Genomic DNA, 57,215 nt, shown 5'->3' on the forward strand with positions numbered 1-57,215 from the left:
TTCGGGTGCGCCCAGTTGGGCCAGACGCAGAACGTGCCCTGCGCGCAGTTCCCAGGCGGCCACGCTTCGGACGCCTGGGAAGGTGTCGCCGACGCGGCGGGCGCGGTGGCCAGCAGGCCGGCGGCGGATATGGCAAGGGCAAGGGATCTCAACAGCACGGCATTCCTCCCGAAATTCATTGACTTACGTCAAATTAACGTCGAAAAGTTGAGCGGTCAAGAACGTGGCCATGATCCCTGGTCGATCAGGATTTCGACCGTTCCGCAAACAGCGGCCACACCGGCTCGTCCACAAGGGATAAACTTGTTGTCGCACCGGAGCCCGGCGGCCCGGGCCCCATCGGAGGACGGGATGTCTGGACCGACCTGTTCGTAGGCCTGCTCAGGCTGCCGTGCCCCCAATGGTTCGTCGTGATCTCCATCGCGGTCGGGGAGGAGCGTCGATGAACCTGTCGGAAGGTCCACGCCGGACGGCGGCACGACGGTGGCCCTGGGTGCTCGCCGGCGTCGGCATGCTGGCGTTGGCGTGGTACCTGGCGGGGCCGATCGTCGGGGAGTACCTCGACGCGGACCTGCCCACCCGTGACCAGATGAGCAGTGTGGCCTCTCTCTGGGTCGCCATGGTGAGCCTGATGGTGTCCACGATCGCGGTCTGGTCGCAGCACCGGCAGGCGTCCCGCTCGGCGTCCGTGAGCGTGCCTTCGGTGGCCGATGTGGCCGAACAACTCGGCCAGGCGGTGCAGCATCAGTGGGAAGGGGAGGAAGAGCGCCGCCGCATCCATGATCCGGTCGCCCTGTCCCTGCGCTGGAAGGCCGTCGACGCGTTCTTCGACCACAAGAAGAACATCGGCCGGTCTCCGGCACGCGCACAAGGCCGCCCGATCGAGTTGAACGGGCGGCTCAGCGAGATCGCGCAGGTGTACCTGAGCATTCCGTCCAGGCGGCTGGTCGTCCTGGGTTCCGACGGGTCGGGGAAGACGGTCCTGGCGGCCCGGTTGGCGCTGGATCTGCTGCAGGTGCGCCAGCCCGGGGAGCGGGTGCCGGTCATCGTCAGCGTCGCCGCCTGGGACCCGACCACCACGGACCTGGCCGGTTGGTTGACCGCGAAGCTGGCACGCGACTATCCAGGGTTGGCCCCAGCGCGGTCCGGGCTCCCGAACCTGGCCGCCGAACTGCTCAAGGCCCACCTGATCCTGCCGATCCTCGACGGATTCGACGAGATCCCCAGGGGTCTGCGCAACCGGGCGCTGAAGCGGCTCAACGACGTCCCGAGAATGCCTCTGGTCCTCACCAGCAGGCCGACCGAATACACCGCTGCCATCGGTAGGGGACGTGTTCTCAGTGGGGCGGCCGGCATCGAACTGGCCGCACTCGATCTGCCAGACATCGAGGATTACCTATCCCGCTCCACTCGTCGGGAGGTCCTCCGCGGCGGTGGCCACTGCGGAGTGTGGGACCCGGTCCTGGACAGGCTCCGTTTGCAGCCGGCGCACCCGGCCAACAGCGCGGTACGGCAGGCGTTGTCCACGCCGCTCATGCTCTCCCTGGCCCGCACCGTCTATGGGGACACGCCCGAGCACGATCCGCTTGAGCTGCTGGACACGGCCCGGTTTCCCGACTGCGAGGCCATCGAACGACACCTCGTCGCCGCCTACCTGCCCGCCGTGTACGACCACGCTGACAAGAACGGGCGCCACTGGCCGCCCGAGCGCGCCCACCGTTGGTTGGCCCACCTCGCCTCGCACCTCGACCAGTCCGACAGCCGCGACATCGCCTGGTGGCGCCTACGGAACGGCATACCCAAGGTGCACCGCTTCTGGGCGTTCCTCGTCGCGTTCTATCCTGCAGCGACGTTCGGCGGATTCGGGTTGTCGCGGGCGCTTCATCTCGAGCCGGTTTCCTTCGTGGGGCCACTGATGGGGGGCTTCGTGGCGCAGGTGCTGGCCAACGTCACCTGCGTGCCCGCGGAGGGGCCCGATCCCGCCCGCACGCGTTTCGACTTCCGCCATCGCCTCCCGCACCTGGTGAGCATGCTCGGGCTCGGGCTCATGGCTGGGCTGACGGCCGGCAGCATTCTCGCCTGGCTGATCGGGCCCCCGATCGGGTCCTCCTTCGTGATCGCATTCGGATTGGCCCTCGGGTTGTCGATGGCGGTCACGGCCGCATCGCACAGCTGGATCGACATCGACACGGAGGTCAGCCCCGCGAGTGCCCTGTCCGGTGATCGGAGGCACACGATCCTGACCCTCCTCCAACTGGGCTGCGCGGTGTCCGTGTTCGCGTCGTTCATCTCCGGCCCGGTGTATGGCGTCGTGGTCGGGCTCGCGACCGGGCTCATGTGGGCACTCACGAGCGCGTGGGGGCAATGGTTGGTCCTGATACGGCTCTGGCTGCCCCTGCGGGGCCGCCTGCCGTGGCGCACGCTCGCCTTCCTGTCGGACGCGCGAGATCGGGGTGTGCTGCGTCAGGTCGGAGCTGTCTACCAGTTCCGCCACGCACGGCTCCAGCATTACCTGTCGGGGGCTGACCGAGCCTGATCCGGGCTCCTGGCTCCTCGCCCCGCGCCCCTTACCCGGCCCCCACCTTCGGCCTGACCGAGGACGTCTTGCGTCACTGTGCAACTGACGCCGACAAGGGCTGCGCATAGGGCAACATTCGAGAACCGGGGCGGTGGCCGGCGGTGTGAAACTCATGGATCTCTTACTCCCGGAAGGCGGAGTCATCATGAGTAACGACACCGTGCTCATACTTTTTCCCATCGCTGTCGGCATCGTCATGCTCGGGCTCGGCCTCACGCTGACCCTCGACGACTTCCGTCGCGTGGTGCGATACCCCAAGGCGATGGTCGTCTGCCTGGTCTCCCAGATGCTGATCCTGCCGGCGATCTGCCTGGGCCTGGTCGTCGCGTTCGACCTGCGACCCGAGCTGGCGGTCGGCATGATGCTGCTCGCCGCCTCGCCGGGCGGCAGCACGGCCAGCCTCTACAGCCACCTGTTCAAGGGCGACCTGGCGCTCAACATCTCGCTGACCGCCGTCAACTCGGTGCTCGCGCTGTTCACCCTGCCGATCATCGTGAACCTGTCGGTCGCGGGCTTCGTCGGCTCGGACAGCTCGATCGGCCTCCAGTTCGACAAGGTGATCCAGGTGTTCGCCCTGGTGCTGATCCCGATCGCGATCGGCATGGCGATCCGCGCGAGGTTCACCGACGCCGCCCTGCGGTTGGAGCGCGCCGTCAAGGTCCTGTCGGTGGTGGTGCTGATCCTGATGATCTCCAGTGTGATCGCCGGCCTCGGCTCGGAGGTGTTCGACATCCTCGGCGAGATCATCCTCGCCGTGGTGGCGTTCAACCTGATCAGCATGGGTCTCGGCTACTTCGGCCCCCGGCTGCTGCGCGTCGGCGAGCGGGAGTCGATCGCCTCGGCCTTCGAGATCGGCCTGCACAATGCCAGCCTGGCCATCACCATCGGGATGAGCCCGACGCTGCTCGACAACTCGACGATGGCGATGCCGTCGGTGACGTACGGCTTCGTCATGTTCTTCACCGCCGCCGTCTTCGGTGTCGTCGTCTCCCGGCGCGTGCGCGCGGGCACCGCCACCGGCGACTTCTCGGCGGCCCCGAGCCGGGTGTGACGCCGCTGCCGCGCCGGACCCGCGCCCGGGGGGGTCCGGCGCGGCCGTTCTCGCGCTCGTTGCCCTGGCCGGGGTGGTGATGCGGGCGTGCGCCGGCGCGGGGTCGGGGTGCGCCAGGAGGCGGGTCGGCGGCGTTGACGGGTGGCTGACGGCTGCCGTAACGTCGTATCGACGTACGCCAATGGATGGTGGGGTCGTCCGGGCCGGACGCCGCATCCACCTGGCGATTCCGGGCAATTCACCATCCGGGTCGCCGCGTCCGTCAGCAGCCAGGTCCACGGGAAACCACCGGCCCGTCAGCGACTGTGAACGCTAACATCACCCACCCCGCTTGCCCCTCCCCACCCCACCCCGCCCGCCGCCACCCCGCTCCACCCATCTCCACGCTCGCCGATCTTGCAGTTTGGGCCCCTCGCATGGGCGTTCGGCGCCATTTGTCGGGGCCGCAAGTGCAAGATCGGCGGGCGGGCGGGCGGGCGTGGCGTGGCGGAGGTGAGGCGGAAGCGGTGAGGGGCACCGGGTGGCCGGATCGAAGGAGAGAAGTCATGGGGAATCGAAAGCGGCTGGCCCTGCTGGCCGTCAGCACGGCCGCGACCGTCACCGTCGCGGCCGCCGGGGTGGCCGTGGCGCAGGCGGCGGCGGCCGGGTGCGCCGTACGCTACGCGGTGTCGTCGCAGTGGTCGGGCGGCTTCAACGCCGACGTCACCGTCACCAACCTCGGTGACCCGCTGACCTCCTGGCGGCTCACCTGGACCTACGCCGCGGGCCAGCAGGCGACCCAGGCGTGGAACGCTACCGTGACCCAGAGCGGCGCACAGGTGACCGCGACGAACGTCGCGTACAACGGCGCCGTCGCCACCAACGGCACCGTCGGGTTCGGCTTCACCGGCTCGTGGAGCGGCGCGAATCCGGTGCCCACCAACTTCGCGGTCAACGGGGTGACCTGCAACGGCCCGACGACCCCGCCGCCCACCACCACTGCGCCGCCCACCACGCCGCCGCCGATCGGCGACTACCCGCCGTCGGGCCGGCTGTGCAACAGCACCGACGTGATCGACATCGGCAAGTACTGGATCCCCAACAACCAGTGGGGCGCCGGCACCGGCTCGGGCAGTCAGTGCATCTGGACCAGCGGCGGCTCCGGTGACCGCATCTCGTGGGGCACCAGCTACAACTGGAGCGGCCAGGCCGGCACCGTCAAGTCGTTCGCGGCGGCGATCCTCGGCTGGCACTGGGGCTGGCGGCGGCAGAACACCGGGCTGCCCGTGCAGCTGTCCGCCAACCGCAACGTCAACACCAGCTGGCAGTTCACCGTCACGCAGAACGGCACCGTCAACCAGAACGTCGCCTACGACTGCTGGCTGCATCCGATGGCCAACCCGGGCTCCGCCGACCAGCCCTCGGACGAGCTGATGATCTGGCTCTACCGCTCCAACGCGTCCCCCGCCGGCAGCCGCCAGGGCACGGTCACCATCGCCGGCACGACCTGGGAGATCTGGCGCGGCTACGTCGGCACCTGGAACGTCTACTCGTACGTGCGGACCAGCAACACCACCAACGCGAACCTCAACATCCGCGACTTCACCAACGACCTGGTCGCCCGGGGCTGGATGAGCAGCTCCAAGTACCTGACCAGCGTCCAGGCGGGGCCGGAGATCTTCACCGGCAACGGCCAGGTCACCACCAGCACCTACTCGGTGACCATCAACTGACTCCGGACCGTCGGCCCCGTCCGCGCCCCACGGTGTGGCGGGGCCGGCGCGTGTGGCCGACCGGGCGGGGCGGCCGCGCCGCGAGGGGCAACGGGCGCGACCGCCGGGCCAGCCGCCCGGTCAGGGCGACGACGGCGCGTCCGGGGGCGCAGTGCAGGCCGGCGGAAGGTGGAACCAGCGCAGCGCCTCGACGCCCGACGGCAGGCCGGTCGGGCTCTCGTCGAGGCGGTCGTCGCGGCCGGCGATGATCCGCCGCGCCTCGCGCAGGTGTCCGGCCAGGGCCTCCTCGCCGACCCGTTCCCGCCGGCCGACGGCCATCGGGCCGCCGGTCAGCAGGGGGCCCAGGTCGGCCAGGCGCAGCGGCCGCTCCGGGCCGCGGCGGTGCCGCCACAGGCCGCTGCCGACGTCGAACCGGTAGTCGGTCAGCAGCCGGTGCCCGTGCCGGGCGATCAGGTCGACCGCGTCGACGAGATAGTCGGCGACCACGTCGGAGATGAAGTAGTTGAAGGTGATCCGCGCCCAGCCGGGCTTGATCCCCTCGCAGCCGAGGGCGATCTCCTCCCGGAACGCGCGGGAGCGCTCCTCGTCGATCGCCAGCAGGCGGTGCCCGTAGGGCCCCGCGCAGGAGCAGCCCCCGCGCGCCTGGATGCCGAACAGGTCGTTGAGCAGCGCGACGACGAAGTTGTGGTGCAGGTGACGGTCGCCGTGGCGGATCTGCACCGACACGATGGGCAGCCGCCGGGCCCGGGTGCCGCCCAGGACCTCGATCCCCGGGTTCGCCGACCAGCGGCGCAGCGCCCGCGCCCACAGCCGCTCCTCGCGGGCCCGGATGACCTCGGTGCCGACGGCCTGCTTGAGGGCGAACACCAGCCCCGCCCGGATCGACTCGACGATCGCCGGCGTGCCGCCCTCCTCCCGGGCGACCGGGTCGTCGAGGTACCGGTGCCCGACCGGGTCGACGAACGCCACCGTTCCGCCGCCCGGGGTCGTCGGCACCCGGTTGCGGGCCAGGTCCCGGCGCACCACCAGGACGCCGGGCGTCTGTGGGCCGCCGACGAACTTGTGCGGCGACAGGAAGACCGCGTCCTTGCCGTCGGCGGCCCCCGGCGCCGACTCGCCCATCCGGATCGGCACGTACGGGCCGGCGGCGGCGTAGTCCCAGCACGACAGGGCGCCGTGGGCGTGCAGCAGCGCGGCGATCGCGTCGGTGTCGGAGAGGATGCCGGTGACGTTGGAGGCGGCGGAGAAGCTGCCGATGCGCAGCGGCCGGTCCGCGTACCGGGCCAGTTGCGCGGCGAGCTCCGCCCGGTCGATGTGCCCGTCGGCGTCCGCGCCGATGACGACCACCTCGGCGTACGTCTCGCGCCACGGCAGCTCGTTGGAGTGGTGCTCGTAGGGGCCCACGAACACCACCGGACGATGCCCCGGCGGGACGCGGTCGAGCAGGCCGTGGCGGTGGGTCGGCCCGTGCGGCAGCCGCAGTTCGAGCATCCCGATCAGCTTGTCGACCGCCGCCGTGGCCCCCGAACCGCAGAAGACGACGACGTGCTCGTCGGTGCCGCCGACGGCGTCGTGGACGATCCGCCGGGCGTCCTCGCGCAACTGTCCCGTCGCCAGGCCGGTGGCGGAGCTCTCGGTGTGGGTGTTGGCGTAGCGGGGCAGCACCCAGTCCCGGACGGCGTCCTCCACGAAGTCCAGGGCCCGACCCGAGGCGGTGTAGTCGGCGTACGTGATCCGGCGCGGCCCGTAGGGGCCGTCCAGCACCTCGCCCTCACCGACGATCCCGTCCCGGATCCGGGCCAACAGCCGGTCTGCCGTGCTTGACGCGCCCAACGTGCCCATGGCGAACTGCCTCCCCGTGGCGGTGTCGGGGCAGGTCGGCGGGCGTCGATGTCCCGAGCGCCGACCCCAGTGTGCCCCACGCGGCCAAGGGACGGCGCGGCGGTCGGCCATCCGCGTGAGCTGGTGCCGGGACCGCTTCCGGTGCGACGATCGCGACCGTCCCTGCGGCCGACACGAGGAGAACACGATGGTCAGCGGTGCCGAGCTGGACGACTGCCGGCGGGTCGCCGAGGAGGCGGCGCGGCTCGGCGGCCGGGAGCTGCTGCGGCGCTTCGGCGACCACGGGCAGGTCGACCACAAGACGGCCTCCACCGACCTGGTGAGCGAGGCGGACCGGGCCAGCGAGGCGCACATCGTCCAGCTGCTGCGCGCCCGCCGGCCCGACGACGGCATCCTCGCCGAGGAAGGCAGCGGCCACACCGGCAGCTCCGGGCTGCGCTGGGTGCTGGACCCCCTCGACGGCACCGTCAACTACATCTCCGGCATGCCGTTCTGGTGCGTGAGCGTGGCCTGTGAGGAGGAGACGCCGGACGGCTGGCGGCCGGTCGTCGGGGTGGTCCTCGACCCGGTGCACGACGAGCTGTTCCACGCCGTCCGGGGCCGGGGCGCGTTCCGCGACGACGTCCCGCTGGCCCGGCCCGCCAGCACCGCGCTCGACGAGGTCATTCTCGCCGCCGGGTACGCCTACGACGTGGCCCACCGCAGGGTGCAGGCGGCCGTGGTCGCCGACCTGGCCGGCGACGTGCGCGGGGTGCGGATGCTCGGCTCCACCGCGCTGGCCCTGGCCTGGATCGCGGCGGGCCGCTGCGACGCGTACGTCGAGGACCGCACCTTCCGGTGGGACTGGGCGGCCGGTCTGGTGATCGCCGTCGAGGCCGGCGCGGCCGTCGAGGTGAGCGGCAGCCGGGTCCTCGCCGCCCCGCCGGAGCTGATCGACGGGCTGCGCCCCCGGGTCGCCGCGCTGGGCTGACGCCGCCGCGGGCCCGCGTCACGGTGGTGCGCTGATGGTGCGACGGGCCGCCCGGCGAGGGGGTGCGCCGGGCGGCCCGCCACGTGTGGGGAAGGCTCAGGACAGAGCGCGGCGAGGCTGGGGGAGCCGCGCGGGACGGCTCAGACGAACAGGGTGTTCGGGCCCAGGCCGCAGACGACCCGCCCGTACAGCTCGGTGTTGGTGTCGGGGTTGATCAGCCCGTGCAGGCTCATCGCGTTGACGTCCCGGACGATCCGCTGGATCGGCACGTCGCGGTAGATGGAGGTGCCGCCGCTGGCGGAGGCGAAGATGTCCACCGCCTCCTTGGCCAGCCGGGTCGCCCAGCCGTGGTCGGCGCGCACCCGGGCCCGCTCCTCGAGGGTCCACTCGGCGCCGGTGGCCGCCTTGGTGTCGACCAGGTCGGCGGCGTGGTACGCGTGGAACTCGGCCTGCTCGATCTTCATGAGCGCGGTGCCGACCTTCAGGTGGGTGACCGGGGCCTCGCTCTGGTTCTCGTACTCCGTGTAGGTGATCTTCCGACCGGGCAGCCGGTCGAAGAACTCGTCGCGGGCGGACTTGGCCACGCCGACGGCCGCGCCCACGCCCGACGCCGCCGCGTTCAGCGCCGCCGGGGTGCGCCAGACGGGGGAGTCGGCGTTGCCCTGCGACAGGCCCTGCGGGATCATCGCCGCGCTCATCGGGATGATGTGGCTGCTCGGGACGAACAGGTCCCGGGCCACGGTGGTGACGCTGCCGGTGGCGGTCAGGCCGGTGGTGTACCAGTCGTCCACGATCTCCAGGCTGCCGATCGGCACCAGCGCCATGATCGGCTCCGGCTCCGCGTCCGGGCGCACCACGACCACCGCGATCTCCTGCCACTGCGCGTGGTGGGCCCCGCTGATGAAGTGCCAGCTGCCGTTGACGACGAATCCCCCGTCGGTGGGCACGGCCGTGCCGCCGACGCTGTTGGTGCCGCACACCCGGGCGTGGGGGACGGCGAACACCTCGTCCTGGGCCTCGTCGGGGAACAGGCCGGCGAGCCAGGTGGGGATCCACAGCACCGAGGTGACCCATGCGGTGCTGGCGTCGCCCCGGCCCAGCTCGGTGGCGACCGCCACGAGCGTGCGGGTGTCCACCTCGTACCCGCCGTAGCGGCGGGGCGTGCGGAGCTTGAACAGCCCCGCCTCCTCGATCGCGGCTACCGTCTCGTCGTGCAGCCGACGATTCTCCTCCTGCCACGCCGCGTGCTTGCGGATCAGCGGGACGAGACCCGCCGCCCGCCGGACCAGCTCCTCGCGGGTGGGTGCTTCGGTGGTCGTGGACACGTGTCCTCCTCAACGGGGCGACCGGATCGACCGGGGTCGTGTCGGCCAGGCGCCCTCGACGCTGTCACACTCCGCGTGCCGCAACCTCTTCCGGATTGCCCGGCGTCCATACAGGACGACCGGACGGGGAAGGGCACGAGGGGAGAAGTCGGCATGCGGGGCCCGTGCCAGGCTCGCAGGTGTCGCCCGGCCTTCCCCCGGCCCGGCGGCGACCGTTGAGGGAGGAACGATGGCTTTTCCGCAGATCGTCTCGCGTGAGGAATGGACCACCGCCAGGGAGCAGCTCCTGGAGGAGGAGAAGGCGCTGACCCGCGCCCGCGACCAGCTCAGCGCCGCCCGTCGGGCCATGCCCGTGGTGCCGGTGGAGAAGGAGTACGTGTTCGACTCGCCGTCGGGCCGGGTGACGCTGCTCGACCTGTTCCAGGGCCGCCGCCAGCTCATCGTGCGGCACTTCATGTTCGCCCCGGAGGCGAAGGAGGGCTGCGTCGGCTGCTCGATGCAGGCCGACAACGTCGGCAACCTGTCGCACATGCACGCGCGGGACACCTCGTTCGTGATGATCGCCCGCGCGCCGATCGAGAAGATCGAGCAGTTCAAGGCCCGGATGGGCTGGAGCCACATCCCGTGGGTCTCGTCGTTCGGCAGCGACTTCAACTACGACTTCAACGTCTCGATGGAGAAGGGCGAGCTGCCGGCGGTCAGCTCGTTCATCCGCGACGGCGAGAAGATCTACCACGCCAGCTCGGTGTTCGACCGGGGCGGCGAGGTCTTCATCAACACCTACAACTACCTCGACGTCACCCCGTTGGGGCGGCAGGAGGAGGGGCTGGCCCACCCGTGGGACTGGTGGCGCCACCACGACCGCTACGACTCCGACGAGGCCGTCAACCCGGGTGAGAACTGGTGGACCGGGGTCAACAAGTTCCGGGTGCGCCAGGACGGCGCGCCCGCGCAGCCTGCGGAGGCCGGGACGCAGTGACGCCGGTGTGGTGGGGCGCGGCGGCGCTCCACCCGTCGGGGCGGCCGGTTCCCGGCCGGGCGGCGCAGGCCGTCCCCGGGGAGCCGGCCGCCGCCGTGTGCGCGGGCGGCACCGCGGGGGTGGATTCCCGCGGGTGCGGGCGGCACCGGGTGCGCGGACGACTCAGGGGACGGTGACGCTGTGCCGGGGCGGGGGTGCCGGGGCGGGGGCGCGGCGGGGGATGCCGCCGAGCATCCGCAGCGCCGCCGCCGACGGCGAGCCGGCCTCGACCGTGAAGGTGACCAGCATCAGGTCGGGGGTGTCCTCCAGCCGCAGCGTGTGCTGGTTGACCGTCAGCGCCCCGACGACCGGGTGGGCCATGTCGTAGGTCATCGTCTCGCAGGTGCTCACCGGGTGCTCGGCCCACATGCCGGCGAACTCGGGGCTGCGCGACAGCAGCTCCTCGACCAGCCCGACGACCCGGCGGTCGCCCCGGTAGCGCCCCACGGCCATCCGCAGGTAGGCCACCACCGAGCGGGCCTTGCCCGGCCAGTCGGCGTACAGCTCGCGCATGCGCGGGTCGAGGAAAACCGACCTGCTCATGTTGGGCGCCTCGTCGAGGTGCCAGGCGAGCAGCGCGTGGCCCAGCGGGTTCCAGGCGTGCACGTCGGTCGCGGCACCGAGCACCATCGCCGGCACGTCGGGCATCATCGCGAGCATCTGGTGCAGGGCCGGCGGCGTGGTGTGGGACCGGGCGGCCCGGCCGGTCGTCGCCCGGCCGGGGCGGGCCAGCACGAACAGGTGGGCCCGCTCGTCGCCGTCGAGCTGCAGCGCCCGGGCGACCGCGTCGAGCACCTCGTCGGACACGTTGTGCGCCTGGCCCTGCTCCAGCCGGGTGTAGTAGGAGACGCTGACCCCGGCGAGCTGGGCCAGCTCCTCGCGGCGCAGCCCGGAGACCCGTCGGCGCTCGCCGTAGCGGGTCAGGCCGGCGTCCTGCGGGCGGATGACGCCGCGTCGAGATCGGAGGAACTCGCCCAGCGGATTCATGCGACTCAGTATGACCGACGAGCATGACACTGTCAGTGGTACCCACCGTAGGAGTACCAACGGTTTCCGGCCGGGCGGGCGGACTCCGCCGGACCCGGCCGGAGCCGGACTAGTGTCCTGATCGGACGGTCAGGCCGTCTCGGTCAGGAAGCGCAGGATGTGGGCGTTGGTGATCTCCGGCTGCTCGGTCAGCGGGACGTGCCGCGAGTCGGGGACCAGCGCGCCGGCCGACCCCTTCGGCAGGGCCTCGACGATCCGGGCCAGCTTCTCCTCGTTCATCGCGAAGGCGACGTCCTGCACGCCGAAGATGTTCAGCGTCGGCTGCGTCGGCAGGGCGCCCCACAGCGCCCCCTGCTCGGCCCCCCACTCGGGGGTGCCGAACGTCGCCGGCGGGAAGTTGGTCCGGTACATGCCCAGGGCGGCGTGCAGGTTCTCCGGCTTGCCCAGGGCGGCCCGGATGTCGGCCAGGTCCTGCGTGACGTCGTAGCCGTCGCGGGAGTACTTGTGCAGCATGAACTCCAGGAAGGCCAGGTCGTTGGCGGCGACCAGCTCGTCGGCGGCGGCCATCTGGAAGAACCAGAAGTGGGCCTGGACGTTGATGCCCCGGGGGTCGAGCAGGTACTCGCCGAAGAACTGGAACGGCGGCACGTCACAGGCGACCAGCCGCGACCAGCGCTCCGGCGCCTGCACCACGGCGGCCCACGCGACGGCGGCCCCGAAGTCGTGCCCGATCAGCACCGCCCGCTCGTCGCCGCCGAGCACCTCGTGCAGCGCGTTGACGTCGGCCACCATGTCGCGGATGTGCTCGCGGCCCGGCGGCGGGACGGAGCTGGGGGCGAAGCCGCGGGTCCACGGCGTCACCACCCGGTAGCCGGCGTCGACCAGCACCGGCACCAGGTGCCGGAACGAGTTGGGGGTGAACGGGAAACCGTGCACCAGCAGGGCCAGGGGGCCCTCGCCGAACTCACGGTATGCGATGTCGACACCGTTGACGGTGACCTGTGATTGACGCATGGGATGCCTCCTCGGCGGGCATGGATTGCACCAAGACTGGCCGAGCCGAACACCCCCCGCTTCTTCCTGCGTGCTGCCTCGTTGTAATGCGCGGACCTGGGAGGGCGAGGGTGGAGTACGCACTGGTGATCTATCACGACGAGGCCGGCGAGCTGAGCCCCGCGGAGATCGACGACCACCCCCGGCACCGGGCCTGGCTCGACGAGGTGCGCCGGCGCGGGGCGTTCGCGGGCGGGCAGCGCCTGCGCCCCGGCCGCGCCGGCCGCACGGTGCGCTCCCGGGCCGGTGCCACGCTGGTCTCCGACGGGCCGTTCGTCGAGGCCCGGGAGCAGGTGGGCGGGTTCGTCCTGCTGCGCTGCGCCGACCTCGACGAGGCGACGGAGCTGGCCGCCCTGCACCCGTTCGCCGAGCTGGGCGTCATCGAGGTGAGGCCGGTCTGGAGCCAGTGACCTTCACGGTCGACGCCGCCGTGGCCGCGGCGTTCCGCCGGGAATACCGCCAGCTCGTCGGCACACTGGTCGCCCTCACCGGGGACCGGGCCCTGGCCGAGGACTGCGTGCAGGACGCGTTCGCCGCTGCGGTGCAGCGCTGGCGCGGCGAGGGCGTGCCACGCCGGCCCGGGGCCTGGCTGACGACCGTGGCGCGCAACCGGGCCGTCGACCGGCTGCGGCACGAGAGCATGGCCGCCGCCCGGCTGCGCGAGGCCGCGGTCACCCTGTCGGCGTACGACGACGCCCCGCCGGTGCCGCCGGTGATCCGCGACGCCCAGCTCCGGCTGATCTTCACCTGCTGCCATCCCGCGCTGTCGCTGACGTCGCAGGTCGCGCTGACCCTGCGTACCGTCGTGGGGTTCGGCCCGGCCGAGATCGCCCGCGCCCTCCTGGTCACGCCGGGCACCCTCGCGCAGCGGCTGGTGCGGGCCCGGCGTGGCGTCCGCGAGGCCGGCCTGCGCGGCGAGTTGCCGCCGGCCGCCGAGCTGCCCGGCCGGGCAGCGGCGGTGCGCGCGGTGCTGTACCTGCTGTTCACCGAGGGGTACGCCGCCACGGCCGGCGCGGACCTGCTGCGGCGCGGGCTGTGCGCGGAGGCCGTGCGGCTGGCCCGCCTGCTGGCCCGGCTGCTGCCCGACGACCCGGAGACCCTCGGGCTGCTCGCGCTGATGCTGTTGCACGACGCCCGGCGCGACGCCCGCACGGACGCGCACGGCGACCTGGTGCCGCTGGAGCGGCAGGACCGCCGACGGTGGGACCGGGGCCGCATCGCCGAGGGGGTGGACCTGCTGGAGCGGGCGCTGCGCCACGGGCGGCCGGGCCCCTACCAGGTGCAGGCGGCGATCGCGGCCTGCCACGCGAGCGCCCCCGACGCCGCGCGCACCGACTGGGCCCAGATCGCCGGGCTCTACGCCGAGCTGGCCGAGCTGACGCCCTCGGCCGTGGTGCTGCTCAACCGGGCGGTGGCGGTCGCGATGGCGCACGGCCCGCTGCGCGGGCTGGAGCTGCTGGAGCAGGTGGAGCGCTCCGGCGAGCTGGCCGGTCACCACCTCGTCCCGGCCGTCCGCGCCGACCTGCTGCGCCGGCTGGACCGGCGGGACGACGCGGCCGGGGCGTACCGGCGGGCGCTCGGGCTCGCCGGCAACGACGTCGAGCGCCGCTACCTGCGGGACCGCCTGGCGGAGGTGACCGGCACCTCTGCGGATCAAGCCAAATAAATCGGCAGCAAATGTATATTTCCCCGAGGGTCGCCCGTCGGTCTGACGAACCCGGTCCGGCGCCGCCGGACCCGCCCACGACGAGGGGATCAGACATGCTGCTGGAGAACAGGACGGCGATCGTCTACGGCGCCGCGGGCGCGCTGGGCAGCGCGGTGTCGCGCGCCTACGCCCGGGAGGGCGCCACCGTGTACCTGGCCGGCCACCACCTGGACCGGGTCGAGATGCTCGCCAAGGAGATCGCCGCCGACGGCGGCCGGGCGTACGCCCACCAGGTCGACGCACTCGACCCGGAGGCGGTCGACGCCCACGCGGAGCTGGTCGCCGAGCGGGCCGGGAGCATCGACGTGTCGTTCAACGCCGTCGGCCTGGACCACGTGCAGGGCGTCCCGCTGCGCGAGCTGTCCCTGGACGACTTCCTGCTGCCGATGAACACCTTCGTGCGCACCCAGTTCCTCACCACTGCGGCGGCGGCGCGGCGGATGGTGGGGCAGCGCAGCGGGGCCATCGTGGTGCTGTCGACGTCCGCCGCGCGGGCCCCCATGCCCTCGGGCGGCTTCGGCGTGGCCTGCGCCGGCATCGAGTCGCTGGCCCGGGAACTGGCCGGCGAGGTGGGCCCGTTCGGGGTGCGGGTGGTCTGCCTGCGGCCCGACGCGATCCCGGAGAGCGTGCAGCACGGCTCGTACGTCCGCGAGACGTGGCGGCGCGCGGCCGAGGCCAACGGGGCGACGCTGGAGGACATGCTCGCCGCCAAGCCGGGCATGCCGAACCCGCTGCTGGGCCGGGCGGTGACCCTGGCCGACGTGGCCGGCACCGCCGTGTACCTCGCCTCGGACCTGTCCAGCGGCCTCACCGGCTCGATCACCACCGTCGGATGCGGAGTGCTCGTCGACTGATCGCCCGCCGGCTGCCCGGGGTCGCGGTCCCCGGGCAGCCGGTGCCTCTCGACGGCGGGCGGGAAATAGAGCAAGCTCGAAGAGAGCGCCGTGCGGGTAGCGTGGAACGGGACCGGCACGGCGGGTGCCGAGGGTGCCACTGCCAGTGGTACGCATGGCAGGGAGATGGGTAGCAGGGCCGCGGCTACCTAGGGTTCGTGGTCATGGCGGAGAACCAGAGCACGTCGGAGCAGCTCAGCTCCGCGCAGAAACTTGCCCTATTCGTCCTGCTCGGCGCGCAGTTCATGCTGTCGGTCGACTTCTCGATCCTCAACGTGGCGCTGCCCCGCATGGGGGAGGGCGTCGGCCTCTCGCTGGCCGACCTGCCGTGGGTGGCCAGCGCGTACGCGCTGCCCGCCGCCGGCTTCACGCTCCTGTTCGGCCGGGTCGCCGACCTGTTCGGCCGGCGGCGGCTGTTCCTGACCGGCATCGCGCTGCTCACCGTGGCCTCGCTGCTCGGCGGCTTCGCGACCAACGCGACGATGCTGCTCAGCGCCCGCGTGCTGCAGGGCTTCGCCAACGCGATCGCCATCCCGGCCGCGATGGCGCTGCTGATCACCACCGTCTCCGACGAGCGGGCCCGCGCCCGGGTGCTCGGCCTCAACGGCGCGCTGCTCTCCGGTGGCTTCACCGTCGGCGCCCTGGTCGGCGGCAGCCTGGTCAGCGCCCTGGACTGGCGCTGGGCGTTCTGGATCAACGTGCCGGTGGCGGTCGCCATCATGGTGCTGACCCCGCTGGTGATCAAGGAGAGCGTCCGTCCCGCCGGCATCAAGCTCGACGTGCCGGGCGCCGTCACGGTCACCGCCGGCCTGCTCGCCCTGGTCTACGGCGTGAGCATGCAGAGCTGGATCGGCCTTGTCATCGGCGCGGTGCTCATCGCGGCCTTCTGGTTCGTCGAGCTGAAGGCCAAGGCGCCCCTGGTGTCGCTGACCCTGCTCAACCGGCCGAACATCAAGTGGGGCAACTACGGCGGCATCGTCGCCTTCGTGATGGCCAGCGGCGTCAACTTCGGCCTCACCCTCTACATGCAGGACGTGCTCAAGATGGCCCCGTTCACCACCGGTCTGGTGTTCGGCGGGCCGGGCCTGGTGGCCGTCGTCGCCGGCGTCATCGCCGGTCGCATGATCGGCAGGTACGGCTACCGCAACGTCCTCGCCGTCGGCCTGCTGGCGCAGGGCCTGACCACCGTCCCGCTGCTGTTGACCGGCACGTCGACCACGCCGAGCCTGGCCCTGATCGTGCCGTCGCTGTTCCTGATGTACTTCGGGCACGTCACGGCCGTCGTCGCCTACACGGTGACCGCCACCTCCGGCCTGGACGACTCGCAGCAGGGCCTGGCGACCGGCCTGGCCACCCTGGCCCAGCAGATCGCGGTCACCATCGGCATCCCGATCTTCGGGGCGCTCGTGGCCGCCCGCACGGACGTGCTGGACGGCGTCCACTTCGCCATGCAGGTGCAGATCGTGGTGATCCTGGTGTCCGTGGCGCTGATCTGGATCGGCCTGCGGGACCGGGGCGTCCCGGCCGGGCCGTCGTCGTCCGCCGCCGAGCGACAGGAGCCGGTGCCCACGGCCGAGGCGCAGCAGCCCGCGCCGGTGCCGGTGCCGCGAAAGGTCAGCGAGAACACGGTCTAGGCGCCCCCAGCGCGCCTGTCGACCGCGGTGTACGGAGCGTCGGTCCCACACCCCCCTGGGCGCTCCGTACACCGCGTGGTCGCGCCTCGGGCCGTCCGCCATCCGGCGGGCGGCCTGCGTCGCGTCGGGCGGCGGCTGTCGGGGCGCTGCCTGTCTCAGGCGGCTGGGGTGCCGGCCTGCCGGCGGTGCCGGCCTGAAGGCGCGCGGGGTCCCGCCCACAGCGGTCGGCCCCGCCTGCAGCGGTCGGTAGAGGTTGGTCCCGCCGGCGCCTACGCAGCTGAGTCAGCTACGACATCACCGGCCAGCGCAGTGCCTGTCGGCGAGCCGAGCAGCACCGGCCCGGCCCCCGGGGCACCGCGCTGGCCGGCGTGATCCGACGTGATGTCGTAGCTGACTCAGCTCCCTAGTCGGCACGCGAGTGTGCCGGAGGCGGCACGCGCCGCGTCGGGCCGCCGGCCACCGTGCCCGCTCCTGGAACGCCTCAGGCCGCGAGACCGCAGGCCCCACAGTGAGACGGGCGCCCCGCGGGGTTTCGCACCGCGGGGCGCCCGTGTCGGTGGGGACCGGTCAGGACTGCCGGAGCCAGTCGGCGAGCCGCTCACCGATCATGATGGAGGTGAGGTTGGTGTTGCAGTTGACGATCGACGGCATGACGGAGGCGTCGCAGACGTAGAGGCCCTCGGTGCCGTGCACCCGCAGCCGCTCGTCGACCACCGCGCCCTCGTCGCCGGCCGCGCCCATCCGGGCGGTGCCGACGGGGTGGTAGCCGCTGTCGAGGCTGAGCCTGACGTAGTGGCGCATCAGCTCGTCGTCGGCGACCATGTCCTCGCCGAGCACCACGAACCGCTGCCCCTGGTCGTTGATGCCCGCGGTCTGCATGAACTGCCAGCACTGGCGCACGGCGTCGACGAGGGTCTGGATGTCGCGCTCGGTGTCGAGGAAGTTGAGCACGACGTCCGGCGGGGCGGTGGGATCGGCCGACGTGAGGGTGAGCCGTCCCCGGGACTCGGGCCGCTGGTGCACGACCATCACCCCGAAGATCGTCTTCGCGGCGGCCAGCATCTGCAGCTCGGGGAAGAGCGTCAGGTCGAAGTGGTTGATCATGTAGTACTGGAGGTCGTTGAACTCCGTCGAACCCGGCGCGGTGGTCCGCAGGATCGTCTGCAGGAACGGGTCCTCGGGGCTGAAGCTCCCCTCCTGCGGCACCATGAACGCGCCGGTACGCGGGTGGTCGATCAGGTCCGCGCCCACCCCGGGCCGGTCCAGCACCACGTCGATGCCCAGCCGCCGCAGGTCACCGGCCGGGCCGATGCCCGAGCGCATGAGGATGGCGGGCGAGTTGACCGCCCCGGCGGCCAGCACGACGGTGCCGGCCTCGATCACCTCCGTGCCGCCGCCGGCCTTGGCGACCTCGACGCCGCGCGCCCGGTTGCCGGTGAACAGCACCCGGTTGACCTGGACTCCGGAGCGGATCTCCAGGTTCTCCCGGCCGCGTGCCTCGGCCAGGTACCCCATCGCGGTGGAGAACCGGTGGCTGCCCTGGCGGTTGGACGGAATGGGACCGACGCCGGTGGCCTCCGGGTGGTTGTGGTCCTCGACCTCGGGGAAGCCGGCCTTGACGCAGGCGTCGCGGAACACGTGCTGCACCGGGGTCATCTCGTCGGGCGTGAACCGGTGGATCGGGATGGGGCCGCCCTTGCCGTGGTACTCGTTGTCGAAGTCCTGGTCGTCCTCGAGCCGCTTGTAGAACGGCAGCACCTCGTCCCAGGCCCAGGCGGGGTTGCCCAGCTCGGCCCACTCGTCGAAGTTGTTCGGGGTGCCGCGCAGCGCGATGGTCGCGCCGACGGCGGAGGAGCCGCCGGTGACCTTCCCGCGCGGGAAGATGATCCGCCGCCGGTCGGTGATCTCGGCCTTGAAGTGCCAGTCGTGGCGGTCCATCGACATGGCGCTGCCATCGATCAGGTCGGTCGGCGTCTCGGCCACCGTCGCGAAGTCGGGGCCCGCCTCCAGCAGCAGCACCCGGCGGGCGGGGTCCTCACTGAGCCGGGCGGCCAGCGCGGCTCCGGCGGAGCCGGATCCGACCACCAGATAATCGATTCCGTGCATCATCGGCGTCCTTCGGTGCGTGGGGGATGGGCGATCCTGCCGGCGTGGGCGGACAGGAGTGGATGCGCTTCCATTGCGGACGTGCTCGGGACCCGTCCTGAGCATCACACCGGGGGATGCGCGTCGCTTCTCCGCCGTTGCCGTGCGCTGTCAGGCGCGGGGGGAGCGCCGCCGGCGAGCCCGGGCCAGCGAGGCGGCGGTCGCCTCGTAGTCGTCGCCCGCGCCGGCCATCAGCGAGCGCAGCTGCGCCTCGAAGCAGACGTCGGCGTCGTACGGGTCGATCAGGTAGCCGCCGAGTTCGAGGCTCACCAGCCCGTGCAGGGCGATCCACATGTTCTGCGCGACCAGCAGCGGGTCCCCGGCCCGGAACCGGCCCTGTTCGGTGGCCCGGGCCACCGCGTCGACCAGCGGCTGGAGCGTGTACTTGCCGTGCTGCCGGTCGCCTTCGGACAGGGCGAACCCGCCGAGCGCGGCGCTGCCGAACATGACCTGGTAGAGCTGCGGGTGGTCGAGGGAGTTGGCCCGGTACGCGTACCCGAGGGCCATCACGTCGGCGACCGCGTCGGAGGTGGCCCGCACGGTCGACATCCGCCGGTGCAGCCGGGCGAAGCCCTCGTGCACCATCGCCCGGACCAGGTTGTCCATCCCGCCGAAGTGCGTGTAGACGGCCGTGGTCGAGGCGCCCACGGCGGCGGCGAGGCGGCGCGTGGTGAGGCCGGCGGCGCCCTCCTCGGCCAGCAGTCGGGCCGCGGCCTCCAGCAGGGCGGTCGCCAGGGTCGGGTCGATTCGGCGCGGACTCACGTTGACATGATCTCACGCCAGGCGTACCTTCGATGAAGTAACGCTGTTACGTAACCGCGATACGCAAAGAGATCGCCCCAGCTCGTGGAGGCCGCAATGAGCGTCGTCGCCCTCGCCCCCAGGACCCCCTACCGCAACGACAACCGGCGCCCCGTCGCCACCGAGGCGACGGAGCTCGACCTGACGGTCACCGGGCGGCTGCCCGCCGAGCTGGACGGCTGCTTCGTGCGCATCGGGCCCAACCCGGTGGGCGGCGACCGGCCCGGCCACGCCCTCGTCGGCGACGGCATGGTGCACGGCGTACGCCTGCGCTCCGGCCGCGCGCTGTGGTACCGCAACCGGTGGATCCGCACCGACCGCACCACCCGAGCCCTGGGCGAGCTCGCCCTTCCCGGCCCGCGGCACGGGCTGTCCGACAACGCCAACGCCAACGTCATCCGGCACGGCGGGCGCACCCTCGCCCTCGGCGAGGCCGGCGTGCTGCCGGTCGAGCTGGACGACGAACTGGGCTCCGTGGCCCGCATCGACTTCGACGCCACCCTGCCGCACGGCTTCGCCGCCCACGCCGAGTGCGACCCGGTCACCGGCGAGCTGTTCGCCGTGGCCTACTACCACGAGCTGCCCTACGTCGAGCACCTCGTGCTGACCCCCGAGGGGCGGGTGCGCCGCAGCGAGCGCATCGAGGTCGCCGGGCCGCCGCTGATGCACTCGCTGGCGCTGACCGACCGGCACTCGGTGCTGTTCGACCTCCCGGTCACCTTCTCGCCGACGCTGGCCCGGGCGGGCTCCCGCTTCCCGTACGCGTGGCAGCGCGGGCGTGCGGCGCGGCTCGGGCTGCTGCCCCGCGAAGGGCGCGGCGCCGACGTGCGCTGGTTCGACGTCGACCCCTGCTACGTCTTCCACCCCGTCAACGCCTACGAGGTCGACGACACCTGCGTGGTCGACGTGGTGCGCCACGACCGGGTCTTCGACCGCGACCTGCACGCCCCGGGGGAGTCCGCGCCGACGCTGTGGCGCTGGACGCTGGACCTGACCCGGGGCACCGTCGCCGCCGAGCAGCTCGACGACATCCCCCAGGAGTTCCCCCGCATCGACGAGCGCCGCAAGACGATGCGGCACCGGTACGCCTACACGGTGGCCATGCAGTCCGGCGCGGGGGTGCTGGGCGGCTCGGCGCTGCTGCGCCACGACCTGCTGCGCCGGGAGGTGGCGGTGCACGACTTCGGGCCGCACCGGGAGGCCGGGGAGGCGGTGTTCGTCCCGCGCGGGCCGCTCTCGGCCGAGGACGACGGCTGGCTGTTGACGTACGTCCACGACGGGCGCACCGGCCGCAGCGACCTGGTGGTGCTCGACGCCGGCGACTTCACCGGGGAGCCGGTGGCCGTCGTGCACCTGCCCGGCCGGGTGCCCAGCGGTTTCCACGCCAACTGGATCGGCTCCTGAGCCGAGGCCCGGAGAACGGACGGGTTTCCGACAGCACCTGGGCAATCTGGAGGAACTGCGGCGCGGGTCGGGCGGTTAGCTTCGCGGCAGCCGCTGTCTCGCTTCACACGGGCCGTATGGCGATTCTCCCGCGTTTCCACTCTCCCGCGTCATTACGGAAGGTGCAAAAGATGTCCCAACCCCTCTCCACCGCTGCTCCGTCCTCGGGGCTGCTCGGCCGGCTCAACGGGGCCCACCACCGGGCCGCCCTCAACGTCTTCCTCTTCGTCGTGCTGGCGCACTGGGCCGAGCACCTGGTCCAGGCGTACCAGATCTGGGTCCTGGGGATGCCCCGGCCGAAGGCGCGGGGGGTGCTCGGGCAGTTCTACCCGTGGCTGGTCTCCTCCGAGTGGCTGCACTACGGCTACGCCATCGTGATGCTGGTCTTCCTCTTCGCGCTGCGCCGGGGCTTCGTCGGCCGCGCCCGCACCTGGTGGACCGTGGCGCTGGCCATCCAGTTCTGGCACCACATCGAGCACTTCCTGCTGCTGTGGCAGGTGCAGTCCGGCACCATGTTCTTCGGCCAGAAGGTGCCGACCAGCATCCTGCAGCTCGTGCTGCCGCGGGTGGAGCTGCACCTGTTCTACAACTCCGTGGTCTTCATCCCCATGGTGATCGCGATGTACCTGCACCTGCGGCCGAACCGGCAGGAGCAGGAGCTGATGACGTGCAGCTGCGTCGGGCACCGCGTCGCCGGCCGGTCCCTCGCCCCCCATGCCGCGTGAGCTGAGCCGCCCGTCCGGTGGCCGCCGCCGGGCGGCGGCCACCGCCGTGGCGGCGGCGGTCGCCGGGCTGCTCGCGCTCACCCCCGGTGCGGCCCGGGCCGCCGATGGCCCGGTCTCCGCCGAACCGTCGGCCGGCGCGGTGCTCACCACCGCGCCGGCCGAGGTGACCCTGGGCTTCGACGCCGAGGTCGACGAGGGACAGTCGCACGTCGCGGTGCTCGACGCCACCGGCGGGCGGCTCACCGACGCCGAGCCGACCCGCGTCGGCTCCACCCGGCTGCGGCTGCCGCTGCGCATCGACGGCGCCGGCGACTACACCGTGGCCTACCACGTCACCTTCGCCGACGGCACGACCAGCACCGGGGCGTACCGGTTCAGCGCGGGCACCGGCGTCGCGCCGGCCCCCCTGGACGACGCGGCGCGCCAGGCCAGCACGAATGTGGTGGTCGACGCGCACGGGCACGGCATCGACGGCTTCAGCGCCTTCCTGCTGTTCGTCGACGGCGTGGTGCTGGTCGTGGTCGTCGCCCTGCTGTGGCTGCGCCCGCGCGGCGGGCGGGCGCGGTCCCTGCGTATCGACGAATCCCGGGCCTGACGGGCGAGGGCACGTGACGGCACCCCGGGCAACGCGCAGCGGCGCCGACGAGATCCGTCGGCGCCGCTCGTGCGGGCGGTCAGGGGATGGGGAAGAACGCGCGGACGAACTTCTCCCACCCGCGCTCACCGATCATCGCCCGCATCTTCGGCAGCAGGCGCGGCGGCATGCCGAGCCGGTAGCGGATGCGCGGGTTCGGGGTGGACACCGCCGTCTCCAGGACCTTGGCGACGTTCTCGGCGCGGACGGCGATCTTGCCGCGCAGCGGCGGGTTGTCGCTGAGCCGGTACGCCTGGTGCCAGTCGACGAAGTGCTCCCAGAAGTCCCGGTACAGGGCGGGGTTGTCGTGGGTGTCCATGCCCAGGTCGGCGACGCTGTCGGGGACGAAGCCGCCCAGGATGGGCGCCGGCTGGAGCACCACCACCTTGATGCCGAACGGGGCGACCTCCAGGCGCAGCGAGTCGCTGATGGCCTCCAACGCGTGCTTGGTGGCCTGGTAGTAGCCCCGGCCCGGGGTGGCGAACATGCCGAAGATCGACGACATCATGATGATCCGGCCGCCGCCCTGCTCCCGCATGCCGGGCAGGACCAGCTGGGTGAGCCGGCACAGCCCGAAGACGTTCGTCTCGAACTGGGCGCGGACCTCGTCCATCGGGGTCTCGCCGATGGTGCCGTTGAGGCTGTACGCGGCGTTGTTGATCAGCGTGCCGACCGCGCCGTGCTCGTCGGTGATCCGCTTGACCGCGGCGGTCATCGACTCCTCGTCGTTGACGTCGAGGTAGAGCACCGTGATGCCCTCGTCGGCCAGGTCGGCCAGGGCCTCCACGTTGCGTCCGGTGGCGTAGACCGGCCAGCCGGCCCGGTGCAGCCGCAGCGCGGTGGCCTTGCCGCTGCCCGAGGACATGCCGGTGCCCGACGAGGCCCCGGTCAGCAGGATGGCGCGTGACTGGGTCATGATGGCGTCCCTTCCCGGCCGCGGGTCACTCGTCGCCCAGCCGCGCGATGCGGCTGCGGTCGACCGAGGAGCCCAGTCCGGTGGCGTCGACCAGCCGGTTGATGAACGCGAACAGGCAGGCGCAGAAGACCGCCTCGAGCATCTCGGCGTCGCTCCAGCCGGCGGCGGCGGCCTGCTCCCAGTCCGCGTCGGTGATCTTGTACGCGCCGGTGCTCACCTTCGTCACCAGCCGCATGAGCGGCATGGTGCGCTCGTCGACGGGCAGGTCCTCGACGCTGTCGGCGTCCGACACCGCCTCCAGCAGTTCGTCGCTGCCGCCGAACTGGCTCAGGAACCAGCTGTGCGTCCCGACGCAGTACGGGCAGCCGTTCAGCTTGGACGTCCAGGCCGAGATCAGCTCCTTGAGCTGCCGGGGCAGGGTGTCCCCGCCGAAGATGCCGCCGTAGCCGGCGAGCACCACCGCGAGCAGCCGCGGATTGGTGGAGGTGAGCCGGAACATGTCGGGCACGAATGGCAGACCGGTGACCGCCTTGATTTCTTCGTAGAGCTCGGCGGTGCGGCCCTGCGCCTGATCCTCGTCAATCATCGGGACTCTGATTCCCGGCTGTCTCGTCGTCGTTTCCATGAGCCATCTCCTCGTTGCTCGGGCGATCTGAGGCCAGGCGGACGACGGTGCGTTCCACGACGAAGTATGGCCGCTGTCGGTGCTGGCCGCAGCAATCTCCGACGGGGCTGCGGGGCGACACGGAAACGCTGGCGACGGCGGTCGGGCAGCGATTCCGCTGGCCCATGATGGCACGTCGTCGCTGCTGGAGTGCTCTCCCAGATTGCCTACTGCGGGAACTGTCCTGCGGTTGAACCGACGGCGCGGTTGGACCGTACTGCCTACTGGCTGAAGGCACTTTTCGCCGATAACCTGTTTTCAATTCACAGAGACGGATGAGGTACGTGATGCCGGCAAGTGTTCTACGACCGGTGCTGGGCGCTCTCGGGTTGACGCAGATCCGATACGTCGACGCGGTGCGTCGGGGGCGGGCCAGTGGTCTGGTGGCCGAGGTGTACAGGCAGGTGGAAAGGGACTTCGGTGTGCTGGCCCCACCGATGGCCCTGCACGCCCCGGCGCCGGAGGTGCTGGCCGCCGCGTGGCTGCTGCTGCGGGAGACGATGGTCGTCCCCGGGGCCGCCTCGCGCGCGGCCAAGGAGGCGGTGGCGACCGCGGTCTCCCTGGGCAACACCTGCCCCTACTGCGCGACCATCCACAACAACGCGTTGGGTCTGCTCACCGGCGTCGGTGTGGGCGTCGGCGTGGACGGCCGTACCCGGCCCGACCCGGGGTCCGGCGCGGGCGCGGCGGAGCTGGAGGGGATCGTCGGCTGGGCGATGCCGGCCGGCGGGAACCCGCCGCAGCCGCCGCCGTTCCCCGCCGCCCAGACGCCGGAGCTGGTCGGGGTGGCGGTGCTGCTGCACTACCTCAACCGGGTGGTGAACGTGTTCCTGCGCGACGTGCCGCTGCCGCCCGGGGTGCCGGAGATGGCGCTGCCCATGGTGCTGCGGGTGCTCGGCTGGGCCATGATGAGCGCGTCGCGGCGCCCGCACGGGCCGGGTCTCTCGCTGGACCTGCTGCCCGCCGCGTCGCTGCCGGCGGACCTGTCCTGGGCGGCCGGCAGCCCGACGATCGCGGAGGCGTTCGGCCGGTCCTGCGCCGCGATCGAGGAGGCGGGCCGGCGCTCGGTGCCCGAGGCGGTCCGCGACCTGGTGCTGGTCAACCTGGTCGGCTGGCACGGCGGTCCGCGGGGGATCAGCCGGGCCTGGGTGGAGGGGTTGGTCGAAGGGCTGCCCGAACCCCAGCGGCCCGTCGCCCGGCTGGCCCTGCTGGTCGCCTTCGCGTCCTACCAGGTGGACGCGACGGTCGTGCGCGGCTGCCGGCTGGCCGGCCTGGACGACCGGGCGCTGGTCGAGGTCTCCGCCTGGTCGGCCATGACCGCGGCCCGTTGGCTGGGTGGCCAGCTCACGGCCCCGCGGTGATCAACTGCGGACAGGGCTGGCATCGCCGACCAATTCGGATAATCGCTGCGTCTGTCAGATTAAATCGCCTCGCCGCCTCTGGGAACATTCGAAAGTTCCGTATTGATTGATCTCCATGCATGGTATCGTCCTACTCCATCCGGACCACTTAGGACACTCACAGTAAGCGCGGCCCGATGTGTTTCGGTCCGCACTGGCGCCACCCGGCAAGGCCGGTGGACTGGCATTTCTCCACAATTCAAGCCGGGTGATCGAACACCTGTTCCGTCACGGTGCGACAACGAAGTCGTGGCGACCCAGGACAGGGCAACGTCGCCGGTCGCGGGGGACCCCCGCGACCGGCGGCACCATACCCGGGCAGGTTGTGCCCGGATGTGGCCGGAGTGTCCCCAACGTGTTCACCGAATGGAGTGATTGGCCGTGCACAACGCCGTCGAAAGAGCCATCTCGATCATGTGGGATCGTTACCACGAACCTCTGTCACTCGATGCAATGGCCGATTCGGCCTTTCTCAGCCGCTTTTACTTCTCTCGGCTGTTCCGGTCCAAGACGGGCACTTCGCCGGGCCGTTTCCTGACCGCGATCCGGCTCTACAAGGCCAAGAACCTGCTGCTCGAGACCGACATGAGCGTCACCGACATCGCCTACGCCGTCGGCTACAACAGCCTGGGCACCTTCATCAGCCGGTTCACCCGCAGCGTGGGCATCTCGCCGGCCCGCTACCGCTGGCTCGCCGAGAACGGCATCCCGCAGCTCTCCCGCACCCGCACGGCCGGCCCGCGCCGCCGGGCCACCATCTCCGGACGCCTCGTCCTGCCCCCGGTCGACGTGCCGGTCAAGGTGTACGTCGGTGTCTTCGACAGCCCCATCGTGCAGGGCCTGCCCGCCTCCTGCGACATCCTGGAGGCCTCCGGCGAGTACGTGCTGCGCGACGTGCCGGAGGGCGAGTGGTACCTGCGCGCCGCGGCGATCGCGCTCGGTGACATCGCGGCCCGGCCGTCCATGCGCCGCCCCCTCGCCGTCGGCGCGTACGACGCGCTCACCGTTGGCTCCGGCGTCAACCTCACGGTGGACCTGGAGCTGCACCACACCGGCGTGTTCGACCTGCCCATCCTGATCGCGCTGCCCGAGCTGGACAGCACCGACCCGGCCGCCCGCAACCGCCGCGGCTTCGCCCGCAACGACCGGCGTACCGCCCGGCCGTCACGGGTGCTGCACCGGGCCAAGTCGTGACCGCCGCCCCCGGGCGGCGGCGACCCCCGACCCCGGGCCCCGGCCCGGCGCGACGGGGCCGCGGATCGGGCGGCACGGCCGCCATCGGGGGATGAGGGCGCGCGCCGAACGGGACCCGGCGATGCGCCCAGATCGATCCCGATTGCAAGAAGGCGGCGGGCCGGTGCCCCGGGGCACCGGCCGGCAGCCGACAGCGGTACGGCAGGCTCAGCCCCCGGCGCCGGCGACGGGCGACTCCGGCACCCGGAACGGCCCCCAGGTGAACGCCGGCAGCCAGCGCCCCGGATCGGCGCTCCACCGCAGCGACCGGATCTGCGCCGCGCTGCGCCGACCGGCCAGCGCCAGATAGACCTCGTGCCAGGGGCCGGCCACGGTCGCCGTCGGCTCGCCCGTCCCCGCCACCGCGTCGCCGTGCTCGGTCCGCACCGTCAGCGGCGGCAGGCCGTGGCCGTCGAGCGAGGCGGACAACCCCTTCAGCAGGACGCCGGAGGCCACCGGCAGCGCCGGGTGCGCGACCGGTGGCGCGACGCCCAGCGCCTGACGCAGGTCCAGCTCGTGGGTGAACGCGTCCATCACCAGGATGTGCCCGTCCATCGAGCCCGGGCCGGCGAGGAACCCCTCCACCGGCCCGCTCAGCCGCTCCCACTCGGCGAGCAGCTCCGGCACCCCGCCGTCGGGCGCCGGGCCGGGGACGTCGCCGGTGACCCGGCCGTGCACCCGGGCGCAGACCTCCACGAGGTGCGCGACGAGCTCCCCTACGGTCCATTCCGGACAGTGCGCCACCGGCAGCGCGTCGGCTCCGGGCGGCGCCTCGGCCAGCAGCTGCGCCGTGGCCACCCGGACCTGACGGTAGGCCGCCACGGCGGTGGTCCCGGACGGCCGGGACGGGTGCGGTTCGACGATGGTCATGATCGTGCCTCCCTGCGCGGCGGCGCCGCGGCTTCGACGGGACCCGCCGCGGACGCGGCGGGAACGACAGGTGCGCCGGCCCTGCCGGCCTGGCCGGCGGTGAGCCGCCCCGTGCGGTGCAGCCAACGCACGGTGTCGACGAGCGTCTCGCCGATCGGCCGGGGCACCGGCCCCGCCGACCGGGCCACGTCCTGTGGGCGGGCGTCGGTGGCGCAGACGTAGCAGGCCCCGTACTCGGCGGGGATGTGCCACGGCCAGACCCGCTGCACCAGGTCGGTGGCGTAGGCGAAGGGCAGCATCGCCCGGGCCGGCAGGAACAACGTGGGCAGCCGGCGGCCGGTCGCCTCGCGGACGGCCCGCACGTAGTCGCGGGTGCTCAGGTAGCGGCCCGGGCCGAGGTGCCGCCCGCCGTCCTCGCCCGGCGCGGTGGCCAGCTCCGCGAGCAGCGCGGCGGTGTCCCGGACGTCGCCGACCGGGAAGCCGCCGGTGGGCCACATCGGCATCAGGCCGCGCAGCACGTTGCGCAGCCGGGCGTTCTGGTCGCCGAGCTTCGCATCGTGCGGCCCGAGCAGGGCGGGCGGATAGGCGATCACCACCGGGTCGCCGTGCGCCTGGTGGCCCCGGGCGACCCGCTCCGCGGCGGCCTTGCTCGCCAGGTACGTCTCCCGGGCCGTGGTCGGCGGCGACTGCGGGCCCACCGTCCCGGCCGGGGACGGCTCCAGCGCGCCGAACGTCGACACGTGCACCGAGCGCCCCACCCCGAGCCGGCGGGCCGCCGCCAGCACCACCTCGGTGCCCCGGGCGTTGGTCCGCCGGGTCGCCTCGTGCGACCGGCTGTCGAACGAGTAGACCGACGCGGCGTGCACCAGCGCGTCCACGCCACGAACCGCCCGGGCGACCGCCGTCTCGTCGACGACGTCGCCGTCGACGACCTGCACCGCGTCGTCCGGCACGGACAGCGGGGACAGGGCCGGGGCGACCCGGCGCGGGTCGCGGGCCAGCACCCGCACCCGGTGCCCGGCCGCGACGAGCGCCGCCACCGTGTGCGCGCCGACGAAGCCCGTACCGCCCGTCACGAGCACCAACATCGCGAGCTCCTCTCCGCCCGCGACCGGCGCGTGCCGCGCGGCGCGACGCCGCCGCCGAGGTGGCGGGCGGCTCGATCGTGTCCCGCGTGGCGTCGGCGCACTACTCCCAGCGTGCCGTTGTCCCGGCCGCTTCGCCGCAGGTCAGAGGGCAATCGGGAAGTGGCTGCGGGCGTCGGGCGGCCGGGAGGATAGGGCAGTTGAATCGTCGAATCTGGATGAATGGGAGCAGCAGGTGGCCGGCACCATCAGGGCGCTCAGGCGCCGCGTCCTCACCCCCGACGTCAAGGAGACCCTCGTCTCCACCCGGGGGTTCCACGTCAAGAACCCGGAGTCACGCACCATCCTGGAGACGGTCGGCTCGTCGTTCCTGACCGGGCTCTCCTCGGCCGCCGGCGCCCGCCGGGTGACCGACGTCGACACCGACCTCGCCCCGCTGCCGACCCGCTTCCAGGGGTTCGCCTACGAAGGCGCGGCCATGGGCTTCGCGCTGGTCGACGCGCTCACCCCGGGCGCGCCCCGGCGCAGCGCCGAGTTCCTCGCCGGCACCGGCGACCGGCACGTCTACATGGCGTACGTCGGGATCGGCTGGGCCCTGGCGCGGCTGCCGAAGTTCCTGTGGCGGCGGGCCCTGGCGGCGGCCACCGATCCGCTGCTGCGCTGGCTCGTGCACGACGGCTACGGCTTCCACCAGGCGTACTTCCACACCGCCGAGTACGTGCACGGCCAGCGCGCGGTGACCGACTTCCCGTGGCCGCCCGAGGGCCCCACCGCGTACGCCGCCCGCGCCATCGACCAGGGCATCGGCCGGGCCACCTGGTTCGTCGCCGGCTGCGACCCGACCGTCGCCGCCGACCTGATCGACCGGTTCCCGGCGGCGCGGCACGAGGACCTCTACAGCGGGGCCGGGCTCGCCGCGACGTACGCGGGCGGGTGCACCGCCGACGAGCTGCGGCTGTTCCTGGCCCGCTCCGGCGAGCACGCCCCGTTCGTCGCCCAGGCCAGCGCGTTCGCCGCGCAGGCCCGGATCCGGGCTGGGCTGCTGGTGCCGCACACGGAGCTGGCCACGCAGGTGTTCTGCCGGGCGTCGGCCGCCGACGCGGGCCGGGTCACCGACGAGCTGATCCCCGCCGGCCCGGACGCCTCCGGCCTGCCCGCGTACGAGGTGTGGCGGCGGGCCGTGGCCGCGCGGTTCCGGGCCGACGCCCGGGTGCAGCCGTGACCGCGGTCGCCGACCCCGCCCGGGTGCGCCCGCCGGGCCCCTCGCCGTGGACCGCACCGGTGCTGCTCGGGCGGATGGCCCGAAACCGCCTCGACGTCATGCGGACGGTCGCCGCCCGGCACGGCGACGCGGTGCGGCTGCCCCTGGGGCCGAAGACGCTCTGGTTCTTCAACCACCCCGACCACGCCAAGCACGTGCTGGCCGAGAACCCGGGCAACTACCACAAGGGCATCGGGCTGGTGCACGCCCGCCGCACCCTCGGCGACGGCCTGCTCACCAGCGAGGGCGAGCTGTGGACCAAGCAGCGCAAGGTGATCCAGCCGGTGTTCCAGGCCCGCCGCATCGCCCGCCAGGCCGACGCGGTCGCCGAGGAGTCGGTGCGGATGGCCGCCCGGCTGCAACGCGCCGTCGGCGCCGGCCCGGTGGACATCCGCCACGAGATGACCGAGCTGACCCTCGGCGTGCTGGGCCGTACGCTGCTCGACGCCGACCTCGGCGAGTTCGGCGGCATCGGCGCGGCGTTCGAGGCGGTGCAGGACCAGGCGATCTTCGAGATGATGTCGCTGGGCGCCGTGCCGCCGTGGGTGCCGTTGCCCCGGCAGCGGCGCTTCCGCCGGGCGCGCGCCGAGCTGCAGGAGATCGTCGACCGGCTGGTGGCGCACCGGCGGGCCCAGCCCGGCGGGATCGCCGGCCGCGACGACGTGGTGTCCCGGCTGATCGAGTCGACCAGCCGGGAGACCGACCCCCGGGTGGCCCGGCAGCGGATGCGCGACGAGCTGGTCACCCTGCTGCTGGCCGGGCACGAGACCACCGCCAGCACCCTGACCTGGACGTTCTATCTGCTCGACCGGCACCACGAGGTGTGGGAGCGGATGCACGCCGAGGCCGTCGAGGTGCTCGGCGACCGCAACCCGACGTACGAGGACCTGCACCGGCTGCGGTACACCGCGATGGTGGTCGACGAGGTGATGCGGCTGTACCCGCCGGTGTGGCTGCTGCCCCGCATCGCCCAGGGCGACGACGTCGTGGGCGGCTGGCACGTGCCCGCCGGCGCGGACGTGGTGCTCTGCCCGTACACCCTGCACCGGCACCCGGAGTTCTGGCCCGACCCGGACCGCTTCGACCCGGACCGCTTCGACCCCGACCGGCGCGCAGACCGGCCGCGGTACGCCTACATCCCGTTCGGCGCCGGCCCACGCTTCTGCGTCGGCAACAACCTCGGGCTGATGGAGGCGGTGTTCGTCCTCGCCTGCGTGACCCGGCAGCTGCGGCTGTCGCTGCAGCCCGGCTACCCGGTGGTGCCGGAGCCGATGCTGACCCTGCGGGTCCGTGGCGGCCTGCCGATGCACGTCCACGAGGCCTGACCCGCCTGCCCGGCGAACCTGGCGCAACCGGTGCTCCCCGGCCGGTTGCGCCTCGCCGTGTGCCCAGCCCTCGCCGGACCCCAGCCCCCGCCGGACCCCAGGACCCCGCCAAACCCCAGCCCCCGCCGGACTCCAGCACTCGTAGGGGCTCTACCGCGCCCCCGTCAGGCCCTGCCGCCCTCTGTGGAGCTGCCCCGGCAGCGAGCCCGGCGACGGCAGTCGGCGACGGCCAACGGCCAACGGCCAACGACGATGGCGGCAGCGGCGGACGGCGACACGGCGACGGCCGGGCGACCACGCGGGGTGCGTGGCCGCCCGGCCGTCGGGTGGTCGGCCCTGGCTGGCGCCGGGCCGACCCGGTCAACCCTTGCCGACCTCGCAGAACCGGCCGCCGTGGAACAGCAGCGCGTCGCTGCTGTCACCCCGGCCGGTGCCGAGCACGGAGCCGAGGAAGATGGAGTGGTCGCCGCCGTCGTACACGGCCGCCAGCTTGCACTCCACCCAGGCCACGTTCCCGGACACGATCGGCGCCCCGGTGTGCGGCCCCGCCTCGCACGGCACCGTCTCGAACTCCCGCTCGTCGCGGGGCCGGCGGGAGCTGGCGAAGTAGCGCGCCAGCCCCTCCTGGCCGGCGGCCAGGATGGACACCGCGAAGGAGCCCTGCGCCAGGACGGTGTCGTGCATGACCGAGCTGCGCTTCACGCACACCAGCACCATCGCCGGGTCCAGTGACACCGAGGTGAACGCGTTCGCGGTCATGCCGTGCGGCAGGTCCCGGCCCGACGTCACCACCGTCACGCCGGTGGCGAACATCCCCATCACCGCCCGCAGCTCGGCGTGGTTGGCCGCCGTCGCCGGCGGGGGCACCGTCACCGCGCCGGAGGCCGGCCGCTGGTCCGCTCTGGTCACCGCTCAGCCCTCCCCGACGCCTTCGAGGACCTTGCGCTGGCCGCCCGCGGCGGGGGCCACCGCGTACCGCGACAGCGCCGCCCGCAGCGTGTCTGGCACCCGGGTCGGCCGGGTGTCGGTGTTCGGGCCGCGCATGCACGCGATCCGCTGCCGCCCCCGGGCCACCAGCTCCTCGAACCCGTCGCGCAGCCGCACGTAGTCGAAGGCGAAGCCGATCTGGGTCTGCGTGAGGTCCTCCAGCCGCATCCGGATCGACAGCTCGTCGAACGCGGTGATCTCGGTGAAGAACTCGCACTCGCACTTGAGGGTGAACAGCTTCAGGTCGTCGCGGATGTCCGCCAGGACCTCCGGCGCCTGGTCCCGCAGGAACATCTCCCGGCACCGGCCCTGCCAGCGCATGTAGTTGACGTAGTAGACGTTCCCGACGAGGTTGGTCTCCTCGAAACCGACCAGGTGCCGGTACTCGTAGTAGGACTCCATGACTTCACCTGCTTCCTTCCGCCAGCATCGTGAACACCACCGGGTCGGCGACGTCGTTGAGCGCGGTGACGAAGGTGGCGACGCGCGCCGTCCCCGACCGCAGGGCCACCCAGCCGGCCGTGCCGTTCGGCTCGGCCACCAGGTCGACCCGGGCGTGGCCGTTCTTGCGCAGGCACTCCACCGCGCCCCAGACCCGGGTGGCGGCGACCGACAGGTCCTCGCCCTGCTCCCGGGCCAGCAGCGTGGCCAGGGCCAGCCCGTCCTGGCCGATCAGGCCGGCCCACTCGTCGGCGGAGCGGGCCGAGGCCAGCTCCACGTCGCAGCCCACCGCCGCGGAGGCGCCGGCGACGGCGACGGTGACCCCGGCGCCGTGCGAGGCGGAGATCCGGACGTCGGCGTCGACCTCCGGCTTGCCGTCCGGCCGGTAGCGCACCGTCGTCTCCGTGCCCAGCGCCCAGCTCACCGCGCGGGCGGTCTGCCGGCGGCGGGCCTGCGTGCCGGTGGCGTCGGCGTCGTCGGGCCGCACCACGACGCGCAGCTCGTCGGGCAGGAACGCGCCGACCCGCCGCTCCAGGTACGGGCCGACCAGCGCCGGCAGCCACGGCCCCGTGCCGTCCTGCTTGCGCACGGCGTGCAGGCGCAGCCCCTGCCACCGCTCGACGAGGTTGCCGTCGGCGTCGCAGACGTCCACGTCGTAGTGGTAGGTGTCGCCCTGGCGCAGCCGCTCCACCGCGTGGATGGTGACCGTGTCCAGGGTCGCGGCGACCTTCGGGTCGGCCAGGTGCAGCCGCTCGATCGCGCCCGGCAGCAGGGTCGCGTCCGGCACGCAGCACTGCAACGCGTGCATCACCGTGTCCCGGGTGCCCGGGTCGCCGAGGACCAGGTCGCCGGGGCGGTACCGGGCGAACCACGCGTCGACCGGCCGGTTGGACACCCGCGCCGTGCAGCTCGTCGCCGCCAGGTCCAGGTAGCCCAGCAGGCGCTGGAACCGCCGCCCCTGGAACAGCACCGGGCCGTACAGGTCGCGGGCCGGGTCGATCGGCAGCAGCCCCGCCGCGGCGGTGCCCGCCCGGGCCTCGACCCGCAGCGGCCGGTCCCAGCGCAGCCGGGCCCGGAAGTGGTCGGCGGCGAAGTTGGTGTCGCTGCTGCGCACCACCGCCTCGACCGTGCCGTCGGCGGCGGCGAGCACCGCGATCCGGATCGTGTTGCTGCCGGTGGGCGGCACCACGATCGGCCGCAGCAGCTCGACGTCCTCCAGCACCGGTGCCTCGGTGCGCCCGGTGAGCGCCGAGGCCGCCTGCGCCATGGCCTCCATGCCCAGCACGGCGGGGAAGAGCAGGTCCCCGTCGAGCAGGTGGTCGGCCAGGTAGAGGTCGTCGTCGGCGGTGAGGTCCGCGTCCACGACCAGCTCCACGCCCGGGTAGTGCACCTGCGGCCGGTCGACGAAGCGCAGCAGCGGCAGCTCGCGCCGCTCCAGCGTGACCGTCGCCAGGCCGTCGGCGCGGCCCATCACCACCAGCGCCTGCGGCGCGGCCGGGCTGGCCAGCACCTCCTTCAGCGTGGCGATGCCGGCCTCCACGGGGATCGGCGCGATGCCGTCGCGGGTGAGGGCCTCCAGCACCCCGAGCCGCTCGCCCATGCCGGCCCCGGACCACACCGACCACTCCAGCGCCAGGCACCGGATGTGCGGGTAGTCCTCGCCGACCTTGCGGGTCAGGTCGGTCATCCAGTCGTTGGCCGTGGCGTAGTGCCCCTCGCCGCGCAGCCCGGCCCGGCCGATGATGCTGCCGAAGGTGACCAGCAGCCGCAGCGTGTGCGGGTCGGTCGCGGCGAGCACGGCCTCCAGCCCGTCGATCTTCGGGGCGAGGGTCCGCCGGAACGTCGCCTCGTCGAGGTTGGCCACCGCCGTCGGCTCGTTGCGGCCGGCGCCGTGCAGCACGCCGGTGACCGGGCCGAGGACCCGCTCGATGTCGTTGACGGCCGCCTTCACCTCGTCCAGCGCGGTGATGTCCGCGCGGGCGTAGTGGAAGCGCACCCCGGCGGCGGTGAGCCGGTCGAGGTTGGCCGCCAGCTCCGCGTCGGTCGCCGGGTCGGAGCGGCCGATCAGGCCGACCGCCGCGAGGGTGTCCCGGCCCAGCGCGAGGGCGCACTCGGCGGTGATGCCCTTGCCGCCGCCGGTGACCAGCAGCACGTCCTCCACGCCCAGCCCCGGCCCGCCGTTGGGCGGCAGGGCCGCCGGCCGCAGCACCGGCACGTGCCGGTTGCCGTCGCGGTCGTAGTGGACCTCGCTGAACCCGGCGGTGGCCGCCACGTCGGCGACCACCCGGGCCACCGTGGCCGTCAGCGCCTCCTCGGCCGGCTCGTCGACCAGCGGCAGGACGACCACCGTGGTGACGATCTCCGGGTGTTCCTGGTGCAGCGTCTTGGCCAGGCCGGCGGCGGTGCGCCGGTCACCGACCGCCACGAACCGCACGGCGCCGCCCTGCGCCAGCGCGGACCGGGCCGCGCGCAGCATCACCGGGATGTGCTCGGGCTGGCCGTCGCGCGGCAGGCACAGCAGCACCCCGTCGCCCACCCGGGCCTGTTGCAGCGCCGTGCGCAGCGGCTCGGCGAGCGGGTTGTGCCCGGCGGTGAACACCTGCCACCCCCCGTCGACCGGGGCGCCGACGCGCGGACCCACCTCCGTGGGCACCAGGTCGACGGCGAACGCCCGCACCCACGGGGCCACCCCGGCGATCGACGCCTCCTGCTCGTCGCCGCCGGCCGCACCGCCGGCGGCGTCGTCGAGGATCTGCGCGATCTCCGCCACGGTGGCGGTGGCGTAGCTGGAGGTCAGCGTCGGCGCGGCCACGTTGAGCTCCCGGGCGGCCTGGTTGACGATCTGCCCGACGGTGATCGAGCTGAGGTGCAGCTCGTCCAGCGGCCGGCTGTCCGGCCGCACCGCCTCCAGCGGCAGCTCGGCCCGCTCGGCGGCGAGCCGGCGCAGCAGCTCCAGGCTGTCGAGGGTGGCGCCGGGCCCGGACACCGCCACCGACGTGCCGTTCGGCGTGGCCGCGACGGCGGCCAGCTCCTGCGCGGTACGGGCCACCGCGAAGTCCCCGGCGGGGGCCGACTCGGCGGGGCTGGCGAAGAACCGCAGCGGCCGGCCCGGCTCCAGCGGCCGGGCGAACCGGTCCTGGAACAACGCCTCGTGGTTCACCGCCGCGCCCGCCGCGTACGCCGCGCCGACGGCGTTGAGCAGGCCCGCGAGGGAGAGACTGTCGGTCTCCAGCGAGACCGTCGGCACCTGCGGGGCGATGTCGGCGGCCAGCCCACGCAGCACCCGACCCGGGCCGACCTCCAGCAGCAGGTCGGCGTCGTCGGCGAGGCGGCGCACCGCCTGGGTGAACCGCACCGGGTCCAGCACCTGCCGGCGCAGCAGCTCCGGCACGTCGGTGTCGGCCGGCAGCACGTCCCCGGTGACCGTGGAGACCATCGGCCGCGCCAGCGGCGCGAAGGTCCCGCCGCGCAGGTGCTCGGCGAACGCGACCGCCGCCGGGGCGACGGCCTCGGAGTGGAAGGCGTGCGACACCGCGATCCGGGTCCAGAACAGCCCGGCCCGCTCGGCCGCCGCGCCGACCTGCAGCACCGCGTCGACCGGGCCGGAGACCACGGTCTGCTGCGGGCTGTTGTAGCCGGCGATGACCACCGGCGTGCCGGCCAGCAGCGGCTCCACCACCTCGGGGGCGGCGGAGATGCTGGCCATCGTGCCGTCCCCGGCGCTGGCGTCGGCCATGATCCGTCCGCGCGCGCCGGCGGTCGCGATGAGCGTCTGCTCGTCCATCGCGCCGGCCCAGTGCAGGGCGGTCAGCTCGCCGAGGCTGTGCCCGGTCGCGCCGGTGGCCCGGATGCCGAGCATCGACAGCGCCCGCAGGCCCGCGACCGATCCGGTCACGATCCGCGGCTGCGCCACGGCCGTGGCCACCAGGTCCGCGCCGGGCGGCGGCTGGTGGGCCTGGTAGAGGGCGTCGATCTCCTCGAACCGGCGGCGCAGCGCGCCGCCGTCGGCACGCCGTCCCGCGCCCTGACCGGGGAAGAGGAACCCGATCCGCGGGGCGGGGCCCGCCGCGCCGAGGAAGACGCCGCCGGCCGCGTCGATCACCCGCTGCTCGCCCGCGTCGACCAGCTCGACCAGCCGCTCCAGGCGCTGCCGCGCCTGCTCGGGCGAGGCGACGACCACCGCCGCCCGCACCGGTCGCCCGGCCAGCTTCCCGGCCAGGGCCACCGCCAGGTCGCCCAGCTCCGCGTACGACAGGCGGCCCACCCACGGCGCCAGGTCCGACAGCCGCGAGCCCAGCTCCTCCGGGGTACGCGCGTCGAACATCAGCAGCTCGGTGTCCTGCCGGGAGCGCACCAGCGCGGTCGTCGACGCCCCGATGCGGGTGCGCCGGCCGCTCTCCGCGCTCTCGACCACCACGTGCGCGTTGATGCCGCCGAAGCCCATCGACGACACGGCCGCGCGGATCGGCTTGTCGGCCGGCCACAGCTCCGCCGTGGCGGGCACCCGCAGGGCGGGCTCCGCCACGTCGAGCACCGGGTGCGTGTCCACGTGCCCGGTGGCCGGGGGTATGACCTGCTGGCGTACGGCGAGGATCGCCTTGAGCAGCCCGGCGACCCCGGCGGCGGCCTTGGTGTGGCCGAAGTTGCCCTTCACGGTGCTGATCGCGGCGGGTGCCGCCGCCGCGTCGGCCTCCTGCCGGGCCTCGGTGAACGCGGTCAGCTCCGTGGCGTCGCCGACGGCGGTGCCGGTGCCGTGACCCTCCAGGTAGGACACCGAGTCGATGCCGAAGCCGGCCCGCTCGTACGCCCGGCGGATGGCCAGCCGGTGGCCGCTGGCCTCCGGCCGGGTGATGCCGCCCTTGCCGTCGGAGGAGTAACCCCAGCCGGCGATGACGGCGTGCCGGCGCAGGCCGCGCGCGACGGCGTCCTCGTCGCGCATCAGCACCAGCATGCCGCAGCCCTCGCCGGGCCAGAACCCGTTGGAGTTGCGGTCGTAGACCCGCATCTCGCCGGTGGCCAGCGCGCCGGTCTTGGCGAAGCCGATCACCTCGAACGGGTCGATGCTCAGGTCCACGCCGCCGGCGACGGCGGCGTCGAGGTCGCCCCGGGCCAGGGCGTTGCAGGCGGTGGCGACCGACAGCAGCGACGACGAGCAGGCCCCGTCGACGGTGTAGCCGCCGCCCTTGAAGTCGAAGTGGTTGCAGACCCGCCCGGCGATGGTGTTGGCCAGCCCGCCGGCGAGGGTGTCCTCGTCGATCGGCGGGAACGGCGCCTTGTAGCGCGGCTCCAGCTCGTCGAGGAACGCGCCGACCGCGGCGTCGTCCCAGCCCTGCTCGCGCAGCGCCGCCCCGACCGTGCGCCGCACGTACGGCCAGCGCAGCCGCAGCAGGTTGGCCCGGCTGAACTCGCCGGTGAGGGTGTTGCCGATGACCACGCCGGTGGTGGCCAGCGGCAGCCCCTCGCCGTCGGCGAAGCCGGCGTCGGCCAGGGCCCGGGCGACGGTGTCCAGGGCCAGCCAGTGCGTCATGTCGGTGGACCGGAAGGTGCTCCCGGCGATCTTGTACTTGACCCGGTCGAACTCGAAGCCCTCGATCACGGCGGCCTTGGCCGAGTAGAACCGGTCGGGCGCGGCGGGGTCGGGGGAGTAGTAGTCCTCGGCGTTCATCCGCTCGTCGGGCAGCCGGCGGAACGCCCGGCGGCCGGTGAGCACGTTCTCCCACAGCTGGTTGGGGTCCTCCGCGTCGGGATACCGGCAGGCGATCCCGACGACGGCTATCCGGTCGCTCACGCGATGCTCCTGGGGGTGTCGAGGGTCAGCTTGGCGGTGGCCCGGGACTTCTTGCGCATGTCCGCGATCCACCAGCCGATGCCGCGGATGCCGCAGACGACGACCACCGCGAAGAAGAGCGTGTAGACGACGTTGAACAGCATCAGCACGCCGTAGGCCATGGCCACGCCGGAGCCGAACATGAACTGGTTCATCGGCTTGACCGGGGTGGTGCCCGGGTCGGTGATCATGTAGTTGGTGAAGAGCACGAACGCCACGCCGGTCATCACGGCCAGCGCCGAGAACAGGGCCACGTCCCAGATCCAGGCCCGCAGGAACGCCTGGATGGCGAAGCCGCCGAGCCAGCCCACGATCAGCGGGACCTTGCGGGTCAGCAGCGCGTTGATCACGGTGCCGGCGGTCACGATGATGATCGGGATCATGATCCGGAAGTACGTGTTGGCGTTCTCCGTGAACTGGTACGGCGGGGCGATGGAGATCCAGGAGCCGAAGCACACCAGCGCCATCGTGATGCCGAAGTTCGACGGGTTCATGTAGTGCCGCATCCGGCCGTAGACCGGGGCCTGGAAGACATACTTGCCGGTCACGCCGACGATCACGGCGAACGCGATCGGCAGGAACATGTCGTTGGCGTACAGGAGCATGTTGCAGGCCAGCGCGGTGATGTGCGAGGGCAGCAGGAACTCGTACACCCGGCGGCCGCCGCCGCCGAGGAACCGGGGGGCCTCCTTCTTGGCCCGGGCCCGGATCAGCTCGAAGGTCAGCTCGGTGGCATAGCCGGTGAGCACCGCGAAGATGGGCCACAGCCACGGCTGCTCGAAGCCGAGCAGCGTGTAGCCGAAGATGTTGAAGACGCTGATCGAGATGGCGAAGTTGCGCAGCGCCAGGTAGCGGCGGTCGGGCTCGGGCTTGGCCGGCGCGGGGCGGACGGGCGCCGCGGGGGCGGTGTCGATGCTGGGGGGCGGGGCGATCGTGGTCATCGGTTCGGAACCTCCTCGACGCGGTCGGTCAGCACGAGGGTGTGCGTGCCGGCGGTGAGCTGCTGGCTGGTGCTGTGCTGCTGGCCGTTCAGATCGCGCCAACGCATGTCGACGGTGACCGGGCCGCTGCTGGCCCCCAGCCCGAAGTGGACCTCGAAGCTGCGCTTGCCGCCGTGGCCGCTGCCGCCGTCGAGCTGGGAGATCTGCTTGCGCCCGTCCGGCGTGGTGACCGTGACGGTGGCGCCGTACGCCGGGGTGCAGAGCATCTGGTCCTCCGCGGCGCCGACCGCGGGCCGGTACAGCCGCAGGTTGAGGTAGTTGCCCTTGGCGGGCGCCTCGTTGGCGTAGAACGCCGGCGGGCCCCACTGGCGGGCCACGGCGAGGTCCAGCGCCCCGATGCCGCGGGTGTCGGCGGTGGCGATGCCCCGGGTGGGGATCGGCACGTCCAGGCCGACCTGCTGGGTGATGTTGGCGAACTCGCCGCTTTCGGTGCGGGCGAAGAACGCCAGCGGCTGGCTGCCGGCGATGTCGTCACCGGGCTGCATGTTCGGCCACATCGCCGGGTTGGACATCAGGTCGTCGTTCATCATGGCCATCTCCTGCAGCCACGGCCAGCGGTCGATCTTGCCCTTGACGAAGCCGAGGGTCTGCACGACCTCCAGGTCGCCGCTGTTGAGGAAGTCGCCGAACTTCACGTCCCAGCCCCAGCCGCTCCAGGCCAGGCCGAGCGGTCGGGCCTCCTGGGTGAACGGGGCGACGCCCTTGTCGAGCTTGGCGAGCATGTCGCGCTCGTCGCGGGCCTTGTTGATCCAGACGAAGTTGCTCTCCTCCAGGCCCCAGGCCGTGGTGATGTTGGAGACCATCATGTCGAAGCTGCCGTTACGGTCCAGGTCACCGAAGTCGATGCCCATGCCCTTGAACGAGCCGTTGCCGAGCACGAACGACTTGGGCGTGGTGGGGGTCCGCTCGCCGACGGCGACCTTGAACTCGATGCGGCCGGGCCGGGAGACGTTGTGCAGCAGGTGGTCGTGGCCGAAGTCGTTGGCGACGTAGACGTCGGGCAGGCCCCGGCCGGTGAGGTCGGCGGCGTTGAGGCCCAGCGTCCAGCCGGTCGACGCGACGAACGGGATCGCGGCGCGCTCCGGCACGAACGTCACCGACGGGTTGTCGCCCGAGGTCGCCGACACCCAGCGCAGGACGTGGCTGCCGCCGCCGTTGGTGGCGCTGGACAGCGTCTCGTTCATCTCGACGTTGTCCTGGCCCCGCGTGTTGAGCACGTCGGACTCGGGGAAGTAGTTGCCGATCACCACGTCCGGCTTGCCGTCGCCGTCGAGGTCGCTGACCAGCGAGGCGTTGGTGTGCCACTTCGGGCCGTGGTAGATCCCGTCGGGCGAGCTCTGCGGCAGCAGCTCCTGGCGCTGGTAGGTGGCGTTGGACACCGTGGTGGCGCTGGCCTTGTGCAGGAACAGGATCGGCACCCGGCCCCAGTAGGTGACCATGAGGTCCATCCGGCCGTCGAGGTTGTAGTCGCCCGGCACGCAGCCCATCGGGGCCATCGTGTCGTCGAAGGGCAGCGGCGCCGGGTCGAGCAGGAACGGCGCGAACTGGTCCTCCTTCGGCGCGGTGGGCGCGTAGGTCACGACGACCTTGTTGGTGCGCACGTCCACGAAGCAGAGGCTGTTGGCGCGGCCGTGGCCGGTCAGGTCGTTGATCGCGATGCTCGCCCCGACCGACGAGATCCAGGCCCGGATCTTGTGGTACGAGCGGTTGACGTCGCGAATCGTTTTCTTCGGTAGCTGGTCGTAGCCGTCCGGGTAGGCGATCGACTGCTCGGTGAAGCGGTACTTTGTGGCGGCTTCGTCGGCGCCGGCGACCGACACGCGGCTGTCGATGATGAAAAAGAGCGAGGCCACGAGTAGAATCGCGACTATTCCGGGACTGAGCGAGCGTGCGCGTTGACCCAGCACGGTACGGTCTCCTTACAACAGAGCCATCGGCTTCTGCCAAAGCCGATGGCGTGAACAGGGCAGACGGCATCACCGCGGCGGTGTTCCACGGGCGGGTCCCGGGTTGCTGCGCGGTAAGGGGTGGGGGAGTGTCGCCTGACGTCGGGGGCTTCGCGGCGCGACGGTCCGGCCGGAGGAAGATAGTTTCCCCGGCAATTTTCCGTCGGCGCGGCGAATCTGGTTTCTGCGTGCCTGGTTTCCTCCTGCGGCGGTCGGGAAAAGTGGATGCTCGGCGACCGGATCAGGCCAGGTTCATCGTGCGACGGTGGCGCCGGGGCGCGCTTCTTTCACATTGCTCCCGACGTTTTCGCAGCATGCGGCCGGTTTAGTTCGCGTATAGCGGACGATTTGACGCGTCGGATCCCTATTGGTCGATCTCACCGCGTTGACCCGCTGTGTCCACCCGTCGGCCCAAGACGGCAATATGGCGACTAACTGTCGTCGGCACGATGGCTAGCGTGGGTGGCGGCGCTGCCCGAGGCGCCGCCCGGGCGTCGTCCTGCGGGACCGCCCGCGCCCGGGACCCCGGCAAGAGAGGAAGCCGCCGTGTCTGTCGAGGGATTCTGGAAGGTGGCCGTGGCCACCCCGTTCGGCGTCCGCCGCACCGAGTTGGAGCTGTTCAGCAAGGACGGTGTCCTGCAGGGCATCTCCCGCGGCGAGAAGGAGACGCTCACCCTGAACGATCTCACGCTGGAGGGCAACCGGCTGTCCTGGTACCAGTCGATCAAGAAGCCGATGCGGATGGACCTGGCCTTCGACGTGACGATCGACGGTGACGAGATGACCGGCACCGCCAAGGGCGGACCGATGCCGGCGGCGAAGGTCAGCGGCCACCGCGAGCCAGCCGCCCAGCCCGCCTGAGCGCACCGCCCGCGCGCCGGCCGCCCCCGCCGCAGCGGGGGGGGCGGCCGACCGTCGATCTCCGTCCTTCGGCCGCACCATCCAACCCGGATATGTATTGACTTAAGTGCATTTATCCACAATGGTCATGGGAACTCGACGCGGGAGCAGCCATGACCGACTTGCCAGAGGGCACCGAGCACCACCGTTACCTGATCATTGGCGCCGGCCCGGCCGGCCTTCAGCTGAGCTACTACCTCCAGCAGGCCGGCAGCGACTACCTGACGCTGGAACGCGCGGCCGAACCCGGCGAGTTCTTCCGCCGGTTCCCCCGCCACCGCAAGCTGATCTCCCTGAACAAGGTGCACACCACCAGCACCGACCCCGAGATCCGGCTGCGCTGGGACTGGAACTCGCTGCTGCACACCCCGGCCGACCTGCCGTTCGCCGACTACAGTCGCGAATACTTCCCCTCCGCCGACGACATGGTCCGCTACCTCGGCGACTTCGCCCGCCACCACGGGCTCGCCGTCCGCTACGACACGACCGTCGAGCTGGTCACCAAGACCGACGACGGTTTCCTCGTGCGCGCCGGCGGTCGGCTGCTGCACGCCGACTGTGTGGTGTGGGCCGCCGGCTGGGGCCGGCCCAACATCCCCGACGTACGCGGCATCGAGCACGCGATCGGCTACGAGGACATGTCCACCGACCCGGCCGACTACGCCGACCAGCGGGTGCTCATCCTCGGCAAGGGCAACTCCGCGTTCGAGACCGCCTCGGCGATCCTCGGTCACGCCGCCATGATCCACCTGGCCAGCCCGCGCCCCCTGCGGCTGGCCTGGAACACCAAGCACCCCGGCGACGTACGCGGCCACCACGGCGCGGTCCTGGACAGCTACCAGTTCAAGACCCTGCACTCCGTGCTCGACTGCGTCATCGACGAGATCCGCCCGGTGGGCGACAAGTACGAGGTGCACCTGACCTACACCCACGCCGACGGCGAGACGGCCGTGATGGAGTACGAGACGGTGCTGCGCTGCACCGGCTTCGCCATGGACACCTCGGTCTTCGCCGACAGCTGCCGCCCCGGCATGGTGCCCAGCGGGCGGCTGCCCGCCACCCGGCCCGACTGGCAGTCGGTCGACGTCGACGGGCTGTACTTCGCCGGCACGCTCGCCCAGGACCGCGACTTCAAGAAGGCGTCGTCCGCGTTCATCGACGGCTTCCGCTACAACCTGCGGACGCTCACCGCCCTGCTGCGCGAGCGGTACGAGGGCGCGCCGCTGGCGTACGAGAAGGTGGCGGCGGACGCCGAGGCGCTCACCGAGGCGGTGCTGGACCGGGTCAACTGGAGCTCGGCGCTGTGGACGCAGTTCGAGTTCCTCTGCGACGTCCTCGTCGTCGACGCGGCCGCCGGGGTGGTGCGCCACTACCACGACCTGCCCGAGGACCATGCGGTCGCCCGGTTCGGCGGCGAGAGCCACTACTACACGTTCTCGCTGCGCTGGGGCCGCGACGAGTACGGCGACGTGTTCGCCATCGAGCGGCACCCGCAGCCGGACCGGGCCGCCGAGAGCGCGTTCATCCACCCGGTGGTGCGCCGCTACCGGGGCGGGGAACTGGTCGAGGAGCTGCACCTGCTGGAGGACCTGCTGGCCGAGTGGCGCCGGCAGGACCGGCACGTGCAGCCCCTGCGCGAGTTCTTCACCGCGGACCTGGGGCGCTGACGCCTACCGCAGGACCATGACCTCCGACAGCGACTTGCGGGTCAGCTCCGGCACCGTGACCCCCTCGGCCGGGTAGCCGACCGGCATCACCAGGCAGGCGCGCTCCTCGGCCGGGCGGTCGCAGATCTCGTTGAGGAACCGCATCGGGCTCGGCGTGTGGGTGAGCGTGGCCAGCCCGGACAGGTGCAGGGCGGTGATCAGCACGCCGACGGCGATGCCGACCGACTCCTTGACGTAGTAGGGCTTCGGGGTCTGCGGCCCCTGGTGGACCTCGAACACCACGATGACCACCGGCGCGGTCTCCAGGAACGGCTTCTGCCAGTCGGTGCCCATCGGGGCCACCGCGTCGAGCCACTCCCGGGAGGCGCGGCGGGTGTAGAACTCGATCTCCTCGGCCTCGGCGGCCTCGCGCAGCCGTCGCCTGCGGTCGGCGTCGGTCACCACCACGAATCGCCAGGGTTGCAGGTTCGCGCCGCTGGGGGCGGTCGCGGCGGCCCGGACGGCCTCCTCGACGACCTCCAGCGGCACCGGCTCGTCGGAGAAGTGCCGCACCGACCGGCGGGCCGCCATCCGGTCGGCGAACGCCCGGGCGGTGCGGTTCATCAGCGTGGGTTCCAGCCGTTGCAGGTGGAACGGGACGGTCGCGATCTGGTCCATGAACGGCCTCCATCAGCAGGTCGGGCCCTTCCAGCATCACCCACGCCACCCGCCGCCGGTTGTGCGCGATTGCCCAGATTCGCGGGGTCCGGCCGGGGGACGGGTGGCCCGCCGGCCGGCGGCAGGTCAGCCCGCCGTCCACTCCGAAAGCCGGTCGACGACGTCGGCGAGCGTCCCGCCGGCGTGCACGACCGCCCGTTGCCGCCGCGCCCCGGTGCCGTCGGCGGCGAGCTGCTCCAGCCACCGCGCGACGGGGTCGTGGTCGCCGTGGGCGCGCAGCGCCGGCTCCACCGTGGCCAGCAGCTCGCGGGCCAGCTCGGCCGCCGGTCGGAGCCGGCCCGTGCGCGGGTCCACGCCCGCGCCGTCCAGGCCGTCGCGGGCGGCCCGCCAGTAGGCCACCCGCAGCAGCTCCCCGGCGACGTGCGGGGCGGGCTCGCCGGCGTCCACCGCCGCCGACAGGTGCGCCACGAGCGCCCGCACCAGCGCCGCGTAGCGCGCCGCGTCCTCGGCGGTGAGGGCCGAGTCGGCCACCCGGACCTCCAGCGTCGGGTGCCGTTCCGAGGGGCGCACGTCCCAGAAGATGGTGGCCCGGTCGACGAGGGCACCGGCGTCCAACAGCCGCCCCACCACCTCGTCGTAGTGCTCCGCCGAGTCGAACACCGGCGGGGGACCGGCCACCGGCCACCGGCCCCAGACCGTGGTGCGCCAGCTCGCGTAGCCGGAGTCGCGGTCGTCCCAGTACGGCGAGTTCGCGGTGAGGGTCAGCAGCAGCGGAAGATAGGGCCGCAGGTGGTTGCCGACCAGCACGGCCCGCTGCCGGTCCGGCATCTCCACGTGCACGTGCAGCGCGCACAGCGCCAGCTCGTCGTGCAGCCCCCGGAAGGTCTCGGTGCCCCGGGTCTGGCGCGGGCCGACGGTCATCGGCGGCGGCACCGCCCCGGCGACGGGGGCCGTGCCGGCGGCCACCACCCGCAGCCCCGCCGCCCGGGCGCAGTCCGCGACGACCTTGCGGGCCTCGCCGAGCTGGTCGGTCAGCTCGCCGAGGGTGCCGCAGGCGTGGGTCCTGGTCTCCAGTTGCAGGGTGGTGATCTCCCCGGACACCCGCTCCCCGAGCGACGCCGACGCCGCCGCGACGACCTCGGCGGCCCGGGGCACCGGGGCCCGGGTGGCGGCGTCGACGACGAGGAACTCCTCCTCCACCCCGAAACGGGGCGGGGCCGGGGACCGGCGCGTGCTGCGGCTCATGACACACCATTATGGACGGTGTGCGGGCCCGTGGACAGCAGCGACGCGCCTCACAGGCGCGCGGGCACGCCCCGGGCCGCGGGCGTCGGGCCCCGCCGCTGCCGAGTGAGCACCCCGGCGACGGTCGCGGCGAGCAGGGCGGCCCGGTCGGGCATCTGGCTGACGTCCACCCACTCGCTGCGGGCGTGCGACCCGCCGCCCACCCCGCCCAGGCCGTCGAGGGTGGCCACGCCCAGCGACCCGGTGAAGTTCGCGTCGGAGGCGCCGGCGGCGTGCGCGGCCTCCAGCGGCGGCAGGCCCAGCTCGCGACCCGCCCGGCGGGCAACCTCCAGCAGCGGCATCGCCACCGCCTCCTGCAGCGGGTAGCGGTTGATCCCGCCGCCCACCACGAGCGCGGCCTCGGCCAGCTGCGGGGTCAGCGCGTGCATCTGCCGGTCCACCCGGTCGAGCTCCTCCCGGGTCCAGGCGCGCACGTCGACGCAGAACGTCGCCGACTCGGGCACCTGGTTGCTGATGCTGCCGGCGCTGAGCACCGTCGGTGTGACGCTGGTACCCTCGGCGGCGAACGCGCGTACGGCGAGGACCTGGTGGGCCAGCTCGACGGCCGCGTTCACCCCCCGGTGCGGTTCCACGCCCGCGTGCGCGGCCCGGCCGCGGACGGTGATCTCGTACCGCGAACCGCCCTTGCGGGCGACCTTGAGCGCGCCCGTCTCGGTGGACGGCTCGCCCACCAGCACGGCCCGCGACCGGCGGGCCTGCTGCTCGATCAGCGGCCGGGACGTCGGCGACCCGCTCTCCTCGTCGCAGGTCAGCAGCACCCCCACCCGGGAGGGGTCGGGCAGCAGGGACAGGGCGGTGACCAGCTGCACGATGCCGGACTTCATGTCGCACACCCCGGGCCCGGTGGCGATGTGCTCGGCGAGCGCGAAGGGCCAGTCCCGCGTGGTGCCCTCCGGCCACACCGTGTCGTAGTGCCCCAGCAGCAGCACCCGCTGGTCCTCGGCCTGCCAGAGCAGGTGCGGCAGCCCGTCGCGGGTGACCCGCACGGCGGGCCGGCCCAGCAGCGGACTGATCCAGCTCTCCAGCAGGTCGGCGCAGGCATGCAGGCGCCGCACGGCCCCGGGCGGGGATTCGGCGTGTACGAGTTGGCGAAGTCGGTCCACCATGGTCCCGGACTGCGCCCGGGCCCCCTGCCGTATGTGCGTCGTGTCGACCATGGTGCCGATCGTGGCAGCGGCTGCTGTGCAGCGGCAATACGCATCCGTGCCCTGCTCGTCGCCCTCCGTGTCGGCGCAGGTGCCGGCCCCGCGGACGGCATTCTCGAAGAGATCGCGGGCCGCGGACGCCGGTCGGGGTGGGCACGGTCGAAGAAGCGGACCGGCGGCGGGGCCGGCACCATGCGCAGCAGGACCGCGTCGCCGCCGGCCGCGGCCTGTCACGCCGAGGAGAGACACGTGGCACACATCGATCTGGGTCTGGACGAGACGCAGTACCCGGGCATCAGCGGGCTGATGCGTTACCGGCCGGAGACCGCCGTGGCGCTCAACGCCCTGGCCGAGGCGTTGCTGCACGCCCCGCACCCCACCCTCAGCGCCGGCGAGCGGGAGCTGATCGCCGCGTACGTCTCCGGGCTCAACGAGTGCACGTTCTGCTGCTCGTCGCACTCGGCGTTCGCCGCCGCCCAGCTCGACGGCGGCATGCCGCTGGTGACCCAGGTCCGGGCGGACCCGGACACGGCGGAGGTCTCCGCGAAGCTGCGCGGCCTGCTGCGGGTCGCCGCCGCCGTCCAGGCGGGCGGCCGCACCGTGAGCGCCGCGCTGGTCGACGCGGCCCGCGCCGAGGGCGCGACCGACCTGGAGATCCACGACACGGTGCTGATCGCGGCCGCGTTCTGCATGTTCAACCGCTACGTCGACGGGCTCGGCACCCGGCTGCCGGAGGACCCGTCGGCCTACACCGAGACCGCGCAGCGGATCAAGGTCGGCGGGTACGTCGGCTAGGCCCGAGCGGCCCCGGCCCGGCGGGCGCGGTCCCGCGCCCGCCGGCACGACCCGCGTCCTAACCGTTGTACGGCATGGTGGGGAACCAGCCGTAGCCGAACATGGCGGGCAGCCGCACGTCCCAGTAGACGACCATGAACACGCCCAGCGCGATCAGCAGCGCCCCGGTGACCGCGGCGGTGCGGGCGGGGCTGGCGGCGAGCCACTGCACGAACCGGCCCCGGGTGACCACGATGACCAGCGCGAACAGGGCGGCGACGATGGCGATGTTGCCCAGCGACTGGAGCACGAACGCGCCCGCGCCGTACAGCGGGTTGCCGGTGTCCACCGCCCAGTGGAACAGCTTGTTGAACAGCGGGTACGGCCGGCCGATGAGGAACCCGCCGACGAGCGCGCCGAGCACCACGACCCGGGCGACCGGGCGGTGCGCGAACGGGTCCGGCAGCGTGCCGAGGGCGGCCAGGCCGAGGTAGACGAAGGCGAGGCCGATCACGCCGAAGACGACCATCGACTGGACCAGGCGCACGGGCAGCCCGCCGACGGTGCCGGTGGACAGCTGCGGCAGCCGGTCGCCGAGCAGCACGCCGACGAAGCCGTACGTCGCGGCGACCGCCACCATCCCGACGGTGAGCCAGCCGACCGGCCGCAGCAGGACGCGCAGCCCGGCCCGGGTCGCCCCCGCCCCGCCGGCCTGGCTCATCGGGCCGACGGCGGCGGCCATCGCGATGTTGCACGCCGTGAACGTGCCGGCCAGGCCGGAGACGAAGGCGAAGACCAGGCCCGCGACGGTGCCACCGATGGCGGTGCTCTTCGCGTCGTGGCCCAGCAGGGTGTTGGCGACGTTGTCGCCGATCACGTGGTCGACGAACTCGTACGACCACAGCACCGCCAGCAGGACTCCCGCCGCGACGCCGCCCAGGACGATCCCGCGCGAGCGCGGGTGGGTGTGCGCGGAGAGGTGGACCGCGCGTCCTCTTTCGGTGACAGCCATGGATGGATTGTGGGGACGGGTGACCCCATCGGCTTCTTCGAGGTTGCCCGATCGCCCCGGCAGGACGGCAACCTCGAACAAGTGTTCGCGCACCCGCATCCTCCATCGTGGACACATGTCGGTCAACCCGCACCAGTGGCGTCGCGTCCGCACCTCCGTGCCCGTCGTCCTCGGGCGGCTGCTCGACCTCGTCGACGATGCCCCGCCCGACCGGCCCGCCACCGCGCACTGGACGGTGGCGGACACCATGGCGCACCTGTGCGGCGTCGCCGCGATGGGCCTGGCCCTGGTCCGGGGCGGCCCGCCCGACCTGCCGGTGCCCGACCTGCTCGAACTGCGCCGGCGCACCACGGTCGACACGATCTCGGTGATGAACGCCGAGGTGCTGCGGCACTTCACCGAGCGGCGGCTGCCGGTGCTGGCCGACCGGCTGCGCGCCGACGTCGAGGAGGTGCTGCGGGCGGTCGACGAGGCCGGTCCGGAGCACGAGGTGTCCTGGCTCGGCGGGGCCCGGCTGCCGGTCACGGGCCTGCTGGCCCACCTGCTCAACGAGCTGAACCTGCACGCCTGGGACATCGCCCGGGCGATCGGCCGGCGCTGGGTCGTCGATCCCGCCGACGCGGCGCTCTTCGTGGACCTGTTCATGGTGGGCATGACCAGGCGCGGTTACGGCCGGCTGCTGGACCGGGACGGCCCGGTGCGTCCGGGGACCATCTCGGTGAACTTCCGGCACCGCTTCGGCCCCGAGGTGACGATGGCCCTGGCCGATGGCCGGGTGACGGTGGCGCCGACCGAGTCCCGTCCGGACGTCCGGCTCTCCTTCGACCCGGCGGTGTTCACCCTGATGTTGTTCGGCCGGGTGTCCCGGCCGCGCGCGGTCCTCGCCCGCAAGCTGTGGGTGGGCGGCCGCCGGCCCTGGCTGCTGCCGGTCTTCCTGCGCACCATGCGCCTGCCGTCCTGACCTGGGCCGCCGCCCTTGCCGGCCCCCGGGACGGGCGGCCGTGCCGGCGGACGACGGCCGGCCGGCGGCGGGAGGCGCGGGGCGCAACACGGAAGAAGTGCCCGCACGGCGACGGGTGCGACCGTGGGACGGACAAGGTCCACAAGACCGGAGAGCCTTCCCAAGGAGGACTGGTGACTGTAACCGAAACCCCCACGCGCGAGGAGATCCTCAGCCGCGTCGCCAAGGCCGAGCCGGTGCTGCGGGAGCACGTGGCCTGGTCGGAGGAGAACCGCCGGCTGCACGAGGCGACAGTCGAGGCGATGGCCGAGGCGGGCATCTTCCGGATGCGGGTGCCCAAGCGCTACGGCGGCTACGAGTGCGACGGCGCGACGCTGGTCGAGGTTGGCGCGGCCCTGGGCCGCATCGACGCCTCCGTGGCCTGGGTCGCGATGGTGAACTGGATCCCCACCTACCTGGTCTGCATGTTCCCCGACCAGGTGCAGGACGAGGTCTTCTCGACCCCCGACGTGCGGGTCTGTGGGACCAACGCCCCCAAGGGCACGATGGTGCCGGTCGAGGGCGGCTACATCCTCAACGGCCGGTGGCCCTTCGTCAGCGGGGCGCACCACGCGCACTGGATGGAGGCGGCGGCCGTGATCCTGCGCGACGGCGCCGAGCCGGAGCCGGTCATGACCATGGTGCCGATGTCCGACATGGAGCTCGTCGACGACTGGCACACCACCGGGCTGCGCGGCTCGGGCAGCATCACGACGGTGGCCACGAACGTCTTCCTGCCCGCCGAGCGGGTCATCCCGCTGGGCGCGGCGCTCGCCCCGAACACGCTGTCGGAGACCAACCGGAACATCCCGATCTATTCCACCCCGGCCACGCTGGTCGCCGCGGTCTCCGGGGTCGGCATGCTGGTCGGGATCGCCAAGGCGGCGTGGGACACCTTCTTCGACCGGCTCCCCGACCGGAAGATCATCTACACCGACTACCCGAGCCAGGCCGAGGCCCCGCTGACCCACCTGCGGGTCGGGGCCGCCGCCCACAAGATCGACCAGGCCATGTTCCACGCCCGGCGGATCGCCGAGGTCGTCGACCACAAGGCGTTCAGCGGCGAGGCGTGGACCGTCGAGGAGCGGGTCCGGGTGCGCGCCGACCAGGGCGAGGCGGCCCGCCTGGCCAAGGAGGTCGCCGACACCTTCCAGATGGCCAGCGGCGGCACCTCCATCTACAGCGACGTCCCGATCCAGCGCATCGTGCGGGACATCACCTCGGCTGCGCTGCACGGCCTCGTCGTCCCCGACGTCAACACCGAGCTGTACGGCCGGGTGCTGTGCGGGCTGGAGCCCAACACCCTCTACATGTGACGCCCGACCACCGCGCCGGCGCTCCCACCACCGCCGCTGGGAGCGCCGGCGCGGCGCGGCGTCAGCGCACGGCGGTGGGGGAGGGCGTCGCGGTGCCGCCCCGGGGCGCCTGCGGGGTCATCAGCCGGACGATCTCCGCCTGGTCGGCCGCCGAGGGCAGACCCCAGTCGGGACGGTAGCCGTACACCTCGCGCAGCGGCGTGGCGGAGGTGCGCCCGTCGAGGATCTCCACCGAGTCCGCGTCGATCAGCCCCGGGTGCTCCACCCCGCACGCCTCGGCGACCTTTACCAGGTCCCGGCGCAGTGTCCGCAGGTAGTTCGCCGCCCGCACCGATTTGCGCGCCGGGTCCAGGCCCCGGGCCAGCCACGGGTGCTGTGTCGCCACCCCGGTCGGGCAGGTGTCGGTGTGGCACTTCTGGGCCTGGATGCAGCCGATCGCCAGCATCGCCTCCCGGCCCACGTTGACCATGTCGCAGCCGAGGGCGAACGCCACCACGGCGTTGTCGGGCAGGCCCAGCTTGCCGGCGCCGACGAACACCACCTGCTCGTGCAGCCCCCGCTCGGCGAAGACCTTGTAGACCCGGGAGAAGCCCTGCTGGAACGGCAGCGACACCGAGTCCGTGAAGATCAGCGGTGCCGCGCCGGTGCCGCCCTCGCCGCCGTCGACGGTGACGAAGTCGACCCCCCGGCCGGTGTCGCGCATCAGGGTGGCCAGCTCCGCCCAGAAGCCGAGGTCACCGACGGCGGACTTGATCCCCACCGGCAGACCGGTCTCGGCGGCCAGCAGCTCCACCCAGTCCAGCAGGCTGTCGCAGTCGGCGAACTCGGCGTGCCGGGACGGGCTGACGCAGTCGCGCCCCTGCGGGACGCCCCGGGTCGCGGCGATCTCCGCCGACACCTTCGCCCCCGGCAGCAGCCCGCCCAGGCTCGGCTTCGCGCCCTGGCTCAGCTTCACCTCCAGCGCCCGCACCGGCGCGCCGGCGACCAGATCCTTCAGCCGGGCCAGGTCGAACCGGCCGCGCTCGTCGCGGCAGCCGAAATATGCGGTGCCGAGCTGGAACACCAGCTCCCCGCCGCGCCGGTGGTACGGCGACAGGCCGCCCTCGCCGGTGTTGTGCAGGCAGCCGGCCAGGGCCGCGCCCCGGTTGAGCGCCGACACGGCGTTGCCCGACAGCGAGCCGAAGCTCATCCCGGAGATGTTGACCACCGACTCCGGCCGGAACGCCCGCGCCCGCCCCCGGGCCGCCCCGAGCACCTTCGCGCACGGCAGCCGCACGTCCTGCCCGGCGGCCGGCGCCGACGGCGGCACGGCCCGGCCGAACGTGCGGTGCTTGATGATCGGATAGCCGGCCGTGTACTCGATGTCGTTGTCCGTGCCGAACCCGAAGTAGTTGTTCTCCTGCTTCGCCGACGCGTACACCCAGCGCCGCTGGTCGCGGGTGAACGGCCGCTCCTCGTTGTTGCCGGCCACGATGTACTGCCGCAGCTCGGGGCCCAGCGACTCCAGCAGGTACCGGGCCCGTCCGAGCACGGGGAAGTTGCGCAGCAGGGCGTGGTCGCGTTGCAGGACGTCGCGGGCGGCGAGGGCCGCGACGGCGGCGGTGACGGCGGGTACGGCTCGGCGGGCCCATCTCATGCCGCCAGTCTCCCCGCACCCGCCGGCCGCCGCACGGTTCGTCCGCGCCCCGCCGTGTGCTGCACCTGCCATGGGAAAGGCCCGTGTCGGCTTGCTGATGCCACGCATAACCCGCAGGTTTCCCCGCAGGCGCGGCACGGTAGGGTGTCGGCGTGGCGATGTTCCGGATCGGCGAGGCAGCCGAACTGCTCGGCGTCAGTACCGACACGGTGCGACGCTGGGTCGACGCCGGCCGCCTCGCCGCCACCCGCGACGCGCACGGCCACCGGGTGCTCGACGGCGTGGACCTGGCCGCCTTCGTCCGGGCCGCGGCCGCCGCGCCCGAGGAGCACGCCGAGCTGTCCTCGGCGCGCAACCGGCTGCGCGGCATCGTCACCGCGGTGGTCAAGGACACCGTCATGGCCCAGGTCGACATCCAGGCCGGGCCGTTCCGGGTCGTGTCGCTGATGAGCCGCGAGGCGGTCGACGACCTGGGCCTCGAGGTCGGTGCGATCGCCGTCGCGGTGATCAAGTCGACGACGGTCGTGGTGGAGCGGCCGTCCGCTGCGAAAGGCAGGACCGGCACGTGACCGGAACGACGACCCGCACCGCCCTCGCCGGGGCGTTCGCCCTGGCCCTCGCCCTCGCCGGTTGCGCCGGCGGGTCCGACCGGCCGGCGCCGGGGGAGAGCGGCGCCGAGGTGCGCGGCCCGGTCACCGTCCTCGCCGCGGCGTCGCTGACGGAGTCGTTCCACCGGCTCGGCGACGAGTTCGAGGCCGCCCACCCGGGCACCACCGTCACCTTCAGCTTCGCCGGCAGCTCGGCCCTCGCCACCCAGGTCAACCAGGGCGCCCCCGCCGACGTGTTCGCCGCCGCGTCCCCGGCCACCATGCGCCCGGTCACCGACGCCGGCAACGCCGCCGGCGAGCCGGCCACCTTCGCCCGCAACCAGCTGGTCATCGCCGTGCCGAAGGGCAACCCGGGGGGCGTCGGCGCGCTGGCCGACCTGACCCGGCCCGGGGTGAAGGTGGCGCTCTGCGCCGAGCAGGTGCCCTGCGGCGCAGCGGCCCGCACCGCCCTGGACGCCGCCGGCGTGGCGCTCACCCCGGTCACCCTCGAATCCGACGTCAAGGGCGCGCTGGCCAAGGTGCGCCTCGGCGAGGTCGACGCCGCGCTGGTCTACCGTACCGACGCCACCGCCGCCGCGTCCCAGGTGGACGCCGTGGAGTTTCCCGAGTCGGCCCGGGCCGTCAACGACTACCCGATCGTCGTGCTGCGTCAGGCCGGCAACCCGACGGCCGCGCGGGCCTTCGTCGCGTACGTGCTGTCCGACCGGGGCCGGGCCGCGTTGACCGCCGCCGGGTTCCAGCCGCCCCGGGCCTGACCGCCGGTGGTACGCCCACCCGGCCCGGCCCCGCGCCGCCGCGTCCCCGGCCGGCGGGTGCCCGTCGCCCTGTTCGTTCCCGCCGGCCTCGGGCTGGCCTTCCTCGTGCTGCCCCTGACCGGGCTGCTCGCCCGCGCACCCTGGGCCACCCTGCCGCAGCGGCTCGCCGCGCCGGGGGTGCTCACCGCGCTGCGGCTGTCCCTGCTGACCGCCACCGGAGCGACGCTGCTCTGCCTCGCCCTCGGCGTACCCCTGGCCTGGGTGTTGGCGCGGGTGCGGTTCCCCGGCCGGCGGCTGGTGCGGGCGCTGGTCACGGTGCCGTTGGTGTTGCCGCCGGTGGTCGGCGGCGTGGCCCTCCTGCTGGTCTTCGGCCGCCGGGGGCTGCTCGGCGGCTGGCTCGACGCGACCTTCGGCGTCACCCTGCCGTTCACCACCGCCGGGGTGGTCCTCGCCGAGGCGTTCGTGGCCATGCCGTTCCTGGTCATCGCCGTCGAGGGCGCCCTGCGCGCCGCCGACAGCCGGTACGAGGAGGCGGCCGCCACCCTGGGCGCGGGCCGGTGGACGACGTTCACCCACGTCACGCTGCCGCTGGTCGCCCCCGGCGTGGCGGCCGGCGCGGTGCTGTGCTGGGCCCGCGCCCTCGGCGAGTTCGGCGCGACCATCACCTTCGCCGGCAACTTTCCCGGCCGCACCCAGACCATGCCGCTGGCCGTCTACCTGGCCCTGGAGACCGACCTGGAGGCCGCGATCGTGCTGAGCCTGGTGCTGCTCACCGTCTCTGTGGCGATCCTCGCCGGCCTGCGCGACCGCTGGGTCACCGGCCCGTGACCGCCGCCGGGCCGCGCCGCCGGGCGGCCGGGACCCCGCTGCTCGACGCCCACCTCGTCGCCGACCGGGGCGGATTCCACCTCGACGTGGCGCTGCGGGTGCGGGCGGGGGAGGTGGTCGCGCTGCTCGGGCCCAACGGCGCGGGCAAGACCACCGCGCTGCGCGCCCTGGCCGGCCTGCACCCGCTGGCGGCCGGGCACCTCACCCTCGACGGGGTCGACCTCGACCGCCCCGACGGGCGGGTGTGGGTCCCGCCGGAGCGCCGCCCGGTCGGCGTCGTCTTCCAGGACTACCTGCTCTTTCCGCACCTGAGCGCCCGCGACAACGTCGCCTTCGGTCCCCGCCGGCGCGGCGCGGACCGGCGCGCCGCCCGCGCCCGCGCCGACGCCTGGCTGGACCGGGTCGGCCTCGCCGGCTACGCCCGCCGCCGTCCCCGGGAGCTCTCCGGCGGCCAGGCCCAGCGGGTGGCGCTGGCCCGGGCCCTCGCCGTGGAGCCGACCCTGCTGCTGCTCGACGAGCCGCTCGCCGCCCTCGACGCCCGCACCCGGGTGGACACCCGCGCCGAGCTGCACCGCCATCTCGGCGCGCACCCCGGCGCGACCGTGCTGGTCACCCACGACCCCCTCGACGCGCTGGTGCTGGCCGACCGGCTGGTCATCGTGGAGGGCGGCCGGGTGGTCCAGGAGGGGGACGCGGCCGCCGTCACCGCCCGCCCCCGCACCGACTACGTCGCCCGCCTGGTCGGGCTGAACCTGCACCGGGGCCACGCCGACGGCCACCAGGTGCGCGTCGGGGCGCTGACCCTGACCGCCGTCGACCGCGTCGTCGGGGAGGCGTTCGTCGCGTTCCCGCCCGCCGCCGTGGCCCTGCACCCGGCCCGGCCCGACGGCAGCCCTCGCAACACCTGGCCCGCCACGGTGGCCGGGGTGCAACGGCACGGGGACCACCTGCGGGTCGAGTTGGACGGCCCGCTGCCGGTCTCCGCCGACGTCACCCCGGCGGCCGTCGCCGCGCTGCGGCTGCGCCCCGGCCAGCAGGTGTGGGCGGCGGTGAAGGCCGCCGAGACCCGCGCGTACCCGGCGGGCGGCTGATCCGCACCGGCTCAGGTGGTCGACGCCTCCGGCCCGGTCGGCACGCGGCCGGCGCGGGGACGCGGGGCGTGCTCCCGCGCCAGTGACCAGCCGTGGCACCACTGCCGCTCCGGCGTCTCGTCCGCGGCCACCGCGAACGCGGTCAGGGCCGCGACCGCCTCCGGGCACCAGTGCGCGGCCGTCTGCGCGACGATGCGGGACAGCGCCTCCTGACGCCGGCGGAGCACCTCGTCGACCAGGCCGGCCCCCGTGGCGCTCAGCCGCAGCCGCACCACCCGGCGGTCGCTGGCCGAGCGGGTCCGCTGGACCAGCCCTTTGGCGGCCAGCCGGTCGCACATCCGGGTGCCCGCGGAGGGGGCGACGCCGAGCTCGGCGGCGATCTCCGCCGCGCGTTGGGGCCCTCGCGCGGCCAGGACGACCAGCGTGCGGAACTGGGACAGGGTGACCTCCGGGCCGATCCCGGCCAGCGACCGGGTGGTCAGCCCGACGAGGGCCCCGCTGGCGGCCAGGAGCGCCGCCACCGCCTCGTCCTCGATGCCCGGCGGTGGATCGGCCATGGTGGACCTCCGGCTGCGGTGCGGGCGGCGGGAGTCCATCATGGCAGCAAAAATCCGTTTTGCGTAGCGACAGGCCGGTATGCGCACCCGCCCTGCCGACCCGGGGCGTTGCTGACGGATCAGGGGACCAGCGCAGCCTGGCGGGACGGGTCAGCCGCGGGTGTTCCAGACCAGGGGCGCTTTGCGGATCCATGCGTCGTCCTCGATCGTCTGAACGAGGAACCGGGCGAGGTCGGCGCGGTTGATCCGTGCGCCGGGCCTTTCGGTGCCTGCCTCGGCGGCCCGCACGGGACCACCGGCGGGCTTGTCGGTCAGGGTCACAGCGCGGGCCAGGGTCCAGTCGATGCCGGACGAGGCGTGGATGACCTGGTCGACCCCGGTGTGGTCCTCGAAGCCTGCCTTGATGTTCGACAGTTTGATGAACGCCCTGACCAGCGGGTTGAGCCGGGCCCAGTCGCCGCCCGCGCCCTGCGTGGACGTCAGCACGAT

General features: G+C 73.2%; 47 protein-coding genes (1 of these 47 cut by a window edge). 25 read left to right on the forward strand and 22 right to left on the reverse strand.

Going from position 1 to position 57,215, the window contains the following annotated elements:
- The first annotated feature begins 442 nt into the window (after positions 1-442).
- The 3 genes from LPA42_RS01210 to LPA42_RS34320 all read left to right on the forward strand — a co-directional run bounded on the left by LPA42_RS01210 (position 443) and on the right by LPA42_RS34320 (position 5,341).
- Positions 443-2,536 (forward strand): NACHT domain-containing protein, encoded by a 2,094-nt coding sequence (locus LPA42_RS01210; protein ID WP_158229513.1) that lies wholly within the window; start codon positions 443-445, stop codon positions 2,534-2,536.
- A 187-nt stretch (positions 2,537-2,723) separates the two neighbouring features.
- Positions 2,724-3,629: a bile acid:sodium symporter family protein gene (locus tag LPA42_RS01215; RefSeq protein ID WP_077940222.1), complete on the forward strand. Its 906-nt coding sequence runs from the start codon at positions 2,724-2,726 to the stop codon at positions 3,627-3,629.
- A 545-nt stretch (positions 3,630-4,174) separates the two neighbouring features.
- Positions 4,175-5,341, forward strand: a complete 1,167-nt coding sequence (locus tag LPA42_RS34320) for a cellulose binding domain-containing protein (RefSeq protein WP_308291139.1) — start codon at positions 4,175-4,177, stop codon at positions 5,339-5,341.
- A gap of 120 nt (positions 5,342-5,461) precedes the next feature.
- Here LPA42_RS34320 and LPA42_RS01230 read toward each other — a convergent pair whose 3' ends face one another.
- Positions 5,462-7,183 (reverse strand): aminotransferase class V-fold PLP-dependent enzyme, encoded by a 1,722-nt coding sequence (locus LPA42_RS01230; RefSeq protein WP_077940231.1) that lies wholly within the window; start codon positions 7,181-7,183, stop codon positions 5,462-5,464.
- A 187-nt stretch (positions 7,184-7,370) separates the two neighbouring features.
- Here LPA42_RS01230 and LPA42_RS01235 point away from each other — a divergent pair, with 187 nt between their 5' ends.
- On the forward strand, positions 7,371-8,153 hold the full coding sequence (locus tag LPA42_RS01235; RefSeq protein WP_158229514.1) for an inositol monophosphatase family protein: 783 nt from the start codon (positions 7,371-7,373) through the stop codon (positions 8,151-8,153).
- Between the two features lie 140 nt (positions 8,154-8,293).
- Here the strand turns inward: LPA42_RS01235 and LPA42_RS01240 are convergent, their stop codons facing one another.
- A complete protein-coding gene (locus tag LPA42_RS01240) occupies positions 8,294-9,478 on the reverse strand; it encodes an acyl-CoA dehydrogenase family protein (RefSeq protein ID WP_077940233.1) in 1,185 nt (394 codons plus the stop codon).
- Positions 9,479-9,707: 229 nt separating this feature from the next.
- Between LPA42_RS01240 and LPA42_RS01245 the strand changes: the two genes are divergently transcribed.
- The gene (locus LPA42_RS01245) at positions 9,708-10,457 is read left to right on the forward strand and encodes a DUF899 domain-containing protein (protein WP_043969032.1); all 750 of its coding nucleotides are present in this window, start codon (positions 9,708-9,710) and stop codon (positions 10,455-10,457) included.
- A gap of 162 nt (positions 10,458-10,619) precedes the next feature.
- On the opposite strand, the gene LPA42_RS01250 is transcribed toward LPA42_RS01245, so the two are convergent.
- Positions 10,620-11,483 carry a helix-turn-helix transcriptional regulator gene (locus LPA42_RS01250; RefSeq protein ID WP_043969033.1) on the reverse strand — a complete coding sequence of 288 codons (864 nt, stop codon included), beginning with the start codon at positions 11,481-11,483 and terminating at the stop codon, positions 10,620-10,622.
- 129 nt (positions 11,484-11,612) lie between these two features.
- Positions 11,613-12,497: an alpha/beta fold hydrolase gene (locus tag LPA42_RS01255; protein WP_077940234.1), complete on the reverse strand. Its 885-nt coding sequence runs from the start codon at positions 12,495-12,497 to the stop codon at positions 11,613-11,615.
- Between the two features lie 110 nt (positions 12,498-12,607).
- Between LPA42_RS01255 and LPA42_RS01260 the strand changes: the two genes are divergently transcribed.
- The 4 genes from LPA42_RS01260 to LPA42_RS01275 all read left to right on the forward strand — a co-directional run bounded on the left by LPA42_RS01260 (position 12,608) and on the right by LPA42_RS01275 (position 16,771).
- Complete coding sequence (locus tag LPA42_RS01260; protein WP_077940235.1) at positions 12,608-12,946, forward strand: YciI family protein; 339 nt, start codon at positions 12,608-12,610, stop codon at positions 12,944-12,946.
- Positions 12,943-14,202, forward strand: coding sequence for an RNA polymerase sigma factor (locus LPA42_RS01265; RefSeq protein ID WP_077940236.1), 1,260 nt, complete (start codon positions 12,943-12,945; stop codon positions 14,200-14,202). Before LPA42_RS01260 ends, LPA42_RS01265 begins: the two co-directional genes overlap by 4 nt.
- 95 nt (positions 14,203-14,297) lie before the next feature.
- On the forward strand, positions 14,298-15,098 hold the full coding sequence (locus tag LPA42_RS01270) for an SDR family NAD(P)-dependent oxidoreductase (RefSeq protein WP_077940237.1): 801 nt from the start codon (positions 14,298-14,300) through the stop codon (positions 15,096-15,098).
- Positions 15,099-15,301: 203 nt separating this feature from the next.
- Positions 15,302-16,771, forward strand: a complete 1,470-nt coding sequence (locus tag LPA42_RS01275) for an MFS transporter (RefSeq protein ID WP_077940238.1) — start codon at positions 15,302-15,304, stop codon at positions 16,769-16,771.
- A gap of 567 nt (positions 16,772-17,338) precedes the next feature.
- Here the strand turns inward: LPA42_RS01275 and LPA42_RS01280 are convergent.
- Together LPA42_RS01280 and LPA42_RS01285 are read right to left on the reverse strand one after the other, a co-directional pair.
- A complete protein-coding gene (locus LPA42_RS01280) occupies positions 17,339-18,877 on the reverse strand; it encodes a GMC family oxidoreductase (protein ID WP_077940247.1) in 1,539 nt (512 codons plus the stop codon).
- A gap of 150 nt (positions 18,878-19,027) precedes the next feature.
- Positions 19,028-19,678 carry a TetR-like C-terminal domain-containing protein gene (locus LPA42_RS01285; RefSeq protein ID WP_077940239.1) on the reverse strand — a complete coding sequence of 217 codons (651 nt, stop codon included), beginning with the start codon at positions 19,676-19,678 and terminating at the stop codon, positions 19,028-19,030.
- A 96-nt stretch (positions 19,679-19,774) separates the two neighbouring features.
- On the opposite strand from LPA42_RS01285, the gene LPA42_RS01290 reads away from it, so the two are divergent.
- The 3 genes from LPA42_RS01290 to LPA42_RS01300 all read left to right on the forward strand — a co-directional run bounded on the left by LPA42_RS01290 (position 19,775) and on the right by LPA42_RS01300 (position 22,480).
- Positions 19,775-21,121, forward strand: coding sequence for a carotenoid oxygenase family protein (locus LPA42_RS01290; RefSeq protein ID WP_043969041.1), 1,347 nt, complete (start codon positions 19,775-19,777; stop codon positions 21,119-21,121).
- Positions 21,122-21,291: 170 nt separating this feature from the next.
- Complete coding sequence (locus LPA42_RS01295; protein ID WP_043969043.1) at positions 21,292-21,885, forward strand: hypothetical protein; 594 nt, start codon at positions 21,292-21,294, stop codon at positions 21,883-21,885.
- Positions 21,875-22,480, forward strand: coding sequence for a copper resistance CopC family protein (locus LPA42_RS01300; RefSeq protein ID WP_077940240.1), 606 nt, complete (start codon positions 21,875-21,877; stop codon positions 22,478-22,480). Before LPA42_RS01295 ends, LPA42_RS01300 begins: the two co-directional genes overlap by 11 nt.
- Before the next feature lie 79 nt (positions 22,481-22,559).
- On the opposite strand, the gene LPA42_RS01305 is transcribed toward LPA42_RS01300, so the two are convergent.
- Positions 22,560-23,435: an SDR family NAD(P)-dependent oxidoreductase gene (locus LPA42_RS01305; RefSeq protein ID WP_043969044.1), complete on the reverse strand. Its 876-nt coding sequence runs from the start codon at positions 23,433-23,435 to the stop codon at positions 22,560-22,562.
- A 25-nt stretch (positions 23,436-23,460) separates the two neighbouring features.
- Complete coding sequence (locus tag LPA42_RS01310; RefSeq protein WP_228986231.1) at positions 23,461-24,021, reverse strand: carboxymuconolactone decarboxylase family protein; 561 nt, start codon at positions 24,019-24,021, stop codon at positions 23,461-23,463.
- 482 nt (positions 24,022-24,503) lie between these two features.
- Here LPA42_RS01310 and LPA42_RS01315 point away from each other — a divergent pair, with 482 nt between their 5' ends.
- Together LPA42_RS01315 and LPA42_RS01320 are read left to right on the forward strand one after the other, a co-directional pair.
- The gene (locus LPA42_RS01315) at positions 24,504-25,460 is read left to right on the forward strand and encodes a carboxymuconolactone decarboxylase family protein (RefSeq protein ID WP_228986232.1); all 957 of its coding nucleotides are present in this window, start codon (positions 24,504-24,506) and stop codon (positions 25,458-25,460) included.
- Positions 25,461-25,913: 453 nt separating this feature from the next.
- Complete coding sequence (locus LPA42_RS01320; RefSeq protein ID WP_255378756.1) at positions 25,914-26,693, forward strand: helix-turn-helix transcriptional regulator; 780 nt, start codon at positions 25,914-25,916, stop codon at positions 26,691-26,693.
- Positions 26,694-26,900: 207 nt separating this feature from the next.
- Here LPA42_RS01320 and LPA42_RS01325 read toward each other — a convergent pair whose 3' ends face one another.
- Together LPA42_RS01325 and LPA42_RS01330 are read right to left on the reverse strand one after the other, a co-directional pair.
- The gene (locus LPA42_RS01325; protein WP_077940244.1) at positions 26,901-27,602 is read right to left on the reverse strand and encodes a maleylpyruvate isomerase family mycothiol-dependent enzyme; all 702 of its coding nucleotides are present in this window, start codon (positions 27,600-27,602) and stop codon (positions 26,901-26,903) included.
- A complete protein-coding gene (locus LPA42_RS01330) occupies positions 27,599-28,690 on the reverse strand; it encodes an SDR family NAD(P)-dependent oxidoreductase (protein WP_077940245.1) in 1,092 nt (363 codons plus the stop codon). Before LPA42_RS01330 ends, LPA42_RS01325 begins: the two co-directional genes overlap by 4 nt.
- Positions 28,691-28,922: 232 nt before the next feature.
- On the opposite strand from LPA42_RS01330, the gene LPA42_RS01335 reads away from it, so the two are divergent.
- Both LPA42_RS01335 and LPA42_RS01340 read left to right on the forward strand, forming a co-directional pair.
- Positions 28,923-29,909, forward strand: a complete 987-nt coding sequence (locus LPA42_RS01335; protein ID WP_077940246.1) for a DUF1702 family protein — start codon at positions 28,923-28,925, stop codon at positions 29,907-29,909.
- Between the two features lie 23 nt (positions 29,910-29,932).
- On the forward strand, positions 29,933-31,273 hold the full coding sequence (locus LPA42_RS01340; protein WP_304442042.1) for a cytochrome P450: 1,341 nt from the start codon (positions 29,933-29,935) through the stop codon (positions 31,271-31,273).
- Positions 31,274-31,633: 360 nt separating this feature from the next.
- On the opposite strand, the gene LPA42_RS01345 is transcribed toward LPA42_RS01340, so the two are convergent.
- The 5 genes from LPA42_RS01345 to LPA42_RS01365 all read right to left on the reverse strand — a co-directional run bounded on the left by LPA42_RS01345 (position 31,634) and on the right by LPA42_RS01365 (position 41,382).
- Positions 31,634-32,092 (reverse strand): flavin reductase family protein, encoded by a 459-nt coding sequence (locus tag LPA42_RS01345; protein ID WP_176734413.1) that lies wholly within the window; start codon positions 32,090-32,092, stop codon positions 31,634-31,636.
- A gap of 93 nt (positions 32,093-32,185) precedes the next feature.
- Positions 32,186-32,662: a thioesterase family protein gene (locus LPA42_RS01350; protein WP_043969052.1), complete on the reverse strand. Its 477-nt coding sequence runs from the start codon at positions 32,660-32,662 to the stop codon at positions 32,186-32,188.
- 4 nt (positions 32,663-32,666) lie between these two features.
- A complete protein-coding gene (locus LPA42_RS01355; protein WP_077940249.1) occupies positions 32,667-38,489 on the reverse strand; it encodes a type I polyketide synthase in 5,823 nt (1,940 codons plus the stop codon).
- Positions 38,486-39,469, reverse strand: coding sequence for an enediyne biosynthesis protein (locus LPA42_RS01360; protein WP_228986235.1), 984 nt, complete (start codon positions 39,467-39,469; stop codon positions 38,486-38,488). The genes LPA42_RS01355 and LPA42_RS01360 overlap by 4 nt, the downstream gene beginning before the upstream one ends.
- Positions 39,466-41,382, reverse strand: a complete 1,917-nt coding sequence (locus LPA42_RS01365; RefSeq protein ID WP_228986236.1) for a CRTAC1 family protein — start codon at positions 41,380-41,382, stop codon at positions 39,466-39,468. Before LPA42_RS01365 ends, LPA42_RS01360 begins: the two co-directional genes overlap by 4 nt.
- A gap of 639 nt (positions 41,383-42,021) precedes the next feature.
- Here LPA42_RS01365 and LPA42_RS01370 point away from each other — a divergent pair.
- Positions 42,022-42,336 (forward strand): hypothetical protein, encoded by a 315-nt coding sequence (locus tag LPA42_RS01370; RefSeq protein WP_043969055.1) that lies wholly within the window; start codon positions 42,022-42,024, stop codon positions 42,334-42,336.
- Between the two features lie 152 nt (positions 42,337-42,488).
- Entirely contained in the window at positions 42,489-44,042 is a 1,554-nt protein-coding gene (locus tag LPA42_RS01375) for an NAD(P)-binding domain-containing protein (protein ID WP_077940252.1), read from the forward strand.
- Positions 44,043-44,045: 3 nt separating this feature from the next.
- On the opposite strand, the gene LPA42_RS01380 is transcribed toward LPA42_RS01375, so the two are convergent.
- The 3 genes from LPA42_RS01380 to LPA42_RS01390 all read right to left on the reverse strand — a co-directional run bounded on the left by LPA42_RS01380 (position 44,046) and on the right by LPA42_RS01390 (position 47,059).
- Positions 44,046-44,645 (reverse strand): nitroreductase family protein, encoded by a 600-nt coding sequence (locus LPA42_RS01380; protein ID WP_176734412.1) that lies wholly within the window; start codon positions 44,643-44,645, stop codon positions 44,046-44,048.
- Positions 44,646-44,825: 180 nt separating this feature from the next.
- Complete coding sequence (locus tag LPA42_RS01385) at positions 44,826-45,944, reverse strand: glutamate--cysteine ligase (RefSeq protein ID WP_077940253.1); 1,119 nt, start codon at positions 45,942-45,944, stop codon at positions 44,826-44,828.
- 50 nt (positions 45,945-45,994) lie between these two features.
- A complete protein-coding gene (locus LPA42_RS01390) occupies positions 45,995-47,059 on the reverse strand; it encodes a M20/M25/M40 family metallo-hydrolase (RefSeq protein ID WP_228986237.1) in 1,065 nt (354 codons plus the stop codon).
- A 339-nt stretch (positions 47,060-47,398) separates the two neighbouring features.
- Here LPA42_RS01390 and LPA42_RS01395 point away from each other — a divergent pair, with 339 nt between their 5' ends.
- Positions 47,399-47,944: a carboxymuconolactone decarboxylase family protein gene (locus LPA42_RS01395; protein WP_077940255.1), complete on the forward strand. Its 546-nt coding sequence runs from the start codon at positions 47,399-47,401 to the stop codon at positions 47,942-47,944.
- 58 nt (positions 47,945-48,002) lie between these two features.
- Here LPA42_RS01395 and LPA42_RS01400 read toward each other — a convergent pair whose 3' ends face one another.
- The gene (locus LPA42_RS01400; protein ID WP_077940256.1) at positions 48,003-48,935 is read right to left on the reverse strand and encodes a hypothetical protein; all 933 of its coding nucleotides are present in this window, start codon (positions 48,933-48,935) and stop codon (positions 48,003-48,005) included.
- A 115-nt stretch (positions 48,936-49,050) separates the two neighbouring features.
- On the opposite strand from LPA42_RS01400, the gene LPA42_RS01405 reads away from it, so the two are divergent.
- Positions 49,051-49,896 carry a maleylpyruvate isomerase family mycothiol-dependent enzyme gene (locus tag LPA42_RS01405; protein ID WP_144082817.1) on the forward strand — a complete coding sequence of 282 codons (846 nt, stop codon included), beginning with the start codon at positions 49,051-49,053 and terminating at the stop codon, positions 49,894-49,896.
- A 173-nt stretch (positions 49,897-50,069) separates the two neighbouring features.
- Positions 50,070-51,251 (forward strand): acyl-CoA dehydrogenase family protein, encoded by a 1,182-nt coding sequence (locus LPA42_RS01410; protein WP_077940257.1) that lies wholly within the window; start codon positions 50,070-50,072, stop codon positions 51,249-51,251.
- Positions 51,252-51,312: 61 nt separating this feature from the next.
- On the opposite strand, the gene LPA42_RS01415 is transcribed toward LPA42_RS01410, so the two are convergent.
- Positions 51,313-52,887 (reverse strand): FMN-binding glutamate synthase family protein, encoded by a 1,575-nt coding sequence (locus tag LPA42_RS01415; protein WP_077940258.1) that lies wholly within the window; start codon positions 52,885-52,887, stop codon positions 51,313-51,315.
- Between the two features lie 152 nt (positions 52,888-53,039).
- On the opposite strand from LPA42_RS01415, the gene LPA42_RS01420 reads away from it, so the two are divergent.
- The 4 genes from LPA42_RS01420 to LPA42_RS01435 are packed head-to-tail and all read left to right on the forward strand — an operon-like array spanning position 53,040 to position 56,169.
- Positions 53,040-53,456, forward strand: a complete 417-nt coding sequence (locus tag LPA42_RS01420; protein ID WP_091285228.1) for a molybdopterin-binding protein — start codon at positions 53,040-53,042, stop codon at positions 53,454-53,456.
- Positions 53,453-54,250 (forward strand): molybdate ABC transporter substrate-binding protein, encoded by a 798-nt coding sequence (modA, locus tag LPA42_RS01425; protein ID WP_077940259.1) that lies wholly within the window; start codon positions 53,453-53,455, stop codon positions 54,248-54,250. Before LPA42_RS01420 ends, modA begins: the two co-directional genes overlap by 4 nt.
- A gap of 6 nt (positions 54,251-54,256) precedes the next feature.
- Positions 54,257-55,078, forward strand: a complete 822-nt coding sequence (locus LPA42_RS01430) for an ABC transporter permease (RefSeq protein ID WP_091285225.1) — start codon at positions 54,257-54,259, stop codon at positions 55,076-55,078.
- Complete coding sequence (locus tag LPA42_RS01435) at positions 55,075-56,169, forward strand: ABC transporter ATP-binding protein (protein WP_198956778.1); 1,095 nt, start codon at positions 55,075-55,077, stop codon at positions 56,167-56,169. Before LPA42_RS01430 ends, LPA42_RS01435 begins: the two co-directional genes overlap by 4 nt.
- 11 nt (positions 56,170-56,180) lie before the next feature.
- Here LPA42_RS01435 and LPA42_RS01440 read toward each other — a convergent pair whose 3' ends face one another.
- Both LPA42_RS01440 and LPA42_RS01445 read right to left on the reverse strand, forming a co-directional pair.
- A complete protein-coding gene (locus LPA42_RS01440; RefSeq protein ID WP_228986238.1) occupies positions 56,181-56,726 on the reverse strand; it encodes a MarR family winged helix-turn-helix transcriptional regulator in 546 nt (181 codons plus the stop codon).
- 150 nt (positions 56,727-56,876) lie between these two features.
- Positions 56,877-57,215: the 3' portion of an NAD(P)-dependent oxidoreductase gene (locus LPA42_RS01445; protein WP_077940264.1), read on the reverse strand. The gene runs 327 nt beyond the window's last position; the window shows 339 of its 666 coding nt (coding positions 328-666); its start codon lies off the right edge, out of view; the stop codon is at positions 56,877-56,879.

It is taken from the genome of Micromonospora sp. DH13, assembly GCF_020873825.1.
In the GTDB taxonomy this organism is placed as follows: domain Bacteria; phylum Actinomycetota; class Actinomycetes; order Mycobacteriales; family Micromonosporaceae; genus Micromonospora; species Micromonospora haikouensis.

What these genes read in the sequence shown, in the direction of transcription:
- LPA42_RS01250 (WP_043969033.1), bottom strand. Translation starts at nt 11,483, where the DNA reads ATGAATCCGCTGGGCGAGTTCCTCCGATCTCGACGCGGCGTCATCCGC.
- LPA42_RS01305 (WP_043969044.1), bottom strand. Translation starts at nt 23,435, where the DNA reads ATGACCCAGTCACGCGCCATCCTGCTGACCGGGGCCTCGTCGGGCACC.
- LPA42_RS01295 (WP_043969043.1), top strand. Translation starts at nt 21,292, where the DNA reads ATGTCCCAACCCCTCTCCACCGCTGCTCCGTCCTCGGGGCTGCTCGGC.
- LPA42_RS01400 (WP_077940256.1), bottom strand. Translation starts at nt 48,935, where the DNA reads ATGGCTGTCACCGAAAGAGGACGCGCGGTCCACCTCTCCGCGCACACC.
- LPA42_RS01310 (WP_228986231.1), bottom strand. Translation starts at nt 24,021, where the DNA reads ATGATTGACGAGGATCAGGCGCAGGGCCGCACCGCCGAGCTCTACGAA.
- LPA42_RS01235 (WP_158229514.1), top strand. Translation starts at nt 7,371, where the DNA reads ATGGTCAGCGGTGCCGAGCTGGACGACTGCCGGCGGGTCGCCGAGGAG.
- LPA42_RS01215 (WP_077940222.1), top strand. Translation starts at nt 2,724, where the DNA reads ATGAGTAACGACACCGTGCTCATACTTTTTCCCATCGCTGTCGGCATC.
- LPA42_RS01345 (WP_176734413.1), bottom strand. Translation starts at nt 32,092, where the DNA reads ATGGGGATGTTCGCCACCGGCGTGACGGTGGTGACGTCGGGCCGGGAC.
- LPA42_RS01385 (WP_077940253.1), bottom strand. Translation starts at nt 45,944, where the DNA reads ATGAGCCGCAGCACGCGCCGGTCCCCGGCCCCGCCCCGTTTCGGGGTG.
- LPA42_RS01330 (WP_077940245.1), bottom strand. Translation starts at nt 28,690, where the DNA reads ATGTTGGTGCTCGTGACGGGCGGTACGGGCTTCGTCGGCGCGCACACG.
- LPA42_RS01320 (WP_255378756.1), top strand. Translation starts at nt 25,914, where the DNA reads ATGTGGGATCGTTACCACGAACCTCTGTCACTCGATGCAATGGCCGAT.
- LPA42_RS01415 (WP_077940258.1), bottom strand. Translation starts at nt 52,887, where the DNA reads ATGAGATGGGCCCGCCGAGCCGTACCCGCCGTCACCGCCGCCGTCGCG.
- LPA42_RS01210 (WP_158229513.1), top strand. Translation starts at nt 443, where the DNA reads ATGAACCTGTCGGAAGGTCCACGCCGGACGGCGGCACGACGGTGGCCC.
- LPA42_RS01230 (WP_077940231.1), bottom strand. Translation starts at nt 7,183, where the DNA reads ATGGGCACGTTGGGCGCGTCAAGCACGGCAGACCGGCTGTTGGCCCGG.
- LPA42_RS01270 (WP_077940237.1), top strand. Translation starts at nt 14,298, where the DNA reads ATGCTGCTGGAGAACAGGACGGCGATCGTCTACGGCGCCGCGGGCGCG.
- LPA42_RS01375 (WP_077940252.1), top strand. Translation starts at nt 42,489, where the DNA reads ATGACCGACTTGCCAGAGGGCACCGAGCACCACCGTTACCTGATCATT.
- LPA42_RS01360 (WP_228986235.1), bottom strand. Translation starts at nt 39,469, where the DNA reads ATGACCACGATCGCCCCGCCCCCCAGCATCGACACCGCCCCCGCGGCG.
- LPA42_RS01350 (WP_043969052.1), bottom strand. Translation starts at nt 32,662, where the DNA reads ATGGAGTCCTACTACGAGTACCGGCACCTGGTCGGTTTCGAGGAGACC.
- LPA42_RS01245 (WP_043969032.1), top strand. Translation starts at nt 9,708, where the DNA reads ATGGCTTTTCCGCAGATCGTCTCGCGTGAGGAATGGACCACCGCCAGG.
- LPA42_RS01325 (WP_077940244.1), bottom strand. Translation starts at nt 27,602, where the DNA reads ATGACCATCGTCGAACCGCACCCGTCCCGGCCGTCCGGGACCACCGCC.
- LPA42_RS01280 (WP_077940247.1), bottom strand. Translation starts at nt 18,877, where the DNA reads ATGCACGGAATCGATTATCTGGTGGTCGGATCCGGCTCCGCCGGAGCC.
- LPA42_RS01275 (WP_077940238.1), top strand. Translation starts at nt 15,302, where the DNA reads ATGGCGGAGAACCAGAGCACGTCGGAGCAGCTCAGCTCCGCGCAGAAA.
- LPA42_RS01290 (WP_043969041.1), top strand. Translation starts at nt 19,775, where the DNA reads ATGAGCGTCGTCGCCCTCGCCCCCAGGACCCCCTACCGCAACGACAAC.
- LPA42_RS01255 (WP_077940234.1), bottom strand. Translation starts at nt 12,497, where the DNA reads ATGCGTCAATCACAGGTCACCGTCAACGGTGTCGACATCGCATACCGT.
- LPA42_RS01405 (WP_144082817.1), top strand. Translation starts at nt 49,051, where the DNA reads ATGTCGGTCAACCCGCACCAGTGGCGTCGCGTCCGCACCTCCGTGCCC.
- LPA42_RS34320 (WP_308291139.1), top strand. Translation starts at nt 4,175, where the DNA reads ATGGGGAATCGAAAGCGGCTGGCCCTGCTGGCCGTCAGCACGGCCGCG.
- LPA42_RS01380 (WP_176734412.1), bottom strand. Translation starts at nt 44,645, where the DNA reads ATGAACCGCACCGCCCGGGCGTTCGCCGACCGGATGGCGGCCCGCCGG.
- LPA42_RS01300 (WP_077940240.1), top strand. Translation starts at nt 21,875, where the DNA reads ATGCCGCGTGAGCTGAGCCGCCCGTCCGGTGGCCGCCGCCGGGCGGCG.
- LPA42_RS01440 (WP_228986238.1), bottom strand. Translation starts at nt 56,726, where the DNA reads ATGGCCGATCCACCGCCGGGCATCGAGGACGAGGCGGTGGCGGCGCTC.